54 protein-coding genes and 1 tRNA gene (1 of these 55 running past the window's edge) are annotated in these 57,671 nt (G+C 64.6%); 17 read left to right on the forward strand and 38 right to left on the reverse strand.

Features of this window, described 5'->3' with window-relative positions:
* Window positions 1–48: 48 nt before the first annotated feature.
* Complete coding sequence (locus tag GWP04_05270) at window positions 49–2,541, reverse strand: AAA domain-containing protein (GenBank protein ID NIA24961.1); 2,493 nt, start codon at window positions 2,539–2,541, stop codon at window positions 49–51.
* 256 nt (window positions 2,542–2,797) lie between these two features.
* On the opposite strand from GWP04_05270, the gene GWP04_05275 reads away from it, so the two are divergent.
* The 3 genes from GWP04_05275 to GWP04_05285 all read left to right on the forward strand — a co-directional run bounded on the left by GWP04_05275 (window position 2,798) and on the right by GWP04_05285 (window position 6,201).
* A complete protein-coding gene (locus GWP04_05275; GenBank protein ID NIA24962.1) occupies window positions 2,798–3,790 on the forward strand; it encodes a polyprenyl synthetase family protein in 993 nt (330 codons plus the stop codon).
* A gap of 78 nt (window positions 3,791–3,868) precedes the next feature.
* Entirely contained in the window at window positions 3,869–4,984 is a 1,116-nt protein-coding gene (locus tag GWP04_05280) for a hypothetical protein (protein ID NIA24963.1), read from the forward strand.
* Between the two features lie 119 nt (window positions 4,985–5,103).
* Entirely contained in the window at window positions 5,104–6,201 is a 1,098-nt protein-coding gene (locus tag GWP04_05285) for an aminotransferase class I/II-fold pyridoxal phosphate-dependent enzyme (protein NIA24964.1), read from the forward strand.
* Between the two features lie 41 nt (window positions 6,202–6,242).
* Here GWP04_05285 and lysS read toward each other — a convergent pair whose 3' ends face one another.
* From lysS to GWP04_05305, 4 genes are read right to left on the reverse strand one after another with little or no spacing between them, the layout of a single operon-like run.
* A complete protein-coding gene (gene lysS, locus GWP04_05290) occupies window positions 6,243–7,757 on the reverse strand; it encodes a lysine--tRNA ligase (protein ID NIA24965.1) in 1,515 nt (504 codons plus the stop codon).
* A 12-nt stretch (window positions 7,758–7,769) separates the two neighbouring features.
* Window positions 7,770–8,537, reverse strand: coding sequence for a type III pantothenate kinase (locus GWP04_05295; protein NIA24966.1), 768 nt, complete (start codon window positions 8,535–8,537; stop codon window positions 7,770–7,772).
* A 1-nt stretch (window position 8,538) separates the two neighbouring features.
* Window positions 8,539–9,432, reverse strand: coding sequence for a pantoate--beta-alanine ligase (locus GWP04_05300; GenBank protein NIA24967.1), 894 nt, complete (start codon window positions 9,430–9,432; stop codon window positions 8,539–8,541).
* The gene (locus GWP04_05305; GenBank protein ID NIA24968.1) at window positions 9,429–10,244 is read right to left on the reverse strand and encodes a DUF2520 domain-containing protein; all 816 of its coding nucleotides are present in this window, start codon (window positions 10,242–10,244) and stop codon (window positions 9,429–9,431) included. The genes GWP04_05300 and GWP04_05305 overlap by 4 nt, the downstream gene beginning before the upstream one ends.
* A gap of 587 nt (window positions 10,245–10,831) precedes the next feature.
* Between GWP04_05305 and GWP04_05310 the strand changes: the two genes are divergently transcribed.
* Genes GWP04_05310 through GWP04_05325 form a run of 4 tightly spaced genes read left to right on the forward strand, consistent with a single transcriptional unit; the run spans window position 10,832 to window position 15,304 of the window.
* On the forward strand, window positions 10,832–11,287 hold the full coding sequence (locus tag GWP04_05310) for a hypothetical protein (protein ID NIA24969.1): 456 nt from the start codon (window positions 10,832–10,834) through the stop codon (window positions 11,285–11,287).
* Window positions 11,287–13,212, forward strand: coding sequence for an anaerobic carbon-monoxide dehydrogenase catalytic subunit (cooS, locus tag GWP04_05315; GenBank protein NIA24970.1), 1,926 nt, complete (start codon window positions 11,287–11,289; stop codon window positions 13,210–13,212). Before GWP04_05310 ends, cooS begins: the two co-directional genes overlap by 1 nt.
* Window positions 13,209–14,075 (forward strand): AAA family ATPase, encoded by an 867-nt coding sequence (locus tag GWP04_05320; protein NIA24971.1) that lies wholly within the window; start codon window positions 13,209–13,211, stop codon window positions 14,073–14,075. The genes cooS and GWP04_05320 overlap by 4 nt, the downstream gene beginning before the upstream one ends.
* Window positions 14,075–15,304 (forward strand): FAD-dependent oxidoreductase, encoded by a 1,230-nt coding sequence (locus GWP04_05325; protein ID NIA24972.1) that lies wholly within the window; start codon window positions 14,075–14,077, stop codon window positions 15,302–15,304. Before GWP04_05320 ends, GWP04_05325 begins: the two co-directional genes overlap by 1 nt.
* 47 nt (window positions 15,305–15,351) lie before the next feature.
* Here GWP04_05325 and GWP04_05330 read toward each other — a convergent pair whose 3' ends face one another.
* Complete coding sequence (locus GWP04_05330) at window positions 15,352–16,692, reverse strand: hypothetical protein (GenBank protein NIA24973.1); 1,341 nt, start codon at window positions 16,690–16,692, stop codon at window positions 15,352–15,354.
* A 138-nt stretch (window positions 16,693–16,830) separates the two neighbouring features.
* Between GWP04_05330 and GWP04_05335 the strand changes: the two genes are divergently transcribed.
* Window positions 16,831–17,544 (forward strand): methyltransferase domain-containing protein, encoded by a 714-nt coding sequence (locus GWP04_05335; GenBank protein NIA24974.1) that lies wholly within the window; start codon window positions 16,831–16,833, stop codon window positions 17,542–17,544.
* 3 nt (window positions 17,545–17,547) lie between these two features.
* On the opposite strand, the gene folK is transcribed toward GWP04_05335, so the two are convergent.
* The 11 genes from folK to GWP04_05390 form a co-directional block, all read right to left on the reverse strand.
* On the reverse strand, window positions 17,548–18,504 hold the full coding sequence (gene folK, locus GWP04_05340) for a 2-amino-4-hydroxy-6-hydroxymethyldihydropteridine diphosphokinase (GenBank protein NIA24975.1): 957 nt from the start codon (window positions 18,502–18,504) through the stop codon (window positions 17,548–17,550).
* Window positions 18,501–18,860 (reverse strand): dihydroneopterin aldolase, encoded by a 360-nt coding sequence (gene folB / locus GWP04_05345; GenBank protein NIA24976.1) that lies wholly within the window; start codon window positions 18,858–18,860, stop codon window positions 18,501–18,503. Before folB ends, folK begins: the two co-directional genes overlap by 4 nt.
* Before the next feature lie 7 nt (window positions 18,861–18,867).
* Window positions 18,868–19,344 carry a hypothetical protein gene (locus GWP04_05350; protein NIA24977.1) on the reverse strand — a complete coding sequence of 159 codons (477 nt, stop codon included), beginning with the start codon at window positions 19,342–19,344 and terminating at the stop codon, window positions 18,868–18,870.
* Window positions 19,341–20,132, reverse strand: coding sequence for a dihydropteroate synthase (gene folP / locus GWP04_05355; protein NIA24978.1), 792 nt, complete (start codon window positions 20,130–20,132; stop codon window positions 19,341–19,343). The genes GWP04_05350 and folP overlap by 4 nt, the downstream gene beginning before the upstream one ends.
* 44 nt (window positions 20,133–20,176) lie before the next feature.
* A complete protein-coding gene (gene folE / locus GWP04_05360; GenBank protein ID NIA24979.1) occupies window positions 20,177–20,752 on the reverse strand; it encodes a GTP cyclohydrolase I FolE in 576 nt (191 codons plus the stop codon).
* Window positions 20,752–22,629: an ATP-dependent zinc metalloprotease FtsH gene (gene hflB / locus GWP04_05365; GenBank protein NIA24980.1), complete on the reverse strand. Its 1,878-nt coding sequence runs from the start codon at window positions 22,627–22,629 to the stop codon at window positions 20,752–20,754. Before hflB ends, folE begins: the two co-directional genes overlap by 1 nt.
* 279 nt (window positions 22,630–22,908) lie before the next feature.
* The gene (gene hpt, locus GWP04_05370) at window positions 22,909–23,379 is read right to left on the reverse strand and encodes a hypoxanthine phosphoribosyltransferase (protein ID NIA24981.1); all 471 of its coding nucleotides are present in this window, start codon (window positions 23,377–23,379) and stop codon (window positions 22,909–22,911) included.
* A 53-nt stretch (window positions 23,380–23,432) separates the two neighbouring features.
* Entirely contained in the window at window positions 23,433–24,761 is a 1,329-nt protein-coding gene (gene tilS / locus GWP04_05375; protein ID NIA24982.1) for a tRNA lysidine(34) synthetase TilS, read from the reverse strand.
* Complete coding sequence (locus tag GWP04_05380; GenBank protein NIA24983.1) at window positions 24,740–25,792, reverse strand: hypothetical protein; 1,053 nt, start codon at window positions 25,790–25,792, stop codon at window positions 24,740–24,742. Before GWP04_05380 ends, tilS begins: the two co-directional genes overlap by 22 nt.
* Before the next feature lie 59 nt (window positions 25,793–25,851).
* A complete protein-coding gene (locus GWP04_05385; protein ID NIA24984.1) occupies window positions 25,852–26,100 on the reverse strand; it encodes an anti-sigma factor in 249 nt (82 codons plus the stop codon).
* Complete coding sequence (locus tag GWP04_05390) at window positions 26,093–26,626, reverse strand: sigma-70 family RNA polymerase sigma factor (GenBank protein ID NIA24985.1); 534 nt, start codon at window positions 26,624–26,626, stop codon at window positions 26,093–26,095. The genes GWP04_05385 and GWP04_05390 overlap by 8 nt, the downstream gene beginning before the upstream one ends.
* A gap of 672 nt (window positions 26,627–27,298) precedes the next feature.
* On the opposite strand from GWP04_05390, the gene GWP04_05395 reads away from it, so the two are divergent.
* Window positions 27,299–27,370, forward strand: a tRNA-Thr gene (locus tag GWP04_05395).
* A gap of 7 nt (window positions 27,371–27,377) precedes the next feature.
* Here GWP04_05395 and GWP04_05400 read toward each other — a convergent pair.
* The 3 genes from GWP04_05400 to GWP04_05410 are packed head-to-tail and all read right to left on the reverse strand — an operon-like array spanning window position 27,378 to window position 30,435.
* A complete protein-coding gene (locus GWP04_05400; GenBank protein NIA24986.1) occupies window positions 27,378–28,454 on the reverse strand; it encodes an AAA family ATPase in 1,077 nt (358 codons plus the stop codon).
* Entirely contained in the window at window positions 28,442–29,053 is a 612-nt protein-coding gene (gene tmk / locus GWP04_05405) for a dTMP kinase (protein NIA24987.1), read from the reverse strand. Before tmk ends, GWP04_05400 begins: the two co-directional genes overlap by 13 nt.
* Window positions 29,050–30,435 (reverse strand): hypothetical protein, encoded by a 1,386-nt coding sequence (locus GWP04_05410; protein NIA24988.1) that lies wholly within the window; start codon window positions 30,433–30,435, stop codon window positions 29,050–29,052. The genes tmk and GWP04_05410 overlap by 4 nt, the downstream gene beginning before the upstream one ends.
* Window positions 30,436–30,547: 112 nt before the next feature.
* Here GWP04_05410 and topA point away from each other — a divergent pair, with 112 nt between their 5' ends.
* On the forward strand, window positions 30,548–33,133 hold the full coding sequence (gene topA, locus GWP04_05415; GenBank protein ID NIA24989.1) for a type I DNA topoisomerase: 2,586 nt from the start codon (window positions 30,548–30,550) through the stop codon (window positions 33,131–33,133).
* Between the two features lie 58 nt (window positions 33,134–33,191).
* On the opposite strand, the gene GWP04_05420 is transcribed toward topA, so the two are convergent.
* Together GWP04_05420 and GWP04_05425 are read right to left on the reverse strand one after the other, a co-directional pair.
* On the reverse strand, window positions 33,192–34,427 hold the full coding sequence (locus tag GWP04_05420; protein ID NIA24990.1) for a hypothetical protein: 1,236 nt from the start codon (window positions 34,425–34,427) through the stop codon (window positions 33,192–33,194).
* Window positions 34,428–34,521: 94 nt separating this feature from the next.
* Complete coding sequence (locus GWP04_05425; GenBank protein ID NIA24991.1) at window positions 34,522–36,585, reverse strand: sodium-translocating pyrophosphatase; 2,064 nt, start codon at window positions 36,583–36,585, stop codon at window positions 34,522–34,524.
* A gap of 88 nt (window positions 36,586–36,673) precedes the next feature.
* On the opposite strand from GWP04_05425, the gene GWP04_05430 reads away from it, so the two are divergent.
* Window positions 36,674–37,873, forward strand: coding sequence for a hypothetical protein (locus GWP04_05430; protein ID NIA24992.1), 1,200 nt, complete (start codon window positions 36,674–36,676; stop codon window positions 37,871–37,873).
* Window positions 37,870–40,167 (forward strand): DEAD/DEAH box helicase, encoded by a 2,298-nt coding sequence (locus GWP04_05435; GenBank protein NIA24993.1) that lies wholly within the window; start codon window positions 37,870–37,872, stop codon window positions 40,165–40,167. Before GWP04_05430 ends, GWP04_05435 begins: the two co-directional genes overlap by 4 nt.
* A gap of 323 nt (window positions 40,168–40,490) precedes the next feature.
* Here the strand turns inward: GWP04_05435 and GWP04_05440 are convergent, their stop codons facing one another.
* From GWP04_05440 to GWP04_05475, 8 genes are all read right to left on the reverse strand, one after another.
* Window positions 40,491–41,030 carry a DUF2087 domain-containing protein gene (locus GWP04_05440; GenBank protein NIA24994.1) on the reverse strand — a complete coding sequence of 180 codons (540 nt, stop codon included), beginning with the start codon at window positions 41,028–41,030 and terminating at the stop codon, window positions 40,491–40,493.
* A gap of 125 nt (window positions 41,031–41,155) precedes the next feature.
* Entirely contained in the window at window positions 41,156–41,524 is a 369-nt protein-coding gene (locus GWP04_05445; GenBank protein ID NIA24995.1) for a hypothetical protein, read from the reverse strand.
* Window positions 41,514–41,870, reverse strand: a complete 357-nt coding sequence (locus GWP04_05450; GenBank protein ID NIA24996.1) for a pilus assembly protein — start codon at window positions 41,868–41,870, stop codon at window positions 41,514–41,516. Before GWP04_05450 ends, GWP04_05445 begins: the two co-directional genes overlap by 11 nt.
* Entirely contained in the window at window positions 41,867–42,049 is a 183-nt protein-coding gene (locus tag GWP04_05455) for a hypothetical protein (GenBank protein ID NIA24997.1), read from the reverse strand. The genes GWP04_05450 and GWP04_05455 overlap by 4 nt, the downstream gene beginning before the upstream one ends.
* A 51-nt stretch (window positions 42,050–42,100) precedes the next feature.
* On the reverse strand, window positions 42,101–42,628 hold the full coding sequence (locus tag GWP04_05460; GenBank protein NIA24998.1) for a hypothetical protein: 528 nt from the start codon (window positions 42,626–42,628) through the stop codon (window positions 42,101–42,103).
* A complete protein-coding gene (locus tag GWP04_05465) occupies window positions 42,625–43,290 on the reverse strand; it encodes a hypothetical protein (protein ID NIA24999.1) in 666 nt (221 codons plus the stop codon). Before GWP04_05465 ends, GWP04_05460 begins: the two co-directional genes overlap by 4 nt.
* Window positions 43,284–44,345 carry a CpaF family protein gene (locus GWP04_05470; protein ID NIA25000.1) on the reverse strand — a complete coding sequence of 354 codons (1,062 nt, stop codon included), beginning with the start codon at window positions 44,343–44,345 and terminating at the stop codon, window positions 43,284–43,286. The genes GWP04_05465 and GWP04_05470 overlap by 7 nt, the downstream gene beginning before the upstream one ends.
* Window positions 44,336–44,884 (reverse strand): hypothetical protein, encoded by a 549-nt coding sequence (locus GWP04_05475; GenBank protein NIA25001.1) that lies wholly within the window; start codon window positions 44,882–44,884, stop codon window positions 44,336–44,338. Before GWP04_05475 ends, GWP04_05470 begins: the two co-directional genes overlap by 10 nt.
* Window positions 44,885–45,039: 155 nt before the next feature.
* Between GWP04_05475 and GWP04_05480 the strand changes: the two genes are divergently transcribed.
* The 3 genes from GWP04_05480 (at window position 45,040) to GWP04_05490 (ending at window position 47,249) form a co-directional block, all read left to right on the forward strand.
* Window positions 45,040–45,834, forward strand: coding sequence for an HAD-IB family hydrolase (locus GWP04_05480; GenBank protein ID NIA25002.1), 795 nt, complete (start codon window positions 45,040–45,042; stop codon window positions 45,832–45,834).
* A gap of 161 nt (window positions 45,835–45,995) precedes the next feature.
* Window positions 45,996–46,439 (forward strand): thioesterase family protein, encoded by a 444-nt coding sequence (locus GWP04_05485; GenBank protein NIA25003.1) that lies wholly within the window; start codon window positions 45,996–45,998, stop codon window positions 46,437–46,439.
* A gap of 126 nt (window positions 46,440–46,565) precedes the next feature.
* Window positions 46,566–47,249 (forward strand): hypothetical protein, encoded by a 684-nt coding sequence (locus GWP04_05490; protein NIA25004.1) that lies wholly within the window; start codon window positions 46,566–46,568, stop codon window positions 47,247–47,249.
* 107 nt (window positions 47,250–47,356) lie between these two features.
* On the opposite strand, the gene GWP04_05495 is transcribed toward GWP04_05490, so the two are convergent.
* The 7 genes from GWP04_05495 to GWP04_05525 form a co-directional block, all read right to left on the reverse strand.
* Entirely contained in the window at window positions 47,357–47,761 is a 405-nt protein-coding gene (locus GWP04_05495) for a heme-binding protein (GenBank protein NIA25005.1), read from the reverse strand.
* Window positions 47,762–47,768: 7 nt separating this feature from the next.
* Window positions 47,769–48,911 (reverse strand): Gfo/Idh/MocA family oxidoreductase, encoded by a 1,143-nt coding sequence (locus tag GWP04_05500; protein NIA25006.1) that lies wholly within the window; start codon window positions 48,909–48,911, stop codon window positions 47,769–47,771.
* 28 nt (window positions 48,912–48,939) lie between these two features.
* Window positions 48,940–49,662, reverse strand: a complete 723-nt coding sequence (locus GWP04_05505) for an SDR family NAD(P)-dependent oxidoreductase (GenBank protein NIA25007.1) — start codon at window positions 49,660–49,662, stop codon at window positions 48,940–48,942.
* A 118-nt stretch (window positions 49,663–49,780) separates the two neighbouring features.
* A complete protein-coding gene (locus tag GWP04_05510) occupies window positions 49,781–51,031 on the reverse strand; it encodes an ABC transporter permease (GenBank protein NIA25008.1) in 1,251 nt (416 codons plus the stop codon).
* Entirely contained in the window at window positions 51,028–51,795 is a 768-nt protein-coding gene (locus GWP04_05515) for an ATP-binding cassette domain-containing protein (GenBank protein ID NIA25009.1), read from the reverse strand. Before GWP04_05515 ends, GWP04_05510 begins: the two co-directional genes overlap by 4 nt.
* A gap of 91 nt (window positions 51,796–51,886) precedes the next feature.
* Entirely contained in the window at window positions 51,887–53,062 is a 1,176-nt protein-coding gene (locus tag GWP04_05520) for a substrate-binding domain-containing protein (GenBank protein ID NIA25010.1), read from the reverse strand.
* A gap of 333 nt (window positions 53,063–53,395) precedes the next feature.
* The gene (locus GWP04_05525; GenBank protein NIA25011.1) at window positions 53,396–54,559 is read right to left on the reverse strand and encodes a xylose isomerase; all 1,164 of its coding nucleotides are present in this window, start codon (window positions 54,557–54,559) and stop codon (window positions 53,396–53,398) included.
* A 129-nt stretch (window positions 54,560–54,688) separates the two neighbouring features.
* Between GWP04_05525 and xylB the strand changes: the two genes are divergently transcribed.
* Window positions 54,689–56,128: a xylulokinase gene (gene xylB / locus GWP04_05530; protein NIA25012.1), complete on the forward strand. Its 1,440-nt coding sequence runs from the start codon at window positions 54,689–54,691 to the stop codon at window positions 56,126–56,128.
* Window positions 56,129–56,341: 213 nt separating this feature from the next.
* Here the strand turns inward: xylB and GWP04_05535 are convergent, their stop codons facing one another.
* Window positions 56,342–57,124 carry an NERD domain-containing protein gene (locus tag GWP04_05535; protein NIA25013.1) on the reverse strand — a complete coding sequence of 261 codons (783 nt, stop codon included), beginning with the start codon at window positions 57,122–57,124 and terminating at the stop codon, window positions 56,342–56,344.
* Between the two features lie 277 nt (window positions 57,125–57,401).
* On the opposite strand from GWP04_05535, the gene GWP04_05540 reads away from it, so the two are divergent.
* On the forward strand, window positions 57,402–57,671 hold the 5' portion of the coding sequence (locus GWP04_05540; protein NIA25014.1) for a nitroreductase family deazaflavin-dependent oxidoreductase. It continues 120 nt past the right edge of the window; 270 of the gene's 390 nt are visible here — the first part of the coding sequence; it begins with the start codon at window positions 57,402–57,404; its stop codon lies off the right edge, out of view.

Genomic DNA, 57,671 nt, shown 5'->3' on the forward strand with positions numbered 1-57,671 from the left:
TACGAAATACGAAGTACGAAATACCGACTCAGCGGCTGGAAGCTGGACTCAGCCTTCCGAGCCTGCCAGTTCCACGGGCGGCTGGTCGGGCGCTTCAATCACCTCGAAATCGAGGACATCCGAACCTTCGTCACGGTCGACCACGATCGTGCCGCCTGCCTTGAAGTTGCCTTTCAGGACACGCTCGGAGAGCGGATCCTCCAGCAGCCGTTGAATAGCCCGGCGCAACGGCCTGGCTCCGAGTTCGGGATCGTAACCCTGCGTTGCCAGGTGCTCCTTGGCGGCATCACTCAAGACGAGCTCGAGGCTCCGCGATTTGAGCTGCTCCCGTACCCTCATGAGCATAAGGTCGATGATCTCCTTGACCTCGTCGACAGAGAGCTCGTGGAACACGATCACCTCGTCGATACGGTTGAGGAACTCGGGCCGGAAATGCTTCTTGAGCTGGTCGAGGATCTTGTCCCGCATCATCTCGTAGTTGAGCTCATCCGAACCGGCCACAAACCCGACCGCCTTCTTGTGGAGTTCCGAGCTTCCGAGGTTGGACGTCATGATGATGACGGTGTTCTTGAAGTCCACCTGGCGGCCCTGCGCGTCGGTGAGGCGCCCGTCTTCGAGAATCTGCAACAGCGTGTTGAACACATCCGCGTGGGCCTTCTCGATCTCGTCGAACAGGACCACGGAGAAAGGCTTGCGCCGTACCGCCTCGGTGAGCTGGCCGCCCTCGTCGTAGCCGACGTATCCGGGTGGCGAGCCGACGAGACGGCTGACCGTGTGCTTCTCCATGTACTCGGACATGTCGAGTTGGATAAGTGCGTCTTCGTCCCCGAACAGGAACTCTGCAAGAGCCTTCGCCGTCTCTGTCTTCCCCACCCCGGAAGGTCCGAGGAAGATGAAGGAACCGGTAGGACGCTTGGGGTCCTTCAACCCGGCACGGGTACGGCGGATCGCCTTCGAGACCGCAACGATGGCATCGTGCTGTCCGATGATCCGTTCGTGCAGTTTCTCTTCCATCTGGAGAAGCCGCTCGGTCTCCTCTTCGGTCAACCGGTGAACCGGGATCCCGGTCCACTGTGCGAGGACCTCTGCGATCTCCTCTTCATCGATCACCCAGGCTGCCGGCGCGCCGCTCTCTTTGAGCGCCTGTTCACGCTCGGCTCGCTCTGCGATGAGTTGCCGCTCCTGATCCCGAAGCTGTGCGGCACGTTCGAACTGCTGTGCCTGGACGGCTTCCGCCTTCTGGCCGCGAACATCCTTGATCCGAACGTCGACGTCTTTGAGATCGGGCGACGACCCGGTCCGCGTGATCCGCATCCGGCTGCCGGCCTCGTCGATCAGGTCGATCGCCTTGTCCGGAAGGTGCCGGTCGGAGATGTACCGGTCGGCGAGATTTGCTGCGCTCACCAGGGCATCGTCCGTGTAGCGGACACTGTGGTGTTCCTCGTACCGGTCCTTGAGACCTTCCAGAATCTGAATCGTCTCGGCGACATCGGGCTCATCCACCTGCACCGGCTGGAAGCGCCGCTCGAGGGCAGCATCCTTCTCCAGGTACTTTCGGTACTCTTCCAGCGTCGTTGCGCCGATGGTCTGCAACTCACCGCGAGCCAGCATCGGCTTGAGGATGCTCGCCGCGTCGATGGCGCCTTCGGCGGCACCTGCACCGACGAGCGTGTGGATCTCATCGATGAACAGCAGGATATCGCCGCGACTCTTGATCTCCTTCAAGACCTTCTTGAGACGTTCTTCGAAGTCGCCTCGATACCGGGATCCCGCCACCAGCGCTCCGAGGTCGAGTGTGTACACCTGCTTGCCGCGCAAGGTCTCAGGGACCTCACCCACGACGATACGCTGTCCGAGACCTTCGACGATGGCGGTCTTGCCGACTCCCGGTTCGCCGATGAGGACGGGATTGTTCTTCGTCCGGCGAGACAGAATCTGCATCACCCGCTCGATCTCGCGTTGACGCCCGATCACAGGGTCGAGTTTGTGCTCGCGAGCCATCTGGGTGAGATTGCGACCGAATTGGTCGAGAATCGTGGAGCCCGAACCGGAACTCTCACGTCCTCCCCCGCCGCCCCCCTGCGCGGAGGAACGTTCTTCACCTTGCACGCCGGAGAGCAGTTGGATGACGGTTTGTCGAACTCGTGGGAGATCGGCGTTCAGGTTCTGAAGCACCTGTGTGGCAACCCCTTCGCCTTCACGGATGAGGCCGAGAAGGATGTGCTCGGTACCGATGTAGTTGTGGCCGAGTTGCAGCGCTTCCCGCAACGACAGCTCGAGAACTTTCTTCGCCCGAGGTGTGAACGGAATGTGTCCGCTCGGAGCCTGCTGGCCCTGACCGATGATCTCCACGACTTGTGTCCGGACACCGTCGAGGTTCACACCGAGCGACTGGAGCGCCTGGGCGGCGATTCCTTCACCCTCGTGAATCAGGCCGAGGAGGATGTGCTCCGTACCGATGTAGTTGTGGTTGAGCAGGCGCGCTTCTTCCTGGGCGAGAACCACGACTCTGCGAGCCCGGTCTGTGAATCGCTCGAACACGGCCTTGTGCCTCCTGTTTCCTAACCCCCAAACAGATGGGGCAGGCGTCTGGGGAGTATAGCGATGGCCCTTACCTACTCAGAGGCAGGGTACCTCGTCACACGCACCTGCACCCACTACAACACTCATCGGCACAATCATCATCCCAACTGAACCCTAATCCCAAACACGACGGTCCGATCGTGCAGGGTGGCGCTCGGCGCCGGCCCCCTTCACCGTGGTCGCTACCATGCTGGTCCAACGACGGAGAGCCCGGGTGGACACACCGAAACTCGAGAACCTGGTCCCGATTCCCGATGTCTGGGATCGCATGCGCCGTGTCGAGACGCGCCTCGCCGAGGTGTCGAAGTCGGACTACGGGTTCCTCACCGACATCGCGCAACACCTCCTGCTCGCCGGCGGGAAACGCTTCCGTCCCCTCCTCGCGCAGATCGCAGGAGAGTTCGGCCGAACAATCGACGATCGCGTCATCGACGCCGGCGTCGCCGTCGAGTTCATCCACGTTGGCAGCCTCTACCACGACGACGTCATCGATGAGGCGGAAACCCGCCGGGGAACCGGCTCCGCGAACACCAACTGGGGAAACACGATCGCAATCCTCGCCGGTGATTTCCTCATGGCCCGCGCGACCGAACTGGCTGCGGACACGCTCGGGCGTGAGGCCGTTCAACTTCTCTCCCGCACGTATGCGGAGCTCGTCGAGGGACAGACGCTGGAACTGCAATTGGACTTCGACGTCGATCATGGACCTGACGAGTACTACCGGGTCGTGGAGATGAAGACGGCATCGCTGATCCGGACATCGGCCCGTGTGGGGGCGATGGCAACCGACGCGACACCCGCCACGGTCGACGCGTTGAGCGCGTGGGCATGGGAGCTGGGCGTCATCTTCCAGATCACCGACGATGCACTCGATCTGGTCGCCACCGATGAGTTCCTCGGAAAACCGGCGGGGTCGGACATCGGTGAAGGCAAGTTCACCCTGCCGCTGCTCTACGCGCTCGAAGGAACCGACGGGCCTCACATCCGAGAACTTCTGGCGGAGCGTCCGTACACGGCCAGAGCGATCGACGAGGTCATCCGCATGGTGCGCGCCGGCGGTTTCGTCGATCAGGTGCTCGACGAGGCCCGCACGAGATCCCTGACCGCAGCCTCGGTCATCGCCGATCTTCCACCCATCCCCTCCAGGAACGTGCTGGCCGGCCTCGGCGACTACCTGCTGGCCCAGGTCGAGTACGCACGTTCGTAGGACCTGGTACCGGCTGGTCGGTGCCGATCCGGACATCTTGCCGTACGCATTCGGTGATTATTCCGTACACTGATCTGCATGGATTTTCCTTTCCTATTCACCATCGCCATCGGCATCGGCATCCTGTCTCTGTTCTCGAACAGTCAGCTCGCCGGAGCGTGGAAAGCGGCAGCTCGCGTGCTTGGCATCGCCTATCGCAAGAAGAACCTCCTGGCCCCTCCAAAGATCGAAGGTTCGGTCGACGGGTTGCACCTCACGATCGAGGTGCGTTCATCCGGCAGATCGAAGGCGACGAGGTATCGCGTTCGGTATCCGTCGCTCAACGTGGGCCTGCAGGTGACCTCCAAAACGGGAATCTCGAGAATCTCCGAGTTCCTGGGAGCCCAGGACGCCGAGACGGGCGACAGTACGTTCGATGAGGAGTTCACGGTCAAGACCACCGACCCGGACCAGCTGGCGACCGTGTTGACCCCGTCGGTGCGCGAGACGGTACGCGAACTCCTGGAGGCGCTGCCGGCAGCGAAGATCACCGACGACCACATCGTGTTCGACCGCAAGGTCGTTGAACGCAAACCGGACAAGATCGTGCAGACGGCACAGCGTCTCCTCACCGCAGGCAAGGTTGTCGCGCAATGCGGGGAGACGCAACAACGGCGCGTCACCTCCCATTTCGCCGTCCCGCCTCTGCTGGCACCGGACCCGTTCCTGCCGCAGCAACTCGAGGAGCTCCTTCCCGAGGAGCCACTGGCCGCAGAGACATCTCCCGAGATGATGCTCGATTCCGAGACGAGTGAGTTCGTGATGGTTTCCCCGATGTCGGAACCGAGCGACATCGTCCCCGAGTCCGCACCCGACACCTCGCAGGCCGGACCCGATCCGCTCGATGTTGCGGAGGTGCTCTTCGGAGGTCACCTTCTCAGTTTTCAGATGACGGCGATATTCGAAGAACGATACGCGGGGCGACAGATCCGGTGGAACGGCACGGTGGCCGAGCGATCGGAATCAGGCGTGACGGTCGACGTCGGATCCATCGACACCGAGTTGTTCGGCCCGCTGACTATCACCGCAGTCGTCGCAGCGTCCGCCGGAAGCGGCTTCCAGCCCGGGGATGCGGTGACCGTCACCGGCACGCTCTCCGGTATCGATGCATTCGGTCGCACACTCACCGTCGACGGCGAGCTGACAGGGACCTGACCCCGTACCCGAACCGTTGTCGGCGACGAATCCTCCCCGCCACGGGAGCCGCCGGCGCGCGAGCTACCCTCCAGGGCGTGAAGTCCTCTCACCGATCCAAGGTCGCTCCGTTCTACGTGATGGAGGTGATGAAAGCCGCCGCAGAACGAGGACGGATAGTGGGTGATGTGCTCCATCTCGAAGTCGGTCAGCCATCGACGCCCGCACCGGCGGGGGTACGCCGAGCGGCCGCAGAGGCGCTACAGACCGATCGGCTTGGCTACACGGAGGCCACCGGCATCCCGGAGCTTCGCGACCGGATCGCAACCCACTACGAGGAGGCGTACGGCGTCGAGGTGCCGGTCGAACGTGTAGCGGTGACGGTCGGAGCATCAGGAGGGTTCGTGCTCGCAACGCTCGCCGCGTTCGACGCCGGCGATCGGGTGGCGATCACCGAACCCGGATATGCGGCGTACCGCAACATCCTCGAAGCGTTGGACATCACGGTCGCGCCGATCCCGGTCGGTCCCGGTACCAGGTTCAATCCGACGCCGAGACTGCTGGACGCCGCAGGACCGCTCGACGGTCTCGTGGTCGCCAGCCCCGCAAACCCGACCGGAACGATTCTCACGACCAGAGAGATGCAGACCCTCGCCTCCTATACACAGGAACGCGGCATCCGCATGCTGTCGGACGAGATCTACCACGGAATCACCTACGGGCCGGTGGCGCCGACGGCTGCGGCATACGCCGAATCGGCTGTCGTCGTGCAGAGCTTCTCCAAGTACTACTCGATGACCGGATGGCGCCTCGGATGGTTGATCCTGCCGGATGACCTCGTCCGTCCCGTGGAACGACTCGCCCAGAACCTGTTCATCTCTGCGCCGGCACTTTCGCAGGTCGCCGCGATCGCCGCGTTCGACTCCACGGCCGAGCTCGACGCCAACGTCGATCGCTACGCGGCCAACCGCCGGATCCTCATCGAAGGCCTCGCCGCTGCCGGAATCACGAAGCTCGCTCCCGCCGATGGCGCCTTCTACGTCTACGCCGACGTCTCACACCTCACCGACGACAGCCAGGAGCTCTGCCGCACATGGCTGGAGAAGACCGGCGTGGCGGTCACGCCGGGAATCGACTTCGACCCGGCCAAAGGAAATCGGTACGTGCGGTTCTCCTACGCCGAGTCGACCGGAGACATCACCGAAGCCGTGCGGCGCCTCACCACCCTGCTCTCGTGACGGTCGACGGGAACCGACCCGTCGAAGTGTGACGAGAACGGCTATTCGGGGCGCATCGTCGGAAACAGAACCACTTCACGAATCGTCGGTTCGTCGGCGAGCAGCATCACGAGCCGATCCACACCGATCCCGAGACCGCCGGTGGGTGGCATCCCGTATTCGAGTGCCCGGAGGAAGTCCTCGTCCACCGGGTGGGTCTCCTCCTCGCCTTCGGCCTTGGCCCGGGCCTGAGCCTCGAACCGCGCCCGCTGGTCGACAGGGTCGATCAGCTCGCTGAACGCGTTGCACAACTCCATCCCCCCGGCGAACAGCTCGAACCGTTCTGTCAGGTTCGGATCATCACGATGCTCCCTGGCGAGCGGGGAGGTCTCTTTCGGATGGTCGATCACGAACGTCGGCTCCCACAAGTTGGGCTCCACCAGCCGCTCGTACAGCTCGACGATCAGCTTGCCCTTGCCCCAGACGGGATGCACCGAGATGCCATGCCGGCGGCACACGTCGGCCAACTCCTCGCGCGTGCGGTCGAAGGAGATCTCCACGCCGGTCGCGTCGGCGACCAGATCGAGAAGCCGGACGCGCCGATAGGGCGGTGTGAAATCCAACGTCCTGCCCTGGTACTCGATGACCACTCCGCCCGAGGCGGCCTCGGCAACCGAACCGATGACGCCTTCCATCAGGTCCATCACGTCGTGATAGTCGGCGAACGCCTGGTACGCCTCCAGCGTCGTAAATTCGGGGTTGTGTGTGGCGTCGATTCCCTCGTTGCGGAAGACTCTGCCCAGTTCGAAGACTCTCTCCATCCCTCCGATGACCAGCCGCTTGAGGTGCAGCTCGGTGGCGATGCGAAGGTACATGTCGATATCGAGCGCGTTGTGGTGGGTTACGAACGGCCGAGCGAGCGCGCCGCCGGCCTCGGATTGCAGCATCGGAGTCTCCACCTCGACGAACCCCTGGTCGACGAAGGCGCTGCGGAGCGCGGCGACCGTGTCGATCCGCACTTGAGCGACACGCCTGGCCTGCTCGTTGGCGATCAGATCGAGGTACCGCTGGCGGAATCTGCGCTCCTTGTCCTGGAGCCCATGCCATTTCTCCGGCAGCGGCCGAAGCGCCTTGGAGAGCAGACGGATCTCGCTGGTACGCACGCTCAGTTCGCCTCGGCGGGTCGTGATGACCTCGCCGGTCGCTCCGACCCAGTCGCCGGTGTCGATGTCCTCGTCGAACCGCTCGAAACGGTCATCGCCCATGGTGCGCCTGTCGACGAAGAGCTGGATCTGTCCGGTGACGTCCTGCAAGACACAGAAGCTCAGCTTGCCGAGCCGCCGGATGTTGACCACCCGGCCCGCAACCGACACCGTCGTCCCTGTCGACGATCCCGGATCGAGATCCGCGTACTCCCCGGCCAGGTCGGCCGCAGTGACGGTCCTCTCGAAACGCTGCGGATAGGGTTCCTCGCCGAGCGCCCTCAACGCCTCCACCTTGGCAAGACGCCGTGCGGTCAGTGGGTGTGCGACAAGGGGATCCTCGTCAGAAGGCGGAGTCTCGTGTTCATCGGTCATGGCCGCAGCACCTTACCCCGCGTTGCGGTCCCAGAGCAGCCGGAGACCGGACAGCGTCAGGAACTCGTCGATATCGTCGACGGTGTGGCAATGCGGAACGATCACCGATGCAAGCCCTCCCGTGGCAACCGTAGCGGTGTCCGGGCCCAGCTCGTCAACGATTCGAGTCATGATCCCGTCGACCAGGCCCGCATGCCCGTAGAGCAGCCCCGACTGGATCGCCTCGACGGTGCCTTTGCCTGTCGCCGCGCGAGGCGGCTCGAGGGCAACTCGGCGAAGCGCCGCGGTCGCCGACACGAGTGCATCCATGGAGACTTCCAGGCCTGGAGCGATCGCTCCGCCGAGGTACTCGCCTTCCCTGGAAACGACGTCGAAGTTGGTCGAAGTGCCGAAATCCACGACCACGACGGGAGTCCCGTAGGCGTGCCTCGCGGCAACCGCGTTGACGATCCTGTCCGCGCCCACCTCCCTTGGATTGTCGATCAGGATCGGCATGCCGGTCTTGATGCCCGGTTCCACGATGAGGACTTCTGCAGAGTCGAACAAGGCGGCGGCGGTGCGAAGCGCCTCGGTGGCGTGCGGCACCACCGATGAGATGACAACGCCGGTGACCTCCTCGGCGTCGATACCGTCGAGATCGAAGCATCCCTGGAGAAGGAGCCGATACTGGTCGGCGGTGCGGGCACGGTCGGTCGCGAGCCGCCAGTGGTGAGCCGGCTTCGGGCCCTCCATCAGCCCTACGACCGTCTGTGTATTGCCCATGTCGATGGCGAGCAGCATGTCAGTTGCCTCCCAGAATCGTCGCCCGGTCGAGACGTTCGCCGAGTTCGTAGGTGAGCTTGTCTCCATCCAGCCAGAAGTGGACATTGTCGATGAGGCGTGTCTTCCCGACGTGAGCTGCGATGGCCAGGAACGCGTCACGGTCGAGTTCCGGAATCGGTTGCACCGTTTGAGCGTCGACGAGTTGCACGTACTGCACCTCGACTCCGCGAGTCTGCTCGCATTCGGTCCGGACGATCGACTCCAATGCGGCCGCGGACCGCTCCCCGTCGAGTGCGGCCAGGGCGGAGCGTGCAAGGCCACGCGACAACGCCAGCGCGGATCGGCGCTGATCCGCCGACAGGTAGATGTTGCGGCTCGAGAGCGCCAGCCCGTCCTGTTCGCGCACGATGGGCCGGCCGATCACCCGAACGGGAAACGACAGGTCCACGGCGAGTCGACGCAGGACCGCGAGCTGCTGGGCGTCCTTGCGCCCGAACAAGGCGAGGTCCGGCTGAAGGCCGGCGAAGAGCTTGGCGACCACCGTCGCCACACCCTCGAAATGCCCCGGCCGGTAGGCGCCACAGAGGTGGTCTGCGAGCGAACCGACGGTCACGCTCATCGCCGGGCTCACCGGGTACATCGTCTCGGCGGAAGGCGCGAACAGCACGTCGGCGCCCGCATCGTCGGCAAGCGAGGCGTCCCGATCCAGATCGCGGGGATACCGGTCCAGGTCCTCACCTTCGCCGAACTGGAGAGGATTGACGAACAGGCTGACCAGCACCGTGTCGGCGGCAGTGCGTGCGCTGCGGATCAATGACAGGTGCCCCTCGTGGAAGTAACCCATCGTCGGCACGAGGGCGACGACGCCCCGCCTCGCCGCCCGGGCATCCTCGAACGTGGTGACGATGTTCACAGGATCTCCTCGAAGATGCCTCTGGTCCCCGCCAGTTCGGCTACGAACCTGCCGAGCATCCGGAACCGATCGGCCTCCTCCGGTACACGATCGGCGACAGCCTGGAGTTGAGCGACGACCGTCCCCACGTCGCCTCGCTGAATCGGACCGGTCAACGATTCCTTCGGACCGAGCCGGAATGCGTTGGCGACGACGGCCTCAACGAGCGGACGGGCCGCATCGAAAGGAACCCCTGCCGCCGCGAACAACTTGGCTGCAAGTGCCAGCACGGCGACCGTGTCGGTCGCTGCGGTCGCGGCAGCAGCGTGATAGAGGGCCCGATCTTCATCGTCGAGCGTAAAGGGGTGCCCCCCGATCGACCGGGCAAGATTCTCGAGATCCGATTGGAGCCCGGGGTCGTGTGCGGTGACGGCAAACCATGAACCAGGAAGGGCCGCAGCTCCGGCTTCGGGCGTCGGCAGCGTCTGGAGCGGGTGCAGCACTCCGATTGCCGGACCCGCACCGGCCAGCGAGGCGAGCGTCGATGCCGGTTTCAGACCACTGAGGTGGACCGCAGCATCGACGTTGGGCACACGCGGCGCCAATCGCTCGGCGACCTCTTGGATAGCGTCGTCATGTACCGCCACCACGAGCAGGTCCGCAACGGGCAGATCGTCGTCGAGACCGAGGGTGGAAGCGCCGAATCGTGCCGCTGCGTCCTTGACGGCTTCCGGCCGGCGTCCGAGCACGGCGACGACGCGATGCCCTGCCGCCGCTGCAGCCAGACACAGCGCCGTGCCTGCACGCCCTGGTCCGGCAAGGATGATGTTCAAGGGAACCTCCCGGTTCGAGTCCGCGGTACCCGACCGGATAACAGGCTACCCCCCGTTCTCGCGGTCTGCCGCAAGAACGGGTCGCGGGCCGCACGACCACACGCTCAGGACTAGCGTTGAAAACACCATGGGGTAGTTTCCAGTTGTCCGGCCAGAAGTCTCCTGAGTAACGCCGGTGCGTGGATCGGCGACTGTGCATGTCACTCATCTCGTACTCGGTACTTCGTATTTCGTATCGCAACCTCAGGTCGATTCGAGATCGCGGGGCGAGCGCGACGGCTCTGGCGTAACAAAGCGCAGTCGCTGACTGCATCGCAGGGCGCTACACGGTCGTCGAGATACGTGCCTTGCATTGCCCAACAGACTCCCGGGCGACGGGCCCCACCGTCATGCGCACGACCCACCCGACAATCGCACAAGGAAGTGGTCATGTGAAAACAGTGTTCGTAAATCCACAACGATGTATCGGCTGCCGGCAATGTGAGTTCGCCTGCGCGGTCGAGCATTCCAGGAGCAAGGATCCGTACCTCGCAATCTTCGAAAGCCCCCCACCCAAGCCCCGGATCCACGTGGAGCCCGGGCCATGGATGGGTAGCTCGTTCCCTAATCGTTGCCACCACTGTGACCCCGCACCGTGCCGGCAGGTGTGCCCGACCGGAGCCATCATCCATGACGACGAGTTCGGTGTCGTGCTCGTCGACATCGACAAGTGCATCGCCTGTGCGATGTGCGCCATGGTGTGCCCGTTCTCGGCGATCACGTTCCATCTGCAAGCCAACGCGGCGGCGCCTCGTATCGCCTCCACGAAGTGCGACGGATGTTTCGATCGCATCCAGCGTGGCGAGGAACCGGCGTGCGTCGAAGTGTGCAAGGCGGATGCGCTCGTCTACGGAGAACTGAACGACCTCCTGAGAGAGGAACGTATCCAGAAGACAGCGGTCACGATCAACGCCGCCACCGGCGTGGCCTCGGAGGAGCCTGATACGTTGGCCGGCTGGCGAGCCTGGGGCAAGGAAGTCGCACACGTGGCGGGAGGAGTCTGATGACGAGTCGAATTGAGAAACAGAGCATCATGGCAGATGCCCAGGTGATGCTGCGCCGGGCCCATGTCGAAGGTATCGACACCGTGTGGGAACGCCTCGCCGCCCAGCAGCCTCAGTGCGGATACTGTCTGATGGGCGTGAGCTGCCGCAACTGTTCGATGGGTCCGTGTCGCGTCGATCCCTTTGGCGAAGGTCCCCAGAAGGGCGTCTGTGGTGCCGATGCCGACACCATCGTCGCCCGAAACCTGGGCCGATCGATCGCTGCCGGCGCGTCCGCACATTCGGACCACGGCCGTGACATCCTCGAAGTCTTCCTCGAGACCGCCCAAGGAGGTACCAGCGGGTACGAGATCAAGGACGAAACGAAGCTGAAGCATCTGGCCGCGGACTACGGCATCGCCTCCAGCGGACGGCCGGCCGCCGATGTTGCCGTCGAACTGGCCGAGGCCATCTTCGAGGACTACGGAAGCCGTCAGGAGCGCATCGGATTCCTGGACCGCGTTCCCGAGGCGCGCAGGGCCAAGTGGTCAGCACTCGGCATCACCCCTCGCGGCATCGACCGCGAAAACGTCGAGATGCTGCACCGTACCCACATGGGTGTCGACAACGACTACGTCAACATCCTGCTGCACGGCCTGCGCACGAGCCTCGCCGACGGCTGGGGAGGGTCGATGGTCGCCACCGAGCTGTCGGACGTGATGTTCGGCACACCGGAACCGGTCATGTCCCAGGTCAACCTCGCGACGCTCAAAGAGGAGTATGTGAACATCGCGCTGCACGGTCACAACCCGCTGCTGTCCGATGTGATCGTCCAGGCGGCGACGGATCCCGAGCTGGTCGCCAGAGCGAAGGAGCTGGGCGCCGAAGGCATCAACCTCGTCGGGCTGTGCTGCACCGGCAACGAACTCCTGATGCGCAAAGGGGTGCCGATGGCCGGCAACCACCTGATGCAGGAGCTGGTGATCATGACCGGGGCACTCGAGGCGATGGTCGTCGACTACCAGTGCATCATGCCGTCGGTGACCGACGTGGCCAAGTGCTTCCACACGCAGATCATCTCGACGGCCGACAAGGCGAAGTTCCCGGGTGCGACCCACATCTCGTTCGACCCTCACCGGGGTCTCGAGATCGGCAAGCAGATCGTGAGCACGGCGGTCGAAGCATTCGGCAACCGTATCCCGGATCGGATCCTGATCCCCGGGCGACCGGTACCGATGATGGCCGGCTTCTCCGTCGAAGCGATCCTCGGCGCGCTGGGGGGTACCCCCGAACCGCTGGTGGATGCCATCAAGAGTGGACAGATTCGCGGTGCGGTCGGGGTCATCGGATGCAACAACCCGAAGATCCCCCAGGACAAGGGCCATATGACCCTGACGCTGCGGCTCATCGAGAACGACATCCTGGTCGCCGTCACCGGTTGTGCCGCCATTGCCAACGGCAAGGCAGGCCACCTGCTTCCCGAAGCTGCGGTTCTCGCAGGCGCGGGACTCGGGGGCATCGCCAAGGCTCTCGGCATCCCGCCGGTTCTACACATGGGGTCGTGTGTGGACAACAGCCGCATCCTCGTGCTGGCAGCAGCCCTCGCGAACCATCTGGGTGTCGACATCTCGGATCTTCCGATGGCCGGCGCGGCACCTGAATGGTATTCGGAGAAGGCCGTCGCCATCGGTGCGTACGTCGTGGCCAGCGGCATCTACACGGTGCTGGGTGTGCAACCACCGATCTTTGGAAGCAAGAACGTCGTCAACCTCCTGACCGACGGGCTCGAGGGCGTCGTTGGAGCCACGTTCGCAGTCGAACCGGACCCGGAACGAGCAGCAGTGTTGATCCGGCGCCACATAGAAGCCAAGCGAAAGGCTCTCGGCTTGCCGTTCATCGAACCGGACAGCATCGCGATGCCGGAGGAGGTCGGAGCAGGGGTATGAGCGATCACGGCCATGAACATGGGATCCGGCACACCGCCGGCCCCCTCGATGGCTTCCGCGTGGTCGTCACCGGCAAGGGGGGCGTGGGCAAGACCAGTCTCACCGCCCTCCTCGCCGGGCTCCTCGGCCGCCGCGACTATGCCGTCTTGACGGTGGATTCCGACCCACAGATGAACCTTCCGTACGCCCTCGGACTTCCGTTCGACCAGGCTCGGGAAATCGTTCCCCTCAGCCGGAACGCGGACTATGTCGAGGAGAAGACAGGAGCCAGACCCGGAGAAGGGTGGGGGCTGCTGTTCCGGCTGAACCCCGACGTGCGCGACGTGGTCGATCGATTCGCCGTACCGGCGAACGACCGCATTCGCGTGCTCGCCATGGGGACCGTGACCGTGCCGGCAGCAGGCTGCCTGTGCCCGGAGAACGCGCTGCTCGACGCCATCGTCGGGGATCTCTCCCTTCGCGACGATGAAGTGATCCTGATGGATACGCAAGCCGGAGTCGAGCACTTCGGTCGGGCGATCGCCAAGGGGTTCCACCAGGCCGTGGTGTTGTCGGATCCGACGTTCAACGGCATCCAGGTGGCGGTCAACACCGCACGGCTGGCGCGAGGACTTGACATTCCCGCCGTGCATCTCGTGATCAACCGGGTTCGAAAGGCAGAAGACGTCGAACGTACCCTCGGTCGTATCGAGGCCGAAGGCGGATTCTCGTTCACCTCGCTGCATGCGCTCCCATTCGACGAGCGCGTGCTCGAAACGGAGCCGGACTTGAGCTCCCTGTTCGACGGCTCCCATACGCCATTCACCGACGGCGTCACCCAACTGTGTGACATCCTCATCAAGACCGAGCAGGAGCTGAGCTGATGAAAGTCGTGATCATTGGGGCCGGTCCCGCCGGCGTTACCGTGGCAGAGACGCTCCGAGGACACGGCGTCGATACGGACATCGTGATGATCTCTGCGGAACCGTACCCGCCGTACGCACCTCCGGCGATGGCGGACTTCTTCGTGACCGGAAGGGAGCAGTCGTTCTACTGGAAAGGTCGTGACGTCTGCGACCGTCTCGGCATCGTCTACCGATCCGGCACCCAGGTCCTGGAGATCGACCCGTCCTCCAAGCAGGTAACACTCGATGGGGCCGGTCACGTTTCGTATGACCATCTGGTCATCGCCTCCGGGAGCAGTTTGTACGTGCCAATCGACGGACGGGATCTCTCGGGCATCTTCAACTTCAAATCGTTGACTGCAGCATCCAAACTCGTCGACGAGGTCCGCCAAGGCCGTGTGGAACAGGCTCTCGTCGTCGGTGCCGGCTTCATCGGCGTGGAGGTCGCCCTCCTGCTGACCGAACTCGGTGTGCACGTCACCATGGTCGAAATGATGGATCGACTGATGCCAAGGATGCTCGACCCGGAGACCGCATCAATCGTGCTGGCCGAACTGCAACGTCGGGGAATCGTCGTTCGCCTGGAAGCCAAGGCCTCCGGCTTCGAAGGCACCACGAGCGTGAAGAACCTCGTGCTCGAGTCCACTGAGCCGCTGACGGCCGACGCCTACGTCGCCGCCACCGGCGCAAAGCCGAACGTCGACTACCTCGCCGGTTCAGGCCTCGATGTCGGCTGGGGTATACGCGTCGACGATCACCTTCGAACCAACATCCCCGATATCAGCGCAGTCGGTGATGTCGCCGAGACGTTCGATCGCTTCACCGACGAACGATATGTTCATGCCATCTTCCCGAACGCGGTCGCTCAGGCGAGAGCGGTAGCCGACCGTCTCGCCGGCTACGCCGGCGCCTATGCGGGCTCCGAGAGGATGAACAGCCTGAAACATCTCGGCGTGCCGGTGATAGCGGTCGGTACGAGTAGCGGGTCTGAGGAGTTGCGATGGCGCATGGGTGACCAGATGCGCAAGGTGTTTCTGGAGGACGGTCGTATCGTCGGCTTCCAACTCGCCGGTGCCACGGGAGGCGCCGGGGTGCTGCGGTCCCTCATGCTGAAGCAGACGGATGTCACGCCGCTCCGGGATCGGCTCGTCGCTCCAGATTTCGGTGTCTCCGACGTCGCGTTCCCGGCGCTCTCCGTGCTCGTCTGACCTGATACGCGCTACCGGATACCTGATACCGGGTATTTCGACAAGCGCTACTTCCGGGAGCGCTTCACAGCCCTGGCGAGTGCCACCCGGGTACGCGGGTCGGAGAGGCTGAGCGCCATCACCGTCCATCCCACTCCAACGGCAGCACCGGCGAGCACGTCCGACGGGTACTCGAGGAGCAGCACCAGGCGAGAGAAGCCCACGACGGCTGCGATCAGCGTCGCGGCGCCGAAGCGGAACGTGGTGGTGCGCCACCCCTCCGGCCGCCACGGCCAGGCGAGGATCGCGAGGAGCGTGACGAGTGCGGCGATGTACTCGGACGGGAACCCGTAGTCCCCACGTGAGCCCAGCGCGGTGAGCGATGGTGCAGACCGGTCGACCGCGAGTTGTGTCACCTCGACGATCAGCCACTGCCCGGCGACGGCCACGAGAACCCCGATCGCGCGGGCCGCGTGGCGTCGCCACATCATGATCGCGGCGACACCGGCGCCGACCGCCATCGTGGCCCACTGGGGAATGGTCGTGCTGAGCCACCGTGCCGCCTGCACGACGGCCGGTATCTGGTGAGTAGCCACGTACTCGAGTGCCCGTTTGTCGAAAAAGAAGAACTCCTCCTGCCCGAGCAGGTCCTGGAGAAGCCCACCGAACAGCCACAGGCCACCGACGATCACCACCGCGACCGGCCACAGATACAAGAGAGGAACCATCCGTCTCGAGGGGCCCTCCAACCGTTCCACGAGGACTCGAACACCACGCGTCCGCAATAACGGGTCGAGCCATCCCAGCACCTTCTCACGATGCCCCGCAACCCAACGGCTCGCCCACACGATGACACCGAGCACGACAAGTGCACCCGCGAGCATCAAGCCGCCACGTAGCAGCCAGTGTTCCACCTTCTGCCAGTTGTCGCCGGCGAGATACCCCATGAGCGTGAGGGCGCTCCCCCAGAGCACGCCGCCGATCACGTTGCCGACGACGAATCGCCCGTATGGCATCTTCGCCATGCCGGCAGCGAACGGGACGACTGCGCGCAGGAACGATGTGAACCGTGCGACGACCAGCGCCGACCAGCCCCGTCGGGCCAGACTTTCCTCGGCTGCGTCGAGCCGCCCGGAGAACCTGGCGAGGCGTGGCCTGCGAAGTAACGCCGGTCCAAAGTGGCCGCCCATCCAGAACCCGATCGAGTCACCGATCACCGCACCGAGGACTGCCGCTCCCAGCATCGCCCACAAGGGCACGACCCCGGCTCCGGCGAGCACCCCACCGAGAATCACCGTCACTTCTCCGGGCAGGAACAGTCCGAGAAACGCGGCGCTCTCCCCTGCGGCGAGAGCGAAGACGAGCAGCGGGGACCACACCCCAAACGTGGTGAGCAATCGATCGATCATCTTCCTCCGCCGGTCATAGCGGCGCAGCGTAGCGGCCGGTCTGCAACCTAACATCCACACGGCGAGTCTCATCCTGAGATCGGCCGCACACACGCCCGGAAACCGAATAGGGTGAGTTCACCGTACGAGGGAAGCGCCATGGACAACAGAATCGTCGATTGGAAGGGCCGACTGGGGCCCATACGTCTACGAATCTCCGACACCACGTTCCAGCCGTCCACGATCTCCAGGCTCCTCGCCGAGGCGTTGCACATCGAGCCTGGCGACATCGTCATCGACATCGGTTGCGGTTCGGGAATCCTTGCGATCATCGCCGCGAAGCTCGGAGCATCCAGGGTGTACGCGGTCGACAAGAGCCCCGACGTCGTGGAGGTCGGCTCGGCGAACGCCGTCGAGCAAGGTGTCGCCGACAGGATCACCTTCTACCAGGGTGACCTGTTCGCACCGATTCCCGACCACGTAGAAGCCGACGTGATCATCGGCGACGTCTCGGGCATCCCGGACCAGCTCGCCGACGACAGCGGTTGGTTCCCGACCAAGGGCGGCGGTGGTCCACGTGGCAGCGAGCTGCCGATCCGCATGCTGGAGGAGGCCAAACGCAGGCTCCGGCCGATGGGAAGGCTCTTCCTGCCAACGGGCACCCTCCAGGACGAAACCGCGATCATCCAGCGGGCTCGCGCCCTCTATGGGAGAGTCAAGGCGCTCACCAACCGGCCGATCCCCCTGCCGAGCCACCTGGCGGCAAGCGCCACCCTCAAAGACCTGATCGACCGCAAGATCGTCACCGTCACCCGGCGAGGCTCCCGTCTGTTGTGGAACGCCCAGGTCTGGGAGCTGTCGCCGGAATCCTGATCGTCACAGGATCCAGGGGATCAGCCGCTTCCTCACTTGCGCCTTGTACGCCGCGTACCCGGCGTAGTGCTCCATGAGACGCTCCTCCTCGAAGCCGGCCTTCATCCAGAAGAACGCGGCGCCGACGAACCCGACGACCAACGCAACAAGACTGAGCCGGAACAGCGCTGCACCGACGAGCATCAACACGATCCCCCCGTAGATCGGATGCCGCGCCCACCGATAGACCCCGCAGGCCACGAGATTCCCCGAGGACAGCGGCTGCGGATACGGCGTCAGATTCGAACCCAGGTACCGCGACCCGAACAGGGATTGGACCAGACCCGTAACGGCCAGGATCGCGCCCAACCAGACGACCCAAGCCGGCCAGGGCAGCGAGCCCGCATCGATGAGTAGTGCCACCGCCGCCGCGACGAGTACCACGCCCTGCATCGTCACCCACCAGCCACCCCGAGACGTGAACGTCTCCGGACGAGTACTCAACCGTTGTTGGATCCGCGACACCTTCTGGTCTTGTACGCCGGTGAGCAGGCCGGCGACCGATCCCCCATCGGGCATCACCGCGTCCGGCCACACCTCCACGAGCGGCTCCAGGACGAACCGGCGTTCCGCGACTCGCGGATGCGGCACCGTCAGACGCTCATCATCGAGCACCCGGTCGCCATACAGGATCAGGTCCAGGTCGAGGGTTCGCGGCCCCCATTGGACCATCCGTTCCCTGCCGGCCCGCTGCTCGATCTGGAGCAGGCCGTCGAGCAACTCGTGGGGTTCCAGGTCCGTCTCGACGACGGCGACGGCGTTCAGATACGGTCCCTGCTCCGGCCCGCCGACCGGCGCGGTCTCATACACCGACGACACGGCCTCAACTTCACCAAGACCGGCGAGGGCGGCGACGGCGGTCTGGAGATAACCGATCCGATCGCCCAGGTTCGAACCGAACGCGACCGCCGCCCGTGTCATCGACTCCGCCGGATCGTCACCGACACATCGTCGAACGGCACCGTGATCGGCGCCTCCGGCTTGTGCACGGTCACTTCGACCACCTCGACCCGCTTGTCCTCCATCACCAGATCGGCCACACGGCCGGCGACACGTTCGATGAGACCCCAGCTCTCGTCGGCGACACGATCATGGATGGCCTGGGCGAGTGCCCCGTAGTCGATCGTCGCCGTCAGATCGTCCGTCGTTACGGCCGGCTCGAGATCCAGGTGCATCGTCACATCGATCACGAACGTCTGGCCGGCCTGTCGTTCTTCGGGGAACACCCCGTGGTGCGCGAAGACCCGGATGCCGTCCAGTTTGATCTGTCCGTTCATCGGGGCCTCAGGCTCCGACGGGAACGAGCGCGCGGCCCTCCGGACCGAGCGGCCGACCGAGGATCTCCTGGATGACGGCGATGGCGAGGATCGGATCGGTGACCAGCTTCGAGTGGACCAGGTAGCCGGCGAGCAGGCCGGCGATCGTGTCATCGACCAGGTCCCTGTGCACGAGAACGACGTTGTCCGGATCCGACAGCGCGAGATCGAGAGCACTGAACACTCGATCGACATCTCCCTGTTCATACTCCCCGACGAGCGGTTCGTGGAACACGGCGAAGCCGGCATCCTGATAGTTCGCCACGTTCTGTCCCCCGGCGAGCAGGCTCACGACCGTATTGATGCCCGCCCCGCTGCGCAGCCAGACGATCTCCTCTTCACGGCGTACCCGGCGATGCTGAATGCCGTAGCCGCCGACTCGTTCACACACTGCCAGGCGTCCCTTGATCACCCACGTAAACGCTCTTGGTTCCAGTCCCGTCATGACAGTCCGCCTCCATATCGAACCATAGCGTCGGCAACCTGCACGGCAGGTCGAGAAATGGCAACATTGTGTACCCGAACGACCGAAGCTCCCGCGGCCACCGCCATCGCCGAAGTCGCCGCCGTGGCCACGTCGCGACGTTCCGGTCGCTTTTCTCCCGTCAGCGCCCCGAGAAACGACTTGCGAGACGTTCCGATCACGACCGGGTAGCCCGTCTTCACGAGGACCCCGACGTCTGCCAGCAACGCCAGGTTGTGAGCGATCGTCTTACCGAATCCGATGCCCGGGTCGATCGCGATGCAGTCCGACGAGATGCCGTGACCCTGCGCGAACGATGCCCGATCGACGAGAAAGTCCCTGACCTCCGCGACGACGTCGCCGTAGGTCGGATTGGTCTGCATCGTGCGAGGGGTTCCCTGCATGTGCATGAGTACGAGCCCGGCCCCGCATCCGGCGACGACCTCGGCCATGCCGGCCGTGCCGAGCGCAGACACGTCGTTGACGATCGATGCTCCCGCCTCCAGTGCAGCGTGGGCAACCTCGGGCTTGGTGGTGTCGATGGAGACGACGATGCCTTCGCCTGCGAGCGCTGCAACGACCGGCGTGACCCGCCTGATCTCTTCGGTGGCCGGCACCGGCTCCGCCCCTGGCCTGGTCGACTCCCCCCCGACGTCGATGATGTCGGCACCATCCGCGACGAGGCGAACACTCAGCGCAATGGCCTCGTCCGGATCGAAGAATCGGCCGCCGTCGGAGAACGAGTCGGGGGTGACATTGACGATGCCCATGATCAGTGCCCTGCCGGGAAGGGCCACGCCGCGCGCCTGCCAGGTCATCGGTTCCCGAACAGCAGTGCGAACGCTTCGGAGCGGGTCGCCGCGCTCTTGGCGAAGGCGCCCCGAACAGCGGATGTCGTCGTGATCGCGCCGGGTTTCTTCACCCCGCGCATGCTCATGCACAGATGCTCGGCCTCGATGACCACCAGTACGCCGTACGGGTCGACGGTATCCATCAACGTGTCGGCGATCTGTGTCGTGAGCCGTTCCTGGAGCTGCGGCCGGCGGGCGAACACCTCAACGAGGCGGGCGAGCTTCGAGAGTCCCGTGAGCGTCCCCTTGGGGAGGTAGGCGACATGCGCTCTCCCGTGGAACGGGATGAGGTGGTGCTCGCACATCGAGTAGAACGGAATGTCCTTGACCATGACGATCTCGCGGTGCTCCTCCTGGACGAATACCGTCTCGAGGATCTCTTTGGGGTCCTGACGAAGCCCGTCAAACACTTCCGCGTACATGCGGGCCACGCGTTCGGGCGTGCCCGCGAGGCCTTCACGTTCGGGGTCTTCACCGATCGCTACGAGGATCATACGGACCGCGCCGGCGATCGCTTCGAAGTCCGGGGCCGGTGCCATCAGACGGTTTCTGTGTGTTCCGCTTGATCGACGGCGACTCCCCCGGCAGGCGGGGTGCTGCCGGGAACCCGGATGCGGATGCCGTCACTGTTCACGGGCTGCCACTTCGGCACGTCTTTGAAGATCTCGGCGACTTCGGCGGCATCGATCGTTTCCTTCTCGATGAGCACGGCCGCCATCCGGTCGAGGGCGGCTCGATGGGTCTCGAGAATCTGGCGGGCTTCCCGGTGTGCCTGGGAAATCAGCTTGCGCACCTCGGCGTCGATGAACGCTGCCACCTCGTCCGAGTAGTCCTGCTGGCGGCCGTAGTCTCGACCAAGGAAGACCTCACCGTCGGCGTGCCCGTACTTCATCGGCCCGAGCCGGTCACTCATCCCGTACTCCATCACCATCTGGCGCGCGATCTCGGTTGCCTTCTCGATGTCGTTGCCGGCGCCGGTGCTCGGATCGTCGAAGACCAGCTCTTCCGCCGTCCGGCCACCCAGGAACATCGCTAGTTGATCGACGAGCTCGGAACGCCGCATGATGTACTTGTCTTCCGTCGGCAGAGACTGCGTGTGGCCGAGGGAACGACCACGGGGGATGATCGTGACCTTGTGGATCGGGTCGGCCATCGGGAGCGCCCACCCGACCAGCGCGTGCCCGGTTTCGTGATATGCGATGATCTTCTTCTCCCCCTCGGAGATCAGCCTACTCTTGCGCTCGGGGCCGGCGATGACCCGTTCGATGGATTCCTCGAGCTCCTCCATCCCGATCATGTCCTTGCCGCGGCGTGCCGCCAGCAACGCTCCTTCGTTCAGCAGGTTGGCCAGGTCCGCCCCGGTGAAACCGGGCGTCTGACGGGCCAACACCTCGAGATCGATGTCGTCGGCAAGCGGCTTTCCGCGTGCGTGTACCGCGAGCACCGCTGCACGACCCGGCAGGTCGGGGCGGTCGACGACGATCTGACGGTCGAATCGTCCCGGACGCAGCAGTGCAGGGTCGAGGATGTCCGGCCGGTTGGTCCCTGCGATCACGATCACGCCGGCGTTGACATCGAATCCGTCGAGCTCCACCAGCAACTGGTTGAGTGTCTGCTCTCGTTCGTCATGTCCGCCGCCGAGGCCCGCACCACGATGCCTGCCGACAGCGTCGATCTCGTCGATGAACACGATCGCCGGCGCCTGTGCCTTGGCCTGTTCGAACAGGTCACGAACCCGTGATGCCCCGACACCGACGAACATCTCGACAAAGTCGGAACCGGCAATCGTGAAGAACGGTACGCCTGCCTCACCGGCGACGGCACGAGCGAGCAACGTCTTGCCGGTGCCGGGGGGGCCGAACAGCAGCACGCCTTTGGGGATCTTGGCGCCCATCGCCCTGAACTTGTCCGGCGATTGGAGAAACTCTTTGAGCTCGGTCAGCTCCTCGACGGCCTCGTCGACTCCGGCAACGTCGGCAAAGGTGATCTTCGGCATGTCGCGCGACACCTGTTTCGCCCGGGACTTGCCGAACTGCATCACCCGGTTCCCCGATCCCTGCATCTGCATGAAGATGAACACCATGAAGCCGATGAGGAACAGCCAGGGCAGGAACGTGATGAGGATCTCCCAGAACCCGGCCGGCTCCGGGTCGACCTTCACGTCGACACCGGCGTTCCTGAGCGCCGCGGACAACTCGTTCTCGTCCTCCTGCAGATAGTCGACTTTGTAGTCCGGTGTGCCGTCGACCGAACCGACGAACTCGCCGGTCACCACGTTGGATTTCTGCATCACGGTCGCCGTTGCGACCTTGCCCGCAGCGATGTCGTTCCAGAACTCGCTGTACGAGACCTGATCCGGCTCTGCCGTCGTGCCGACATACTGCTGGAGGAGGACCAGCAGGATCATGGCCATCATCCCGTAGACCAGGATCGAACGAATGGTGCGGTTCACAAGCCTCCTCAGGCCCCTTCGCGGGACGGTTTCACGCCTCTCGACGCACGATTGGGTCTCTCATAGTATCGCCGTTGACCGGCTACAAAGTTAGGGATCTGTCGAGTCTTCCATGAAGGGACGACCGCCTGCACGCGCCGGCCGCCGGCAGGAGCCGATTCACCCGCCGCGCGACCCTGCATCACTGCCGTGTCGCGGTACGAAGCGCGAAATACAAAGTGCAAAACACCGAATGCACAGCCGCTACTCGTCGTCTTCGACCATCACCGCGACATGCGGCAGATTACGATACTTGCCGGCGTAATCGAGCCCGTAGCCGATCACGAACTCAGGGCCGATCTCGAAACCCGTGTACTTGACGTCGATCGGGATCCGCTGAATGTCCTTCTTGACGAGCAGCGCCGCGATCTCGAGTGACTCCGGGCGCCGGACCCGCAAGCTCTTGAGCAGGTAGTTGAGGGTGAGTCCGGAATCGATGATGTCCTCGACGACGAGAACGTCGCGCCCCGCAATCTCCTGGTCGAGATCCTTGAGGATCCTCACGACACCGGAGGTCTTGGTGGCCGCGCCGTACGAAGACACGGCCATGAAGTCGAACTCGACGGGTATCTCGATGTGACGCGCCAAGTCGGCCAACGTGATGAAGGCGCCCTTCAGGACGGCAATCATCAGCAGATCCTTGCCGGCGTAATCCGCGGATATGGCACGGCCCATCTTGACGAGTGCGGCTTCGATTTCTTCGGCGCTGATGAGCGTCTTCCCGACCTTCACGCATCCTCCCGAGTCGCGCGGACCCAAAGGTAGCGCCTCGTGGCCGAATCCACCCAGCCGAGATCCGCGCGCCGCACACCCGGGACCCACAGGACCTCCTCCCGTGGGCCGACGACCACCGGCCAGACCGGACGGTCGGGCACGGCAACTCCGGCTTCCGCCAGCGTTTCGGCCACGTCCTTGTGGCCACCTGCGATCGCGATCCTGTCTCCAGCGCGCACGGCCCGCACCGTGACCGTGGAAGGGACCGCAGACGCATCGAGGACCTCGACGAATCGGCTCAGGGGGAACGCGGTCGGTGTCGCTTCCGCGACCCATGCCTCGAAGGACCAGGCTCCGAATTCCGTGCGGCCGGGAAGTGTCCAAGCGGCCGACTCGGGAACCGACGCCGCCGCCGGCCGCGAAAGCACGACCAGCGCACGGCGCCGCTCCGCTTCCAGACTGCCGGTCAAGCAGGCTCGCTCCGATACCCCGCGGGCGATATCCAAGATGAGGTGCACGTCGCGGGCGTTGCCTGCGTGCGGGCCGCCGATCATGCGCAACGCCCTGCGAACGGCTCGAGCTGCGATGACAGGATCGACCGTCGCCAGGACGGCCGCCGGCAGCCGAACCGAGGAGGTGGTGACCTCCACGGGCACCCGCTCCGCCTGCCGGTCCAGGTGCTCGTTCTCCGCAGAGAGCGCGTCGGCCGTGCGCGCGAGTGCTCGTTCGAGCGATGGATTGAAGCGCCCCTCGAGATAGGGAATGGCCTCCCGGCGAATGAGATTCCTGCGAGGCCCCGCTTCGAGATTCGCCGGATCTTCGACCCAGGGAACCCCCAGCAGCGTGGCGAGCTCTCGCGTCTGCGATCGTGTCACCTCCAGGAGGGGACGAACGATTCGCCCCCTTCGGCGCGGGATGCCCGCGAGCCCGTCCGGCCCTGCGCCCCTCAGCAGATTGCCCAACACGGTCTCGGCCTGGTCAGCGCGCGTGTGGCCGGTGAGCAGCACCTCTCCCGGATCGAGAGCAGCCTCGAGTGCCCGATAGCGTGCGGTTCTGGCGAGATCCTCCGGTGACGATCCGTGACCGAGGGTCACTTCAACGATGTGCAACGGAATCCCAAGGAACGCAGCGATCGCAACGGCTGCCTCCCGCACGATCGGGGATCCGGTGAGACCATGGTCGACGTGGACGGCGCGCACGGCAGCTCCTGCCTGGAGCGTGGCCCACGCACACACGGCGCTGTCCGGACCTCCCGAGAGGGCGACGACGCACGGACCTGTGGGGATGTCGGCTCTGGCCCGCACCGTGCGGGAGAGCGCACTCAAGCGACGCGAGTCAGCCATCGGATCGGATCGTCGATCTCGTCACGGGTTGGGAGGAACTCGGGACCCCGCCATGCAATGCCGATTGCGTCCCATCCGGCTTCACGCTCGACGGTCTTGATGAAGCGCTCCCCCATCTCGTATTGCTTGAATTTCATCTCCATGCCGGTCAGCCGGAAGAACGCGGCCGCACGCGGATCGTTTCTGCGCTGTTTGAGGATGCTCGACATGCGGGCCTGGGTAACGAGCATTCCTTCGCCGATCCGGTCCATGATGACGTGCCCGTGGCCTTCGAGCAGTGACATCAACGCCTGGACCTTGTCGACGAGTGCCCGCTGGTGGTCGTTCGCGAAGAGTCCGAACAGACCGGTCTCATCGATCAGCGGACGGCCCTCGACGGCGGCGTCTCGAAACTCGCCGGCGATGCGGGCCAAGCGACCGGGCTCCGGCTCGGCCGATGAGATCAGCGCCTCCACGAGGTCGAGGAAGTAGGCGCGCATCCAGGGAATCCCCACGAACTGGAGCCGATGCGTGCACTCATGGAGTGCGAGCCAGAACCTGAATTCCACAGGACGGAACTGTTGACTTCTCTCGAGCGAGAGGATGTTGGCGCCGACGAGATAGACCGTATCTCCGTCCAGCTTGGCGGGCAGGGCCAGCTCGTACTGGCCGAGGACACGCCGGGCCATCACTCCGAGCAACGCTCCGGTCTCTGCGGCCACGACCCTTCGGGCCAGATAGCCGGCACCCTGTCCGAGGGCCCCCAGCCGGGAGAACCGTTCAGAGAGCCGATCCTCGACGGGGGCCATGAGGTGGGCGAAGAAGGCGACGTTCCGCTCTGCCCACTCGGCCCTGGTGACGACCCGGACCTCAGGGATGCCCACCGAGGTGAGCCCGGTCGCCTCTGCGACGAGCGGCTCGGCACGTGCGACGAACTCCGGTGCCTGCAGTTCGAGAAGGCGCTCGTGATAGGACCCCTCGAGGGGGTAGTGCCCGGCAATGGTCGAGGCAAGCCGGGTGGAGACAGCCCACGGAATCTGAGTCGCAGTCACGACAAGTGCAGCCTAGACAGCCGACTGCGACAGCCGACAGCCAAGAACCAACTGGTGGCTCAGTCTCCGAACCCCGGTTCCTGTTCCTTCAAGAAGACTCGCAAGCGGTCCAGGACCTCCTGTTTCGGCTCTTCCCGTACCCGCTCGCGGATGACGACCTTCAACTGTTCTTCGAACCGGAACGCGTCCAGGCATCCGTCGCAGTGTCGAAGGTGGCGCTTGATCTTGGCCGCGTGCACCCATCCGAGCTCATTGTCGAGATACAGGTAGACGCTGGTGATCGCTTCCTCGCAGCTGCGTTTACTCATGATCCGTCCCGGCGAGTCCGTGTTCCCGTGCAAAACTCCACAACGCCCGCTCCAGGGCTTTTCTTCCACGATGGAGCCTCGACATCACCGTCCCGATCGGCACATCCATGATCTCGGCGATCTCCTTGTAGGAAAAACCTTCTACATCGGCGAGGAGCACCGGAAGCCGGAAGTTCTCGGGAAGTGAATCGACCGCCGCTTTGACATCGGCGTCGACGAACCGTTCGAGGACCTCCTCTTCGGCGCTGCGAGCGATCTGGCCCGAATCTCCGATCCGCCGGTAGAGGTACAAGTCCGCGGCGTCACCGAGGTCCATCTCGGTCGGCCGGCGCATCTGCTTGCGATAGCGGTTGATGTAGGTATTCGTGAGGATCCGGTACAGCCACGCCTTCAGGTTCGTTCCCGCCGTGAAGGTGTCATAGGCGCGGTAGGCCTTGAGAATGGTTTCCTGAACGAGATCCTCCGCGTCGGCAGGGTTGCGCGTCATCCGCAGGGCCGCCGAGTAGAGCTGCGGAGCGAATTGCATCGCGTCCTCCTCGAAGCTCTTCTGATCGGCCACGTCCCTCCCGACAGCATCGGCACGCTGACACTACCTGCATCCTTTGGAGAGAACGAGCCGTACGGTGGCCACCATCGGTCGAGACGGTCATCCGGGCGACAGACCGTTCCAGCCTGATGCCGGCGCCGGTTCCGGCCTGTCTCCTCCCCCAGCGAGGGCTTGTCTCCTCCCCCAGGAGGCCGAAGGCCGACGCTGGGGGAGGTGGCCTCGGCGCTCTGGCCGAAGACGGAGGGGGTCCAGGGCCGAGTGTCTACCCCCCTCCGGCTGACGCCGCGGCTGACGCCGTACTCCCCCTTCCGGCTGACGCCGGCCCCGGTCGGCTTCGCCGTACTCCCCCCAACGCTCGCTTCGCTCGCTGGGGGGAGAAATGTTTACCCCGCTCGCTGGGGGGCGAGATGTTTGCCCTGCTCGCTGGGGTGGTCCCGCTACAACCGCACGCGTGGGAAAGCTTGCACCCGATCCGCGACGCTCGCCCCACGGTCTTGGTACAGGGCACGTCGCGATACGAAGTACGAAATACGAAGTACTTCGTACCTGGTACCTCGCACCCGGTACGACAACGCAGCGAACCAAGACGCTGCATGCCGACCGCGAGAACACCGCAAGGGTTGCCTGTCGAGACACTAGGATGCACGCCGCGCCGGAGTAGCTCAGCGGTAGAGCAGCTCACTCGTAATGAGCAGGTCCGGGGTTCGATTCCCCGCTCCGGCTCCGCAGTTCACGTAACCGGAGCCAGCTCGGTGAACAACGTGGCCAGGACGAGCTGAGGACGAAGGTTCGCCCTCAGATCCGGTACCGCCTCCAAGACACGCTCGGCGTTGGCCACCGCGTCCCTGGGTCGAACCAATGCCAGAGTGGCCATGGGCACGTCCCGGTTTCTCACCGGACCGGCATATTGGGCGGATGCGGCATCCGCATACCATGAGGCCAGGATCTCCAAGCCCGCCACCAGCAGAGATCGGGATGCCTGCCGCAGCGCCCGTTCATGGCGGTCCTTCAGCGCCTTGCGGCCGGCGGCGGTGAGATCCACCTCCATGGCAGCGGCCTGCCGCTCACGAATCGCCTCGAGAAGGGGATCGGCGGCACTCATGACCTCTTCGGCGAGGCGGAACGCCACTCCCGGATGCGAGGTCACCTGCAGCGGGACCCCGAGCCAGACATGGCGGAACGCCGCCACCTCCGGACGCTGCGCCAGATCCAGTGCCAGGCCGGGCCGGCCGCCGGCAATTCGCGCAACTTCCCGCGCCTGGTCGGGGTCGACCCCTTGCGTGACCAGAGCGTCGACCAGGTCCTCTTCGCGCAGCCGCCCAAACTGGATCGTCCTGCAACGGCTCGCGACGGTGGCCGGCATGTCCTGTTCGGATTCCGCAACGAGGATGAACACCGTTGAAGGCGTCGGTTCCTCGAGCGTCTTCAGCATCGCATTGGCGGCCTGGTCGGTCATCGAACCTGCCTCGTCGAGCACGATCACTTTCCGATCCCCTTCGACGGGAGCCAGCATTGCCTTGGTGATCGCCGCTCGCGCCTGCACGACAGACAGCGCCGCCTGGCCCTCCGGCTGCACCATGGTCACGTCCGGATGGTTGCCGTTCAAGACACGCCGGCACGTGGTACACACCTCGTCGTGAACTCCGTGTTTCGGACACAGAATGGTGGCGGCGAACCGGCGGGCGACCGTACCTTTGCCCACATTGGAAGGACCGACGAACAGGTATGCCTGTGCGGGACGAACCGCCTCACGTTCGAGCAGTGTGCCGATCGGACCGTGCCCGACGATGCCGTCTAGAAGAGCCATCGATCCCTCAACGCCCTCATGACATCGTCGGCGACGCGCTCGACCGGACGGCTCGCATCGACGGTCAAGAAGCGCATCGGTTCGTCGCAGGCCAACTGTTCGTAGGCGTCGGCGACACGACTCTGGAACTCGAACCCCTGATTCCCGATGCGATCGCCACCATCCTGGCGTGCGAGACCGACCCGTGGCGAGAGTCTGAGCAGGACGACGGTGTCGGGCCAGACCCCCTGCAACCCTGCCTGGTTCACTGCCCGCACTTCATCGAACCCGAGCCGTCTCGCACCGCCTTGATAGGCGAGCGACGAGTAGACGGAGCGGTCGCCGATCACCCAGGACCCCGTAGCGAGCGCCGGGGCGATGACGTCCTCCGCGAGTTGAGCGCGCTGGGCTGCAAACAAAAGCGCCTCGGTCCAGTCGGCCATGTCGTCGCCATGCAGCAGGACGCTGCGAATACCCTCACCGATCGGCGTGCCACCGGGCTCGCGCACGATTACGACGTCGTGGCCGATCTCCCTCAGACGGTCGGCCAGCAGCGCCGCAACGGTGCTCTTGCCTGCACCTTCGATGCCTTCGAGCGCAACGTAGTGACCGATGCTCATTCATGATCCTTTCGACGCCGCCCTCGAATCGAGGGGAAGGTGTCGGAAGCGTCTTCGAGGGAGCGAAGAGCTTCCTCCGAGATGTGGGGCCGCGAGAACGTCTTGCGCATATTCCACAAGGTAATCGCACCGGCAAACACCACCACCGATCCACCCAACACGAGAGCACTGCGAATACCGCTGGAGAATATTCCAGGGAGTTTCCCATCGAGAATCGCGGCGACGAACGCAGCGGCCGAGATCGAGATCAGCAGGGCAGTTCTGGTGAGCGTGTAGAGCGCAGCGAAAGTGCGCCCTCGCAGCTCGTCGGTGACCCGCTCGTGCAGATGGGTGAAACCCATGACGTAGGAGGAGCCGGCCCCGCCGCCGGCCAGCAACGCCCAGAACGCCGCTCCGGCGATCGTCCGAGAGAGCGCCGCAGCGGTGATCGTCAAGCCGGTTGCGACAAGGCTCAACGCGAAGACCACGTCTCGACGAAAGTCGTTCCTCCCCATCGCCGACAGTCCGATCATGCCGAGACCGACGCCGCTCCCGAGCGCCGTCACGAGAATCCCGAATCCGGAGGTCCCGGCACCGAGCACCGAACTCGAGAACGGCTGACCCAGGGCAAAGAAGATACCGGCGCCGAACAGGGCCGTCGCGATGCCGGCGATCACGCTCCTCACGGAACGTTCTCGAAGAATGAACCGGACCCCATCCATGATGTCCCTGAATGGCAGTTTCCAATCCAGCCTGCCCTGGGCCTTCCTGTCTTCACTCACCTCGGGACGGGGGATGGGAATCGTTGCGATCAGCGATGCCGAGAAGATGAACGTGCCCCCATCAACCGCGAAAGCAAGTCCGGTGTTCGACCCGAATGCGCCCAGAACATGGGTCACTTCCGAGATCCTGGCAAAGATCGAGAACGCTGCCGACCCGACCGGGAGCATCCCGTACACCGCGACCAGGCTCAGGCTGTTCGCCCGAACCAGCACCTTCTTCGACACGAGGTTAGGGATGCTGGCTTCGCGCGACGGCCCCCAGAACAACGCCAACACCTCCATGGCGAAGGAGACGAGAAACAGCTGCGGAAGAGTCCGGACGAATACCAGCGACAGGGCGAGCAGCGCCCGGCCGACGTCGCACACGACCATGGTGACCTTGCGGTTGAAACGATCTGCGAGCACGCCGGCGGCGGCACCGAAGAGTCCCGGCAGCATCCGCGCCGTCAACGGAACCAGGATGCCCGTCACTCCGCCGATCGCATCGGCCAGAGCGATCATCGCGAAGAGGGCGACCCAGTCGCCGAAGCTCGACGCCATGCCGGCCCACCAGAGACGCGCGAACGGACCGCGACGCACCAGGCCGAGAGCGCCCGGTGCGGGGTCTCCCTTCCTTTCCATGGGAAGCACGATACTCGGCCAAGTCGACCAGGTGACCACCGTCGAAACACGTCATCGGCGACGCGAACGATGACCGGGAAAACATCACTGCCTTGACTTCTACCCCCGTTCTCTGATAATCATTGCCGCCGTGTCCAAACCACTCATCATCGTCGAGTCACCCGCGAAGGCCCGAACCATCTCCGGATTCCTCGGCTCGGGTTACACGGTCGAGTCCTCGATCGGCCATATCCGTGACCTCCCCTCGAAGGCGTCGGAGATCCCGAAGAAGTACCGGCATGAGGCGTGGGGTCGGCTCGGCGTCAACGTGGAGAAGGACTTCGAGCCGATCTACATCGTTCCCGCGGCGAAGCGGGAACAGGTGCGCAAACTCAAGGGCGCTCTCGCCAATGCAGACGAGGTCTACCTGGCAACCGATGAAGACCGCGAAGGAGAGTCGATCGCCTGGCATCTCCTCCAGGTCCTCAAACCCAAAGTGCCCGTCAAACGCATGGTGTTCCACGAGATCACCAAGCGCGCCATCACAGAAGCGCTCGAACATCCCAGAGAGCTGGACACGAGACTCGTCGACGCACAGGAGGCTCGACGCATCCTCGACCGTCTCTTCGGCTACGAAGTGAGCCCGGTGCTGTGGCGCAAGGTGCAGCCGAAGCTGTCGGCGGGTCGAGTGCAAAGTGTCGCGGTGCGCATCGTCGTCGAGCGGGAACGTCAGCGGATCGCCTTCCGATCCGCGTCGTACTGGGATCTGCTCGGCACCTTCCAGCCGCCTGAAGGCGTCTCATTCACTGCACCGTTGACGACGCTGGACGGCGAACCGGTCGCGTCCGGCAAGGACTTCGATGCACAGGCGAACCTCACCAACCCGAAAGCACTCGTTCTCGATGAGGCCGCATCGCGCATCCTCGCCGACGCCCTCGAAGACGCGAAGGCGATCGTCCGCTCTGTCGAGAGCAAGCCGTATCGTCGCTCTCCATATCCGCCGTTTCGCACGTCGACGCTGCAGCAGGAGGCCGGTAGAAAGCTGCGTTTCTCGGCTTCACGGACGATGCGGGCCGCGCAGCGACTCTACGAGAACGGGTACATCACGTACATGCGTACCGACAGCACGGCGCTCTCGGAAGCCGCGCTGAGCGCGACGCGTCGCCTGATCAGCGACCAGTTCGGCACGGCCTACCTTCCGAAGAAGCCCCGCATCTATCGCAGCAAGGTCAAGAACGCCCAAGAGGCGCACGAAGCGATCCGTCCCGCGGGAGATTCCTTCCGCTCCCCGTCGGACGTCGAGCGGCACGTCGGCCCGGACGAGGCCCGACTCTACGACCTGATCTGGAAACGAACCGTCGCTTCGCAAATGACCGACGCGGTCGGCGAGTCGGTCCAGGTTCGCCTCGAGGCCGACGCGTCCGATGGGCGCACCGCCGGCTTCATCCAGACCGGCAGGGTGATCACGTTCCCGGGTTTCTTGAAGGTCTACGTGGCCGGGAGCGACAGCCCCGACGCCGAACGGGACGACGAGGAACGGCGCCTGCCGCAGCTCGAGGTGGATGAGCGGCTCACCATCGTCGCGATGGAACCGAAGGGGCATGAGACGAAGCCGCCGGCCCGTTTCACGGAGGCCTCCCTGATCCGCCGACTCGAGGAACTCGGTGTCGGCCGCCCTTCGACCTACGCGTCGATCATCTCGACGATCCAGGACCGTGGCTACGTGTGGAAGCGTGGCACTGCCCTGATCCCGACGTTTACGGCGTTCGCGGTAGTCACGCTGCTGGAGCGGCACTTCTCGAATCTGATCGACTACACGTTCACCGCCAAGATGGAGAGTGCCCTCGACCGCATTGCCCGGGGAGAGGAACAAGCGATCCCGTGGCTGACGAAGTTCTACTTCGGGAATGGTTCTGTCGGCCTCAAGGAGATGGTGGAGGGCCCTCTCGACGAGATCGACCCGAGGGAGATCGGATCGATCCCGATCGGTAACGATCCCCATGGAATCCCGCTCGTCGCCCGCGTCGGCCGGTACGGACCGTACCTGGAACGCGACGGCGACAAGGTCTCGATTCCGGACGAGACCCCTCCTGACGAGCTCACCGTCGAAAAGGCTCTGGAGCTGCTCGCCGCACCCGACGACGAACGCACGCTCGGAACAGACCCCGAAACCGGCCTGGAGGTCAGTCTGCGGGTCGGCAGATTCGGGCCGTACGTCCAGCTTGGGGAGCAAGAGGGCACAACGAGGCCGAAACGGGCTTCGCTGTTCAAGACGATGCGCCCCGAGGACGTCACGCTCGAGCAAGCGCTCGAGCTGTTGAGTCTGCCTCGCGTCGTCGGTGTAGACCCGTCCGACGGATCGGAGATCGTGGCCCGCAACGGCAAGTATGGACCGTTCATCAAGAAGGGCACCGAAACCCGCAGCCTGGAGTCGGAAGAGCAGCTGCTGACCATCACGTTGGAAGAGGCAATCGCGCTGCTGGCTCAGCCGAAGCGGCGGCGGGGACAGCGGGCGGCTGCGGCACCACTTCGAGAGGTCGGCACCGACCCGGTTTCCGACAACCCGGTGGTGGTCAAGGATGGACGCTTCGGACCGTACGTCACCGATGGTGTGGTCAACGCCTCGCTGCGTAAGGGCGACGACCCCGAAACGATCACCATCGAGCGTGCCGCCGAACTCCTCGAACTCCGTCGCGAACGGATCGCCGCCAAGGGCTAACGGGTATCCCCGAACCCAGGGCTCAGGGGTACCCATAGGGTACCTACGAGCCCAGGGTTCAACTGTCTTGGAGCGGGCCGATGTTGTAGTCGGCAAGGACCGGACCGTCCGCGCCGAACACGACGTGACTGACCGACGTGTTGCCCGGAGCGATCAGTCTTCGACGATCCTCGTGGTCCAACCCGATGAGGCTCGAACAGAACCCTCGGATAGCGGCGCCGTGCGAGACCACACCGATGAGCCGGCCCTGGTGCGCTCGAGCGATACCGCCGATCGCCTCGGACACCCTGGCAACCATCCCGCTCCAGGTCTCTCCGTCACCGCCCCGGGGGACGTCCTTCCCCTCCTCGTAGATCGTCCGCCAGATGTCAGGCCACCCGACCTTGATCTCCTCGACGCGGTGCCCCTCCCATTCGCCCATCCCCAGCTCCATCAAGCTCGGCACGACGACGGGAGCGCCATCAGCTCGCAGCAGGGCAGCCGTCTCGAGGGCTCGCCCGAGCGATGACGAGTACAGCGTTTCAAAGGTCCCATACCAGCCGGCCAGACGGGTCGCCTGGCGCCTGCCCTCCTCGTCGATGCCGCCATCCGTATGCCCCTGCCAAATGCCCGAATCGTTGGCGGCGGTCCGTCCGTGCCGAACGAGAGCGACGACCGTATCTCCTGCGGCGAGACGTTCGGCCGCCCACCCGGAGACCGGTCCGAGGTGCGTGGTGTCGTTGTAGTGATCGACACGCATCCCTGAGGGCCGCACGGAGATCGTCGTCAGTGACGTGTTGGCCACCCGACCCAAGAACGCAACCGCATCCGGCCGGCCGATCGCGATGGCGACGGCCCGATCGACCACGCCACCGTGCGCGGACACGAGGACACGTCCGGTCCCCTCCATCCTCTCGACGAGACGGTCGATGGCGCCGCCGACTCTGGCGGTGAACTCGGGGAACGTCTCCCCGGTCCCCCCGATCGGCACCGCCTCCCCGCGCCGCAGAGCAGCCATCTCTTCAGGAAAACGCTTGGCAACCTCTGCGATCGGCACACCATCCCATGCACCGAGATCCATTTCCCGCCACGCCGCATCGCGTTCGAACGGGAGGCCGAGCGCACTGATCGTTTGCACGGCTCGTTCCATGTCCGAGCTGACGATCAGATCGAACGGTTCACCTTGGGCGAGGTGCCGGGCCACCACGCGAGCCTGCGCCAGGCCCCTTTCCGACAGAGGACTGGAGGCGCGGCCCTGGATCAGGCCCGAAGCGTTGCCGGTGGACTCACCGTGGCGGAGAAGGACGATTTCCATAGCGGATCAAGGATAGGCGGACCGCGGAATCGCATCGACCGTCCCGGCGCGAACAGCGGGCCTCGCATGAGGCCCGCCGTCTGCCGAACGTCGATTACCTGATAAACGCCGATGCGAAGATCAAGCTGACGACGGTCATCACCTTGATCATGATGTTCATCGCGGGACCGGTCGTGTCCTTGAACGGGTCGCCGACCGTGTCACCGATGACCGCTGCGTAGTGCGCCTCGGAGCCCTTCCCGCCGAACGCTCCGGCCTCGATGAATTTCTTCGCGTTGTCCCACGCACCACCGGCGTTCGTCATGTAGATGGCGAGCAGGAATCCGACGACGAGAGCTCCCGCGAGAAAGCCTCCGAGAGCTTCCGTGTCAACAAACCCGATGGTGAGCGGGAGCACGATCGCCAGAGCACCCGGCACGATCATCTCGCGCAACGCGCCGGCCGTGGCAATGTCGACACACTTCGCGTACTCGGGCTTGACCCCCTCTTTGCCTTCTCGCAATCCGGGGATCTCCCTGAACTGACGACGAACCTCCTCGATCATGCGGAAGGCCGACCGACCGACGGCATTGAGCGTCAGCGCAGCGAACAGGAACGGGAACATTCCGCCAAGGAACAGGCCGATCATGGTCCCGACGTCCAAGATGTTGATCTCGGTGAGTCTCACCGCCTGAACGAACGCCGAGAACAAAGCGAGTGCCGTCACGGCGGCTGATCCGATCGCGAATCCCTTGGCGATCGCCGCGGTCGTGTTCCCCAGCGAGTCCAGAGCATCGGTGCTCTCGCGAACCTCGGGAGGCAGCCCGGCCATTTCCGCAATCCCACCGGCGTTATCGGCAATCGGCCCGTAGGCGTCGACCGAAACGGTGATACCCAGCGTGGCGAGCACGCCGATCGCCGCAACCGCGATTCCGTAGACGCCGCCGCCTGCTCCGAGCCCCCAATCACCGGCCCAGTAGGCACCGCCGATCCCAGCCGCGACGACGATCACACTGAACGCAGAGGAGCGCATCCCCTCCGCGATACCCGAGAGGATCACGGTCGCCGGTCCCGTCTGGGCCTGGCGAGCAATCTCCTTCACGATCTTGTAGCGGTCGGAGGTGAACCACTCGGAGATCTGACCGATCATCAGTCCGACCAGAAGACCGACGAACACGGCGAGGAAGATGCCGAGCGGATTCTTCACCCCGTCGACTCCTCCGAACACCCAGTGGGAGAGCCCGAGCGTGCCGACCGCCGTGATGATGGCTGCCAGGTACGTGCCTCGGTGCAGACCTGCCGCCAGATGCCCTTCGTCGCGAGCCCGAACAACGAACGAGCCGATGATCGACGCGATCATCCCGACCGCCGCAACGGCAAGAGGGAAGATGATTGCACGGTCTCTGAACCCGGCAGACGCGAACACGATCGCCGAGTAGGCGATCGGGGCCACGAGTGAACCGACGTAGCTCTCATAGAGGTCGGCCCCCATGCCGGCGGTATCGCCGACGTTGTCGCCGACGTTGTCGGCGATCACCGCAGGGTTCCGGGGATCGTCCTCGGGAATCCCGGCTTCGAGCTTCCCTACGAGGTCGGCACCCACATCTGCCGCTTTCGTGAAGATGCCGCCACCGACCCTTGCGAACAGAGCAATGGAAGATGCCCCCAGTCCGATGGCCGTCACGATGTCGGCCCACTCAGCGACGTTGAGCCACACCCTGAAGACGAGATATCCAAGCGCCACACCGGCCAGGCCGAGGCCGGCAACGGTGAAGCCCATCACTGCTCCGCCCCGGAACGCGAGGGGCAGCGCCTTGACGACGCCACCGGTGCGCGCAGCTTCGGTTGTGCGACTGTTTGCCGCGGTCGCAACGCGCATCCCGATGAATCCCGCCAATGCGGACAGCAGGGCACCAAAGACGTACGCAACTGCGCCCCACGGTCGTCCCCACGGGAGAAGCCCTGCGATCAGGGCGGCCATCATCACGACGAACACTGCGACCCATGTGTATTCGCGACGCAGGAACGCCATCGCCCCTTCGCGGATCGCGTCGGAGATCTCGACCATCCGGGCGTTACCGCGCGGAGCAGCCAGAACCTGTCTCGAATAGAACACTGCAAGCGCCAGCGCGAGTAGTGCGCTCACTACCGCTGCGTAGACAAAGGACGTTCCTGCCATCGGTGTCTCTCTCCCCATGTAACCGAATGGAGGCGAGTATACGAACACGGCGGCTCGCCTCCAATGTGGCCGGTACTATCCCCGATCGATGCTCCGCACGATCGTTTTCTTGGTCACTTCTGTGCTCGTCCTCGGCGCGTGTTCATCAACTCCGGCCGTGACGACGACGCACTCGGCCGTGACGACGACCGTGGTTCCCACAACGGCAGCTTCGACCACCACGGCGACTGAGCCGCCACCCGCCGTGAGGCTCTACCTGACCGGGGTGCCGGAACCCCTCGCCAGACTCGTCAAGGATCTCTACATCGACGCCCACACTTCGTTGTCGCCTCCCCTCGATCTTCCCCCCGGGCTGAACGCGCTCATCGAGAACTTGGACTCCGGAGAGGGGCTGCTCACGATTCGCGCCGCAGCCGGAATCGGCGAGATCTTCGAGACACCGATCGCAGTGATCACCGCGGGCGACGACGTGATCCTGGCCGTCGCCGACCCGGCGTGGAGGATCGTCGGCGCGAAGCTGGCCCGCTTCGGTATGCCGGCCTCCTACGGGAGTGAGCCGAAGCTCCTTCTCGTCGTCGGTTCCGACGCCCGGCCGGGTGAGGACCCGCTCCGAGCGAGAGCGGACAGCTTGCACATCGTTGCAATGGTTCCTTCGGCCGGGACTGGAGCGGTCGTTGGCATCCCACGCGATTCCTACGTCACGACACCCGACGGGCTCACCGACAAGTTCACGTCCGTCCTCTCGCGCCGCGGTGTCGACACGCTGCTCGCGACCACTCGCGAGCTGACCTCCCTACCGGTCGATGGCTACGTCCTGACCGGGTTTCAGGGATTCACCGGCCTCGTGGACAGCTTCGGCGGGCTTGTCATCGATGTACCGTTCGCGATGGCGGACAGGGCCTCGCAAGCGTTCTTCCAGCCGGGCGAGCAAGTGTTCGACGGAGCCGCGGCTCTTGCCTTCTCCCGGAATCGCCACCTCCGCGGTGGCGACTTCACCAGGAGCCTCGATCAGGGCCTCGTGATGCTGGCCGGTCTCCGGGCCGTGAATCTGCTCGGTGTCCGCCGCCTGCCGGGTCTGCTCGAGCTCCTGACGGACCACACGGCGACAGACCTCGACGCAGCAACGTTGTTGACGATGGGCGCGGCCGTCTACGAATTGGGCCAGGTACCCAACATCGTCGTCGACGGAGTCCCCGACACGGTGAACGGTTCTTCGGTCGTGCGACTGACCGACGACGCACTGGCGACGTTCGAGGATCTTGCCGACGGGACCTTGGAAGGCCCGTGAGCGCCAACCACGGCGAGAACGCTCCCGATGACGCCTCGTTCGAGAAGCTCGTCCGGTCGTGGGCGGAGCATCCCGACTTCGAAGGTGCACCGGCCCATCTGGAGACGATCCCGGCGCGCCAGGCCCTCTTCGAGGATCTCGACCCACCCGTCGCGGATGCCCTGAAAGAGCGGCTCGCAGAACGCGGCGTCGAGCGCCTCTACCGCCACCAGGCACGGGCGATCGCCAACGTCCGGGCCGGCATCAACACGGTGATGGTGTCGGGGACCGCATCCGGCAAATCGCTGGGCTACCAGGTGCCGATCGTCGAGGCGATCCTCGACAATCCCCGCACCTCGGCAATGCTGCTGTTTCCAACGAAGGCTCTCGCCCAGGATCAGCTGCGAAGCTTCCAGGATCTGCGCATCCCCGGCCTGGTCGCCGCCACGTACGACGGTGATACGGCGCCGGATGACCGGACATGGGTTCGGCGCCGTGCGAACGTCGTGATGACTAACCCGGACATGCTGCACGTCGGAATCCTTCCGAACCACGCAGCATGGGCCGACTACTTCCTGCGCCTCCGCTATGTGGTCGTCGATGAGCTGCACGTCCTCCGGGGCATCTTCGGAAGTCATGTCGCCCACATCCTGCGAAGGCTCCGGCGCATCGCAGCTCACTACGGATCGCATCCCACCTTCGTGTTCGCATCGGCCACGATCGGCAATCCCGGCGAACTGGCACAGCGGCTGTCGGGGCTGCCCGTCGAAGTCATCTCCCGGGACGATTCGCCGTCCGGCGAGAAGACCGTCGCGCTGTGGAATCCACCGATGGGCGACAATGATCGGCGTCGTTCTGCCCTGTCGGAGTCGACCGATCTGTTCGTCGATCTGGTCCGCCGGGACAAGCACACGATCGTGTTCACCCGCAGTCGAAAGGCAACGGAGCTGATCTACCGCTGGACGGCCGACCGGCTCGATCCGGATCGGGCGGAGCGCATTGCACCGTACCGGGGTGGCTACCTGGCTTCCGACCGGCGTCGTGTCGAGGCGGCATTGTTCTCCGGAGATCTCATCGGGGTGACGGCAACGAATGCGCTCGAACTCGGCATCGACGTCGGCGGGCTCGACGCAGCGATCATCACGACGTTCCCGGGGACGATCGCCTCCTTCTGGCAGCAGGCTGGAAGAGCCGGCCGATCCAAGGACCGATCACTCGCTGTGCTCGTCGGCGGTGAGGACGCCCTCGACCAGTACTTCATGACCCACCCAGCAGAGCTGTTCACCCGGCCGTCGGAGGCGGCCGTGGTCAACCCGGATAACCCGACGATCCTCGACGCGCACACGGCGTGTGCAGCGTACGAGCTGCCTCTCGACCTTTCCGACCGCGACTTCCTCGGCAGCGATGTGGAAGAGGCGGCGACCCGTCTCGTCGAGGCAGGCGACCTCAAGTTGCGAAACGGCCGCCTGTTCTGGGCTCACCGCCGTCGTCCCGCTCCCGGGGTAAGCATCCGCAGTTCGGGCGGTCATCAGTACCAGATCCTCGACGTCACGTCCGGTGAGCTGCTCGGCACCCTCGAAGAGGTGCGAGTGTTCTCGCAGGCCCATCCGGGTGCCGTCTACCTCCACCAGGGAGACAGCTACCTGGTCGACACGCTCGACACCGAACTCCACGAAGTGCACGTGACTCCTGCAGAAGTCGACTGGTACACGCAGCCTCACGAAGAGAAACTGCTCGAGGTGCTCGACGTCACGGAGTACAGGAGTATCGGTTCCATCCGCCACTCGGTCGGCCGTGTCCTCGTAGAGAGCAGGGTCGTTGCGTACCGGCGAAAGAAGATCGGATCGGGAGACATCCTCTCGACCGAACCGCTGGACCTTCCGCCGGTACGGCTCGAAACGGACGCCGTATGGTTCACCATCCCCGACGAAGTCGTCGACGCCGCCGACGTCGCCGCGAACGAGCTCCCGGGCAGTCTGCATGCGGCAGAGCACGCCGCCATCGGGATGCTCCCCCTGTTCGCGATATGTGATCGTTGGGATCTCGGCGGCCTTTCGACGCCGATGCATCCCGCCACGGCCAACGCAACGATCTTCATTCACGAGGCGTACCAGGGCGGCGCAGGGATCTCACCGGTCGCCTTCGCCACCGGGGAGCGACATCTGCGCTCGACCCTCGAGGCGATCGACTCATGCCCGTGCGAGACCGGCTGTCCTTCCTGCATCCAGTCGCCGAAATGCGGGAACTACAACGAACCGCTCTCCAAGCAGGGCGCAGTCCGCCTCCTGCGAGCCATGCTCTCCGGCGGTCGCTGACCGGACCCCGGGCTCGTTTCGCTTGCTCACGCACGTACTTCGTATTTCGTATTTCGTACTTCGTACCGCGATGCGGCATTGATGCAAGACCGCGGGGCGGACGTAGCGGCTGCTGCTATCGGCTTCGAAAGGTCACAAGACGCAATCGACAGATACGGCATCGATCCCGACGCACCCGACCCGCGCACCTCCTGGCCCGAAATGCGCGAGGACTGAGAGGTCCCCTGTCGTAGGCTCGCTTCGCGAGCGGTACAAAGTACAAGGTACTTCGATAGGCGATGCACCATCGTCGAGGCACATGCCCTGCGGTACTCGGCGGGCTTCTACCGTTCCGTGCGGCCGCCGACCCTCCAATACACCCCTTCTCGGCGGGCCATGAAGCCCTCGTCGACGAGGTACCGGCGCAGTGTCGCGTAGTCGGAGTAGTGGATACCGAGGATGAAGTTCACCTCGACTTCCGGATATCGGACCCCGATTTCGAATTCCTGTGCAAGACGGTCGAGCACGATCCTTCGCTTCGGCCGCTGCGCAGGGATGCTCTTGAGTCGTGTTCCCGTGAAGAAGTGGGAGAGGACCTGTGTCTCTTTCGCCGTCCACGGTCCGGCAATGATCTCAGGTGCCGGTTCGGCCTCGTGCTCGAGTTGCGCCGCGATGGACCGAAGCGTCTCGGGAAGAATCGAAAGGTCGGCTTCGAGAAGCCCGACGCCTCGAAGTCGCCCGATCGCCTTGATCACCTGCACCCGGTCGATGCCCAGCGCCGCGACCAGATCGTCGATCTCGACCCGGCCGAGAATCGCCTGTCCCAGGATCGCCAACCGCACAGGGTCCAGTGCGGCTCGAAGGAAATCGTCTGCGCTTGCCATGGGGACAGGCTACCGACATCGGGCTCAACCGAGGCCTTCGCACCCTCTCTGCAACGCGGCGCACCGGTCGACGGAGTGGGCAACGAGCCGACGACCGGTTGCGATGCCCCTGCATGTCGAAACGCTCAGGGCACCGCCAACGGCACGTACTCGGCTCGCCCCTTTGCTCTGATTCGTCGAGGCCCGAGCCCGAGAACGTCCACCGTGATCTCCGTCACGGTCTCGACGGTTCTCGGAGCCCACGAGCGATCCGGGCGGCACTCGCAGGATACGAGATGAGCACCGTTCGCTTCTGCGAATCGAGCCGCCTCCTCGTACGGATTCGCTCCGAACGTCGCCGGGGCCGCGGCGAGCGCAGCGGCGTCCGCCGCCGTTGCCGCCTGGAACCGGGCAGCGAGCACCTGCCCGGTTCCTCCGATCACGACTCCCAGGACCAGGACGGCAAAGACGACGCCGGCCAGTGCAACCGTGACCGCACCCGCCTCATCGTTCAACGCGCATCACCGCGCTCGATCGCAGACGCACCGTCATGCCGGCGAGCCCGGCAAGCCGCACGGGCAGTGTGACCGTGACCTCTGCGGGCCGTCCCACAACGTGGGGACGTCGCACCTGGACGTGCACGCGGGCCGCGACATCGGGATCGAGCGCACGCCGGACGGCGTCGACGGCCTCGGCAGGATCGGGAGCGGTCGCGGCGCGCCTGGCCCCTTCCCGTGCGGCATTCGCCAACTCGAGCTGGGTACGTGCAACGACTGCGACCTGTGTCACTGCCAGCAGAACCAGCAGAACGACCGGCAGCACGAGTGCGAACTCGACCGCCGCCGATCCGTTCTCGCTCATTTCGCCAGGCCGATGACTTTCTTCAACACGGTTCCGAACAAGCCGGGGAGCAAGCTCGTGTGACTTGCCCACTGGATCAACGACAGCGCGATCGCCGCAGCGGCGAGGATCACGAGCACGTACTCGACGGTCCCTTGCCCTTCTTCTCGCAGCACACACCACTTCCACAACCAGAGCATCCATGCTCCTTTCTCGATGCCGGCTTCCGGCCGACGCGGGGGGAAACGAACTCACAGCAGCCCTCCAACGAGCTGCTGGACGATGTTGGCGACCGTGGGGCCGAGCGTGAGCAGGACGAATCCGGGAAGGATGAGCAGTGCCAACGGAACCGTCAACGTGACCGGAAGGCGCCGGAGCCTCTCGAGCACCTCGGCGCGTTGGACCGTGCGATGCTCTTCGATGAACGCGGCGATCGTTCCGATGGTTGGCGCCCCGGTCATGTGTGCGCGAGCGAGGCGGTGGAACAGGCGCCGGGAGAACCCGTCCGCCGTCGCCAGCGCCGTCGCGAGTCCCACGACGCGAGACCGACGCAGTACCGCCCGCAACTCGGCGGCCGGTTCCGGGCCCAGCTCGTCGGCTGCGACCTCCATCACCGAAGCGAGCGACAGACCGGCACTGAGCCCGATCAACAGCATCCTGGCCGTCGCTCCAACATCGACGGCGTCCCGACGGCGCCGGAGAGGAACCCTGAAAGGAGGCAACGAGACCGTCCCGGCGAGGGCGACGGCGACGGCGGCGACGAGCGCCGGCAGCATCATCGGTCCGCCCTCCGGACCATGAGCACGATGCCCCCCACGCCGCTCAACAGCAACAGGCCGCCGACACCGAGGACCACCGCACCGATCGTCCCCGCGTTCCACAGCACCGAAAGACGGCCACTGCCTGCGGAGTACGCGAGATATGCAACCGGCAGACCTCCCACGATCCACGCGGAGATTCGGGCCTGAGCCGTCGCGGCGCGCCGTTCTCCCTCCAAGTACATGTCCTCGGCTGCCAGGAGCGCCAGTTCGTCGAACGTGTCCGCAACCCGGCCTCCGGTCGTGCCGGCGATGCGTACCGCCGCCGCCGTGAGCGCACCGTGTCGTTCGAGACCGCCGGCCAACGCGTCGGCGAGTTCATCGAGAGGACGGCCGGCCCGTGCCAGCCTGGCTACCGAAGCGAGCGATCTTGACGGGACACGCTCCGACGCGTCGGCAAGCGCGAGTCTCAAACCTGCGCCTGCTCGCAGCTCTGCGGCAACGGCCTGCAGGAACGCTCCCTCGCACTCTTCGGATTTCGCCTGATAGCGACCGAACAGCACCAGGCCGGCGATCACTCCCAGCGCGAAGCCCGGCTTGTACACCGCCAGGCCGGCAAGCGCGAGTACCACAAGCGGAACGCCCGACGCGTACCCCCAGGCGAGACCGGTGGCCGTCAGCATGCGTAAACCTGATGAAGCGCTTCTCCTGCAACCTTCACGATCACGGCGACACGACGCCCACCGGCGTGACGCTCGACCTGGACGACATAGTCGATCGCCGCGAAGAGCTGCCGCCGAACGGTGACCTCGGAGACCCGCCGGGAGCCGGAGAGCGCAAGTGTCTCCAGACGCCACATCGCCTCTTCAGGACTGTTGGCATGTACCGTCGACATCGAGCCGCGATGCCCGGTGTTCATGGCGGCGATCATGTCGAGCGCCTCAGGCCCCCTGACCTCACCGAGGATGATCCGATCCGGTCTGAGACGCAGAGCGGAGCGAACGAGCTCACGAAGCGGCACCTCGCCTGCTCCCTCTGCGTTCGCTGGTCTCGCCTCGAGACGGACGACATGGCCGGTCAGCCTCAACTCGGCGGCGTCTTCGACCGTTACGATCCGTTCGGATCCCGCAATCTCGGTCGACAGGATGTTCAACAGCGTCGTCTTGCCGGTCCCGGTGCCACCGGAGATGACAATCGACTCTCGATTCCCGACCGCAGCCTGAAGCAGCTCGGAGGCTTCCCTGCGAATGGAGCCGGCAGCGATGAGCGCGTCGAGATCGGGGACGGCTGCTGTGAATCGTCGAACGGCGAGAATCGGGCCATCCACCGCGGCAGGGGGAACCACCGCGTGGAGGCGGCTGCCGTCGGGGAGACGTGCGTCGACCATCGGTGACGCCCGATCGATTCGCAACCCGAGCGGACCGATCACCCGTTCCACAGCGGCGATGATCTCCTCATCGTCGGCGAACGCAACGTCGGCGCGCGACAGTCCGCCGGACCGTTCGACCCAGATGTCCTCGGGACCGTTCACGAGGACGTCGGAGACCGCAGGGTCGCGCAGGAGCGCCTCGAGCGGACCCAGTCCGACGAGCGCGTCGGCGATCTGCAGGGCGCTGCCCGGCGGGGCGAGCGGCGCCTCGTCTTTGAGTATCGCCGTGGCGGCCCTGGTCACGGCCGTGCGCTCCAGCGGAACGTCGGAAGCGAGCAGACGGCCCATGATCCGCTGCCTCACATCCATGGCAGTTCCCAAACGCCGCGCCACGCGCGGATCCAACGGCTGTGCGAATCGATCTGGCCGCGCAGCAACCCGCCGACCGTACGCTGCGACGGCCGGGGAAGCACAGGGCCCGGCGCGGGTGGCTTCAGTCGAAATCCGGCTCGTTGGAACACGGCGGGGCTCTTCTGCGCGACCGCGAGCGCCCCGGGCAGGAGCGGAACTATCGGGACGACGGGCGCGTATCGAACGGACAGGCCCCGCGTCGGAAGCCGCAGCACCAGGTGCGGCCAGCCTTCACTCAGCGCATCCAAGATCTGCTCTGCGTCCTGATAGGCGATCCCGCCGTTGCGCAGGACGGCGACGCCTCCTCTCGATGGATGCAGATCCCGGCGCGTCGGACCGTCTGCGACGAGACGGGCAAGCGATGTCTCACCCCGATAGCCGGGACCTTCCGGGTCGAGGTCGACGACGAGTGCAGTCTCGACCGCTGCGGCGAGACCGATCGGCGCAATCGCCGACAGCAGGCCATCTCGCTCTGTTCGGACACACAGAACCGGCACATCGCTCCTTCTCTCGTTGGGCAACGTATGCGCCGGCACGGGCGGGAACAACCCCTTGTCACGGGGCCGTGAATGTGGCATGAATGGTGGATTCCGGACCGCAAGCGGGCCGTGCCAAGAACCGACGATCCCCCATCGGCGCGTAGAATCACCCCGTGACTGCAGCCGCCTTCTTCGACCTCGACAAGACGATCATCGCCAAGTCGTCGACCCTCGCCTTCGGCCGCCCCCTCTACAAGGCCGGCCTGCTGAATCGTCGTGCCCTCCTCAAGGCAGGGCTTGCGCAGATCTCGTACCGCATGTTCGGAGCCGACCATGACCAGATGGAGCGGGCCCGGGGAGAGATGATGGCGATCATCAAAGGATGGGATCAACAGCAACTACGAAACGTCGCCAGAGAGACGGTCGACGAAGTCGTGGCGCCACTCGTGTTCGCCGAAGCGCTCGCAATCATCGACGAGCACCTTCAGGCCGGCAGACTGGTCGTGATCGTCTCATCGAGTGCAGAGGAGATCGTGGAGCCGCTTGCCTCCCATCTCCGTGTCGATCGGATCATCGCGACCAGGGCTGCGGTCGATGACGACGGCCGGTACACGGGCGAGATCGAGTTCTACGCCTACGGGCAGGGCAAAGTGGAAGCGATCGAGGAGTTCGCCGAACGCGAAGGCATCTCACTCGAGGACTCCTTCGCCTACTCGGATTCGCACACCGACATTCCGATGCTGGAAGCGGTCGGGCATCCCGTGGCGGTCAACCCGGACAAGGAACTCGCCAAGGTCGCAGAGGAGCGGGCATGGGAGGTCCTGCGCTTCGAGCGACCGGTGACGATCCGCACACGTTTGGCATCCCTGGCCCGTCCCACGCCTGTCGTGTCGGGCGCGGCGCTGGCCGGAGCGGTGGGCAGCGCCGCACTGTTCTGGGCGCTTCGGACACGTCGGCGGGTCGGCTGAACTGCCCGAAACCGACGCCGATGACGCTGTCGTCGGGATCTGTGAACCAGACGACTCTCCTGCACGAGAACCGTATCCGGGCGCGGCGGTTCGAAGCCGGTTTCCTCTCCTGTTGCTTCTCCTGGATCGAGGCGGCTCCGGCAGTGCATACAATCGGACCCATGAACGATTCCAACGAACTCTCCAACTTGACGAGAGCCGTCGAAGCCCAAATCCCGTTCAACCGGGTGCTCGGCCTTCAGCTCGGTGACCTGGACCCAAGCCGCACGACGCTCTCGTTCGAGATGCGGGACGATCTCGTGGGGAATTTCGCCCGTGGCAGCCTCCACGGTGGAGTCATCTCGGCCACCCTCGACGTGGCCGGCGGGATGTCCGCGATCACCACAGCGGTCGGCAACGACACATCGACCATGGCCGAGCGCTTCGCCCATCTCGGCACGATCGATCTGCGTGTCGACTACCTGCGGCCAGGAGTGGGAGCGAGGTTCGAGGCCGTCGCGTACACACTCAGAGCGGGGAACAAGGTGGCCGTCACCCGAATGGAGTTGCGTAACGACTCCGGTGACCTCATCGCCGTCGGAACGGGAACCTACCTGATCGGCTGAGAGAACTCCCGAACCCTGGGCTCGTTGGCACCTCTACGGCACCTACGAGCCCAGGGTTCGCAGATACGGCGATCTCGAGCCGGTGTTGGCACGGCGAAACACCGACTTGGACCTAACCTCCCTCCGATGGAATTGGTTTTCATTCGACACGGCGAACCGAGATGGGCCGTTGACGGCGTGTCTCAAATCGACCCCCACCTGACGGAGCGTGGCAAACACCAGGCGTTCCTCACCGCGAAACGGCTCACCGCCGACAAGCGACCGGTTCGCGAGATCCTCGTCTCGCCTGCCCTCCGATCCCAGGAGACTGCGGAGCCCCTCGCGACGTTGACCGGCGTCGAACCGGTGACGATCCCCGACCTGGTCGAAATCCGCATGCCGGACTGGTCCGGAATGCTCGAGGCGACCGTGCAACGTATCTTCACCGAGGGTCGTGACCGCTCCCCCGAGGAGTGGTGGAACGGTATGGAAGGTGGGGAGAGCTTCCGCGACTTCCACGAGCGGATCACGAGCGCGATGCTCGGAATTCTCGACGAGCGGGGGGTGCTGCCCGATCCGGCGCACCGGCACCTCTGGCGCTTCTCCGGTGAGCCCGGAAGGGTGGTGATCGTGGCGCACGGGGGCACGAACGCGGTTGCGCTCGGATTCCTCCTCGGCGCAGAACCGACCCCGTGGGAATGGGAACGGTTCATCCTCTACCACGCCTCGGTCGCACGCCTCCGGGCGATCCGTCTCGCCGGTGGGCACGTCTTCTCGCTCCGCAGCTTCAACGACAGGGAGCACCTGCCGGAGGACCTCCGAACCCGCTAGAACGCCGAACCCTGGGCTCAGGGGTACCCTGAGGGTACCTACGAGCCCTGGGTTCGCAGGAATGAGGAGGGTCGGTCGAGCCGTGACCGACATCCGCGGCGACAGAGTCAGGCCAGCGCGGCACCCATTTGCGCCAGCGCCACGTCTTCGCCTTCGGGCAGCCCGCTCACCCCGACGGCCCCGACGACGAGCCCCCCGACGACGACAGGAACCCCGCCGCCCCAGGACACGTAGCGCGGATCCCCGAAGTTGGTCATCGGGAACCCTTCCTCGCGAGACCGCTCCCCCAACGCCTCGGTCTCGGTCTGCTCACGAGCGGCCGTGAACGCCTTGTTCATCGCGATCGTGATCGACGACAGGTTGCACCCGTCGGTACGAAGGAACGCCATCAGCTCGCCGTGCCGGTCGACGACGGCCACGGCGGCTCCAGCCGATTTGACCTCGAGCCGTTCCCGAATCGCATCCACGATCCTGGCGGCATCGGTGTGCGACAACTCCTGAATCTGATTCACGGGCACCTCACTTGATCTCGGAGAGTTTCACGGGTGTGTGATGACGAGCCGACTCGATGGCGGCCTCCATGACACGCTGGGTTACGTAGGCGTCGGCGAAGTCCGGCAGCGGGACCACGGGCTTCGCACCGGAAAGGGCCAGCGCAATGTCGGCGGCCTCGTTGACGAACGTGTGCTCGTAGCCGAGCCAGTGTCCATCCGGCCAGAAGTTCCCAGCGTACGGGTGGTCGGCGTGGGTGGTGAGGATCGTGCGCCATCCCTGGAGACGGGCAGGTTCGGTCGCATCGAAGAACCGCAGTTCGTTCATCCGCTCGAAATCGAAACGCAAAGCGCCGTTCTCGCCGTGAATCTCGATCCTGTTCGAGTTCTTGATGCCGGTCGCGAGACGTGTGGCTTCAAACGAACCGATGGCGCCACCCCGGAATCGGGCGAGGAAGAGGACGGCGTCGTCCACGGTGCTCCGACCGAGCTTCTCGGGATCGTCCAGGCGCGTGCGCCGTTTGATGAACCGCTCTTCGATCGAGCCGCTCACCTCCGTGATCTCGTCACCGGTGATGAACCGAGCCATGTCGATGATGTGCGCGTTCAAATCTCCGTGTGCGCCTGAACCCGCCTCCTTGCTCTGGAACCGCCACAGCAATGGTGTGTCGGGCCCGCCCCAACTCTGCAGGTATGCGGCACGCACGTGGTAGATCCGGCCGAGACGGCCTTCAGCGACGATCTGCCGGGCGAGTGCGACCGCCGGGACCCGGCGGTAGTTGTACCAGACGAACGTCTTCCCTGGAGCTTTCCTCGCTGCTGCCGCCATCGCTCTCGCGTGATCGAGTGTGCCGGCGAGCGGCTTCTCGCACGCGACATGCTTCCCGGCCTCCAACGCGGCGATGGCCTGTTCTGCGTGGAGACGATTTGGCGTCGCGACATCGACGAGGTCGATGCCGGCATCCTCGACGGCCATCTGCCAGTCGGTCGTCCACTGCTGCCAGCCCCAGCGACGCGCGAACGTCTCGAGATACCCGGCGTCTCGTGCAGCGACGGTCTGAAGAACGGGTGCGAGACGAAGGTCGAAGAACCGTGGCGCCTGAAGCCACGCGTTCGAATGGATCGCTCCCATGAACTTGGATCCGAACAGCGCTATCTGAAGAGTCGTCATGCCTCAGAGCCTATCTGCAGATACCGGATCAGTCGTCCTCGTGGACACTGCGCATCGACCACACCAGCGTCCGCATGGTTTTTGGCTGACGCAACACCGTCACGATGGCCTCTGCGACATCCTCGGCGCGCAGCATCTCGGCCAGGCCAGGCATGTCCGGGGTACGTCCGGCGCCCATCGCAAACTCGGTTGCGATACCTCCGGGGCAGATGGTGCTCACCCTGATGCCCTTTGCGCGCAGCTCTCTGTCGAGGCCTCCGGCGAGACCCACCTGAGCGAACTTCGTTGCGGCGTACACCGCTTCGTCCCCGGCGCCGCGCAGCCCTGCGACGGAGGAGACGATGACGATGTCGCCGCCCCCCGCCTCGAGGAGCGCAGGGACCGCTGCGCGAATCGGCCACACGGTCCCTGCGACGTTCGTGTCCATCATCTCCTGGAGCTGCTCGTCGCCCAGATCCATGATCCCGCCATACGCTCCGATTCCGGCACCCGCGACCAGGGCATCGAGACGCCCGAATTTCTCGACAGCCGCGGCGACGAGTCGGCGAGCAGCCTCAGGATCACGCACGTCCATCTCGACGGCGACTGCGTTCGCCTCCCCGAGCTCGGCGACGAGGGCATCGAGTCGCTCACGGCGTCTGGCGCCGATCGCGACGCGTGCGCCTTCAGCGACCAGAGTTCTCGCCGCAGCGGCGCCGACGCCTGACGTCGCTCCTGTGATCGCGACGACCGTACCGGTGATGTCGTTCATGATGCCTCCATGTTGTCGATCCCGACCCGGTCTCTTCAGTTGCAGCTGCTGTGCGCGCTCGATCCATGAGCGGTATCGAACTCCCGGAGATGTCGGCACTGTCCCGCCGTCCGGGACATCAGGCGACACCGCGAGAAGCACGACCTTTCTTGGACAGTGCGTCGACCAGCACGGCAGCGAGCAGGACGAGGCCGGTGATCACGAACTTCGTTCCGGCAGCGAGCCCGAGCAGGTTCATCCCATTGTTCACCGACACGATCACCGCTGCGCCGAGCAGAGCGTCGACGACCCGTCCCTTCCCACCGAACAGGCTCGTGCCGCCGATGACGGCTGCGGCGATCACTTGAAGCAGCAAGCTCCCGCCGCCCGTATTCGTAGCCACGGAGCGGAGTCGTGATGCGAGGATGATGCCGCCCATGCCGGCCATGAGCCCACCAATCATGAAGACCGCGATCCGAACCCTGTCGACGTTGATACCGGCCCGTCGAGCCGCCTCCGGGTTGCCACCGACGGCGTAGATGTGCCGTCCGAAGCGGGTGCGGTTCGCGATGAACGTCCAGAACACCAGAGCGACCAACAGGATGAGCGTCGCCATCGGCATGCCGCGATCCTGGTTGGCGTAGTACACAGCCCCAAGACTGACGGCCGCCATTGCACAGACTTGCAGCGCGATCACCGCCAGCGGCTTCCGAGAAAGACCGCGACGCTGACGCGCCCTCGCCTTGGACAGCTCGAGGTACAGGTACCCGACGATCGCGACTGCCGCCACGATCCACCCCCAGAAATGGCTGAGGAAGCTACCGGCGATCCCGACCGCAACCGGATCCTCGATCAGGATCGTGCCCGCCGTGGAATATGTGGTGGTCAGCGTGAGAACGACACCGAACCAGGCGAGGTTCCCGGCCAGCGTCACGACGAATGACGGCACGCCGGCTTTCGTCACGATCAGTGCGTGAATCGCGCCGATGAGCGTCGTGGCGGTGAGCGCCACACCGATGGCGAGCCACCATGGCCAGCCCGGATCGTCGGGCCGGAGCAGCATCGTCATCACGACACCGCCGACGGCACTCACATAGGAGACCGCCAGGTCGATCTCGGCGATGAGCAGAATGAACACCACGCCAATGGCGATCACCGCGATACCGGCCATCTGAAGAAGAAGATTGGTGAAGTTCCGCGCAGCGAAGAACGTACCGTCGAGGCTCCCGAAGATGCCGACGATCACACCAAGACCCAGGATGATCGGCAGGGATCCCAACTCGCCGTTGCGCACCCTGGACCACCACGACGCCATGTATCGTGCAAAGGTTCTTGGAGCCGCCTCAGCAGCGCCCCCGGCGGCAGCCGGCGTGGGGTTGCCGGCACTCATGAGACCTCCATCCCGGGCACTTGGCTCACGGTTCCCGCAGTGATGTCAAAGACGACATCTTCCTGCGTCGCCTTGGATCTTTCGTGAACCCCGACTTGCTGACCGAGACGAAGCACGGTGATCCGATCGGCTGCCTCGAAAACGTCATGAAGGTTGTGCGAGATCAGCACAACGCCGAGGCCACGATCAGCGAGCCTGCGCACCAGGTCGAGGACCTGCCGAGTCTGGGCAACCCCGAGTGCAGCCGTCGGCTCGTCGAGGATCACGGCCTTGGAGTTCCACATCACCGCCTTGGCGACCGCCACCGCCTGCCGCTGGCCACCAGACAACCCTACAACTGCCTGGCGGACCGTACGGAGAGAGGTGACCGAGAGGCTGTCGAGCGTCTCCCGTGCGGCGCGCTCCATGTTGGCTTCGTCGAGTATGAGCCTGTTCTGAACCCGCTCTCTGCCCAGGAACATGTTGGCGACGACGTCGAGGTTGTCGGCCAGGGCGAGATCCTGATACACGACTTCGATTCCGAGCGCAGCCGCGTCCCGGGGACCCGTGATGTCGACATTCTCGCCTTCGAAACGGACCTCGCCCTCGTCGAAGGGGAAGATCCCTGCGATACCTTTGATCAGCGTGGATTTGCCGGCACCGTTATCGCCCACGAGGGCCATAACTTCGCCGGCACGGACCTCGAAGTCCACCTTGTACAGGGCCTGAACGGCACCGAAGGACTTGGAGACTCCTCTGCACTCCAAGATGGGCGTCTCAGCCATGATCTCGAGCAGCTCCTTTCGCGACAAGACCTCGACGGGGAGCGTAGTAGGCGCACCGTCGAGGCCTCATCACTATGTCTCGTCGATTCGATTAACGGTCTGCCGGGCAGAACTGCTCGAACTCACCAAGGCAGATCTCGTCCCAGGTACGGAAGCCGTCTGCGATGACCGTCTCTTTGATGTTGTCCTTGGTCACGCCAATCGGCGTCAACGCCATGAACGGAAGATCGTTCGTGCCGTTGTTGATCGTCGTCAGAGCGAAATCGCCTGTGACGCCGTCCAGTGGTTCGCCTCTCAGCAGCGCAAGTGCCGCGCCTGCAGCGGCTTCGGCCTCGGCCTTGATCGGCTTGTACACCGTCATCGTCTGCCATCCGGAAAGGATGTTCTGAAGACCGGCGGCCGTGGCATCCTGACCGCTGACCGGCAACGGGCCGATCCCTGCGGACTTGAGAGCCGTGATGACCGAGTTGGCCAGACCATCGTTGGCGGCGAAGACCGCGTCGACACCGTTACTGGCCGCGACGAGGATCTGCTCGAAGATATTCAGTGCTTCCTGGTTGTCCCAGTTCGGCACTGCCTGATCAGCAACGAGCTCCCAGTCGCCTGCGTCGACACGCGGCTTCACGGCCGTCTCGTAGTAGCCCTGACGGAACAACGTCGCGTTGTTATCCGTCGGTGCACCGTTGAGCATGACCACCCGCGGCTTGTCGAGACCGAGGGCATCAATGGCAGGTTCGAGAATCTCCGCCATCGTCGCGCCGACCCTGACATTGTCGAAGCTGACATACACATCCGCGCCGGGACCTTCGATCGTCAGACGGTCGTAGTCGATGATCGCCACGTCGGCCTCACGAGCCTGAGCGATGATCGCCGCACCGGATCCCGAGTCGAGATTCACCAGCAGGATCACCTTGGCACCGGCAGCGATGGCCTGCTCGGCCTGTTGCTGCTGCTGGGCCGGGTCGCCCTCTGCGTTGACGATCTTGTACTCGACACCTGCTGCGTCGAACGCTGCCTCAAAGAAGCGGCGATCGTCCGTCTCCCAACGGGATGACGAAGCGCTGTCAGGGAGCAGCACCCAAATGCTGCCTTCTTCGACCGCGGCCGCCGTGGTGGCCGGGGCGGCCGTGGTGGCCGTGTCGGCCGCTGCCGTGGTGGCCGTGGTGGCCGCCGTCGTCGTGCCACTCGAGCCGCTACTGCACGCAGCAGCAACCATCGCTAGAACAGCGATGATGAGTATCCATCGCTTCCCTCTGAATCGTCCCATGTTTTTTGTTTCCTTCCTGTTTTGACGAGTCATAACACCCGTCTATTTCGAAGGTTGGTTCCGGTCCGTCCAGTTCATGCAGAAACGTCACCGGATTCCAACCCAGCGATACTAGCCCCGAGCGCTCACGTGGTGTCGGGCAGCGCCTCACCCGCCTGTGGAAAAGCCCTTCTCGTCTGCGACGATGCGCGCCGTTGAAGCACGCATCCGACCCAGATAAAGGGCATCTTCAGGGGACCGGTGACAGCACTTTCTCCGGACTCATCGACCGCACCACGTGAGACAACCACGCCTCATGGATGACCAGAGCCACTCTTCTATGACAGGTTGCTCTCAGCGCATCCCCATGATGAGTTCCATGACGAGCTGGTCGAGCCGCTCGTTGTGGTACCCGCGCCGAGCGAGTGCATCAGGGTCAAACGTCTCGGCGAGCAGTGCGTCGGCAGATGCTCGCGAGTATCCACCGACCGTCTCCTCACCGAGTTCCGGCACGCTCGCGGCTGCGAGCGCAGCCTGAATCTCCGGGTCTTCGGTGAAGCGGCCGGCCTTCTCGGCGAGCATCAGGTAGGTCCTCATGCAGCCGGCAGCGAACTCCCAGACTCCGTCACTATCCTCGCCGCGATACGCGTGTGCGTCGAAGTGCTTCGGGCCGTCGTAGTTCGTTTCTTCGAGCAGCTTGACGACGAAGAACGTGTCCTTGATGCCCTCGGAGCCAAAGCGAAGGTCCTGGTCAAATCGGCCGATTTTCTGCGCGTTGAGGTCGATGTGGAACAGCTTGCCCGCCCAGATGGCCTGCGCGACCGCGTGGTAGAAACTCAAACCGGCCATCGTCTCGTGAGCCACTTCCGGGTTGACACCGACCATCTCGGGATGGTCGAGCGTCTCGATGAAGGCGAGCGCGTGCCCGACGGTCGGCAAGAACATGTCGCCGCGCGGCTCATTGGGCTTCGGTTCGATCGCAAAGCGAGTCCGGTAGCCGTTGTCGATCACATAGTCGGCAAAGAAGTTCATGGCTTCCCGGTAGCGGTCGAGTGCCGTGTCGGCAGGCTTGGCCGCCATCGACTCCGAACCTTCGCGGCCGCCCCAGAACACGTGAATCCCGGCACCGAGTTCCGCGCCAAGGTCGATGGCCCGCATCGTCTTGGCGATCGCGAACCGTCGAACGCCTCGATCGTTGGAGGTGAAGGCGCCGTCTTTGAAGGCCGGATGGCCGAAGAGGTTCGTCGTCGACATCGTGACCTTCATGCCGGTCTCGTCAAGCGCCTTCCGGAATCGCTTGACGGCCGCTTCTTGCTCCGCAGGCGTGGCACCGAAAGGAACGAGATCGTTGTCGTGGAGGCTTACCCCGTACGCGCCCAGGTCTGCCAGGCGGTGAACGGAGTCGACCGGATCGAGTGGGGGTCTGGTTGCCTCACCGAACGGATCCCGGCCGGTATTGCCTACTGTCCACAGACCAAAGGTGAACTTGTGCTCGGGACGGGGGGTGTAGTTACTCATCCACTCTTCCTTCTCGATGCGGGTGGTTGCCAGCCTACGCTCTTGTCCGCTCACTCTGCGTGTCGACCCGGCACGGGCAAGACCGGTCGAACGTCACATGTCTACGATTCGTCCGAAAGGAGCACCATTATGCCATTGGTCGCCGGAATCGACTGCTCGACCCAGTCCACGAAGGCGCTGCTCGTCGACAGCGAGACAGGACACGTTGTAGCGGCCGGGCGCTCAGAGCACACCGTTGCGGGGACCGATGGGGCACGAGAAACCGATCCGGAGATCTGGTGGGCCGCCCTCCAGAATGCGCTTGCCCAGACGGGTCTGGCTTCCGAGGTAACGGCGATCTCGGTGGCAGGCCAACAACATGGGTTGGTCGTCCTCGACGGCAACCGCAGCCCGCTGCGAGCTGCGAAACTCTGGAACGACACCCAGTCTGCTCCTGACGCCTCTGATCTCATCGAACATGCCGGCGGTGCCCGTTGGTGGGCCGAGCAGGTCGGGGTCGTGCCGGTTGCCTCCTTCACCGCAACGAAATGGGCGTGGCTTCGACGAGTAGAGCCGAACGTCGCAGCGGCCACGCGAGCCATCCGACTCCCCCATGACTTCCTGACGGAACGGCTGACCGGACGTGGTGTGACCGACCGAAGCGACGCTTCGGGAACCGCTTGGTGGTCGACCAAGACCGAGACGTACTCCCATGAAGTCCTGAGCATGCCGGCCCTGCAACTCACCCCGGACATGCTGCCAACGGTGCTCGGACCGCACGACCGGGCCGGTGAAGTCACACGTGTTGCCGCCGAACGCCTCGGTCTGCGCGCCGGCATACCTGTCGGTCCAGGTGCTGGTGACAACGCGGCGGCCGCAGCGGCCTTGGGTCTGGAATCAGGTGTGCCGGTCATCAGTCTCGGTACTTCCGGAACGGTCTATCTCGCATCTGAGTCTCGAACGGTGGACCCTTCGGGCACCGTTGCCGGATTCGCCGACGCCACGGGACGCTTCCTGCCTCTCGCCGCAACGCTGAACTGCACCCTGGTAATCGATCGGATCGCCGGCTGGCTGGAGCTTGATCGCGAAGCCGTCGCACCGCGCACGGACGTCGTCGTCCTCCCGTTCTTCGATGGAGAGCGGACCCCGAACCTGCCCAACTCGGCGGGATCGATCTTCGGCCTTCGTCATACGACCAACCCGTCGGAGATTCTGCTGGCCGCCTATCAGGGCGCCGTTTTCTCGTTGCTCGACGCTCTCGACGAGATCGACGATCGATCCTCCGGGGTCGGCGCCGATGCGCCGCTCGTCGTCATCGGTGGCGGCGCCAAGGGGGCCACATGGCGCAACGTCATACGATCTCTGAGCGGCCGATCTGTCCAGATACCGGAGGCACAGGAGCTGGTGGCACTGGGCGCCGCGGCGCAAGCGGCGTCGATGCTCACCGCAGAGTCTTCCGATACCGTCGCGAGACGCTGGAATACGCGAAAGGGGATTGTCCTACCCGCGACGACGCGTAACGAGGAGACAATCGACCGCATCCGCAGCGTTCGCTCGCTCGCCCTCGAACTCAACACTCGAGGGCTGTGACGTCGCAGTCGAGACCGGACTCATCCCTACGGATCCCCGCTCCACCGGTTTTCCAGGGAGCGGCACCGACGGAGGGGGTCTCTCCGAACCCTGGGCTCAGGGGTACCCCCAGGGTACGTACGAACCCTGGGTTCAGGGTGAGAGCGGTGCCGGTCCGACGTCAAGACGCCGAAAGCCGCCCGTCTCGGCGGCTTGAATCCCGATCGGGAATGTTCAAGTCGCCAACACGAGGGACCGGTCGAGCAGTCCTGCCAGTTCGGACCGGCGAGGACGGTCAATCGGACCTTCCTGCCCGAGAGCCCGTTTGAGGGCTCGTGGCCACAACACCTCGACGTTTTCGATCACAAACGGCCGAGTGAGAATTCCAACATCGACGCCAAGGAAGCACAGTGCTCCCCGCACCGGAACATCCTCGCCGACGATCTCTTGCACCTGCCTCATGTACTTGAGGACCGGTGGGACGAGCTTCGTCCGATCTCGGCCGTTGACGGTGAACTTGGCGGCACCGCGGCGCTCCAGTTTTCCTTTGTAGTTCTTCGCGTCAACAACCCACACGCCTGATGCCGCAACGACCAGGTGATCGATGTTTGCTTTCGAACCCCTCACCCTCCGATCGTGCAGGGTCCACACACCTTCGATCGAGTCGAGGAATGTGCCGATTCGACGCTCGCCTGAAGCCCCCTTGGCCCATGCCGCCTCGGATTGAGGCTCGCCGGCGACGGCCACGAGCAGGCCGACCAGTTTGGGATGCGCGGCGTGGATCTTTGCTACCCGCTTCTCCCGGCGCCGGTCGTGCTCCGCCTGCGCGGAGGTGCCGGGCCCGTGCTCCGACACCGGCAGCGCGAACGGATCTGGGGGCAGTGTCCAGCCCACGCAGTCGAGACATGTGACCTCGCGGGTCGCCGAATCCCACTGCGCCTCGCTGTCTTTCTCGAGTGACTGCCGACAGATGCTGCACGTGCCCGGGTAGCGGAGCTTCAGGGTTCGAGTTGCCATCGATCGACCATCGGCAGTTCCCCTCACATTCTTGAACGAAGATCGTTGCTGCAACTCTGTCGACGCTCGGCAGGACGAATGGAAGGTCGGCTTGGTCGCCATGCCGACCTTCCTCTCGCCATTCGGCGACCTCCTCTTGGGTTCGGGGTGTGAGGGGTTCCCGGCAGTGAAGATGTCACCTTTGCCCTTCTGTCGATCATCATGTTTCTGCGCCGGAGCAACGGACGTTCCGCCACGCTCGTCTCCTTAGAAACTCCGCGATAAGTAAGCTCGCATCGTGCTACTTCCGAAGTCCCTCGCGAAGTTCAACCGTCATGTCACGAACAAGGTGGTCGGACCAATCGCCAAGGTGATGCCTCTCCTCGGTGTCGTGCACCACGTTGGCCGGAAATCAGGACGCCAATACACGACGCCGGTCACCGCCATCGCCCATCACGGCGAATTCGTCATCCCCCTCACCTACGGACGGGACACCGACTGGGTGAAAAACGTCGTCGCCGCAGGCGGTTGCCATTTCGAGACCCGCGGTCGGATCATGGAGATGAGC

The sequence above is a fragment of the Gammaproteobacteria bacterium genome, assembly GCA_011682695.1.
Classification (GTDB): Bacteria; Actinomycetota; Acidimicrobiia; order Spongiisociales; family UBA4744; genus BMS3Bbin01.

Excerpts from the sequence above, each read along its gene's own strand:
- lysS (NIA24965.1), bottom strand. The coding sequence starts at position 7,757 with ATGACCGATGAACACGAGACTCCGCCTTCTGACGAGGATCCCCTTGTC.
- GWP04_05330 (NIA24973.1), bottom strand. The coding sequence starts at position 16,692 with ATGATCGATCGATTGCTCACCACGTTTGGGGTGTGGTCCCCGCTGCTC.
- GWP04_05310 (NIA24969.1), top strand. The coding sequence starts at position 10,832 with ATGGGTAGCTCGTTCCCTAATCGTTGCCACCACTGTGACCCCGCACCG.
- GWP04_05490 (NIA25004.1), top strand. The coding sequence starts at position 46,566 with ATGGAATTGGTTTTCATTCGACACGGCGAACCGAGATGGGCCGTTGAC.
- GWP04_05320 (NIA24971.1), top strand. The coding sequence starts at position 13,209 with ATGAGCGATCACGGCCATGAACATGGGATCCGGCACACCGCCGGCCCC.
- cooS (NIA24970.1), top strand. The coding sequence starts at position 11,287 with ATGACGAGTCGAATTGAGAAACAGAGCATCATGGCAGATGCCCAGGTG.
- GWP04_05455 (NIA24997.1), bottom strand. The coding sequence starts at position 42,049 with ATGCTCTGGTTGTGGAAGTGGTGTGTGCTGCGAGAAGAAGGGCAAGGG.
- GWP04_05350 (NIA24977.1), bottom strand. The coding sequence starts at position 19,344 with ATGACGGGACTGGAACCAAGAGCGTTTACGTGGGTGATCAAGGGACGC.
- GWP04_05470 (NIA25000.1), bottom strand. The coding sequence starts at position 44,345 with ATGGATGTGAGGCAGCGGATCATGGGCCGTCTGCTCGCTTCCGACGTT.
- GWP04_05410 (NIA24988.1), bottom strand. The coding sequence starts at position 30,435 with ATGGAAAGGAAGGGAGACCCCGCACCGGGCGCTCTCGGCCTGGTGCGT.
- GWP04_05325 (NIA24972.1), top strand. The coding sequence starts at position 14,075 with ATGAAAGTCGTGATCATTGGGGCCGGTCCCGCCGGCGTTACCGTGGCA.
- GWP04_05460 (NIA24998.1), bottom strand. The coding sequence starts at position 42,628 with ATGATGCTGCCGGCGCTCGTCGCCGCCGTCGCCGTCGCCCTCGCCGGG.
- tmk (NIA24987.1), bottom strand. The coding sequence starts at position 29,053 with ATGAGCATCGGTCACTACGTTGCGCTCGAAGGCATCGAAGGTGCAGGC.
- GWP04_05430 (NIA24992.1), top strand. The coding sequence starts at position 36,674 with ATGCTCCGCACGATCGTTTTCTTGGTCACTTCTGTGCTCGTCCTCGGC.
- GWP04_05485 (NIA25003.1), top strand. The coding sequence starts at position 45,996 with ATGAACGATTCCAACGAACTCTCCAACTTGACGAGAGCCGTCGAAGCC.
- GWP04_05510 (NIA25008.1), bottom strand. The coding sequence starts at position 51,031 with ATGAGTGCCGGCAACCCCACGCCGGCTGCCGCCGGGGGCGCTGCTGAG.
- GWP04_05425 (NIA24991.1), bottom strand. The coding sequence starts at position 36,585 with ATGGCAGGAACGTCCTTTGTCTACGCAGCGGTAGTGAGCGCACTACTC.
- folK (NIA24975.1), bottom strand. The coding sequence starts at position 18,504 with ATGACACGGGCGGCGGTCGCGTTCGGTTCGAACCTGGGCGATCGGATC.
- GWP04_05535 (NIA25013.1), bottom strand. The coding sequence starts at position 57,124 with ATGGCAACTCGAACCCTGAAGCTCCGCTACCCGGGCACGTGCAGCATC.
- GWP04_05515 (NIA25009.1), bottom strand. The coding sequence starts at position 51,795 with ATGGCTGAGACGCCCATCTTGGAGTGCAGAGGAGTCTCCAAGTCCTTC.
- GWP04_05385 (NIA24984.1), bottom strand. The coding sequence starts at position 26,100 with ATGAGTAAACGCAGCTGCGAGGAAGCGATCACCAGCGTCTACCTGTAT.
- GWP04_05465 (NIA24999.1), bottom strand. The coding sequence starts at position 43,290 with ATGCTGACGGCCACCGGTCTCGCCTGGGGGTACGCGTCGGGCGTTCCG.
- folB (NIA24976.1), bottom strand. The coding sequence starts at position 18,860 with ATGAACGGACAGATCAAACTGGACGGCATCCGGGTCTTCGCGCACCAC.
- hflB (NIA24980.1), bottom strand. The coding sequence starts at position 22,629 with ATGATGGCCATGATCCTGCTGGTCCTCCTCCAGCAGTATGTCGGCACG.
- xylB (NIA25012.1), top strand. The coding sequence starts at position 54,689 with ATGCCATTGGTCGCCGGAATCGACTGCTCGACCCAGTCCACGAAGGCG.
- GWP04_05295 (NIA24966.1), bottom strand. The coding sequence starts at position 8,537 with ATGCTGCTCGCCATCGACATGGGCAATACACAGACGGTCGTAGGGCTG.
- GWP04_05520 (NIA25010.1), bottom strand. The coding sequence starts at position 53,062 with ATGGGACGATTCAGAGGGAAGCGATGGATACTCATCATCGCTGTTCTA.
- GWP04_05335 (NIA24974.1), top strand. The coding sequence starts at position 16,831 with ATGGACAACAGAATCGTCGATTGGAAGGGCCGACTGGGGCCCATACGT.
- tilS (NIA24982.1), bottom strand. The coding sequence starts at position 24,761 with ATGGCTGACTCGCGTCGCTTGAGTGCGCTCTCCCGCACGGTGCGGGCC.
- GWP04_05525 (NIA25011.1), bottom strand. The coding sequence starts at position 54,559 with ATGAGTAACTACACCCCCCGTCCCGAGCACAAGTTCACCTTTGGTCTG.
- GWP04_05390 (NIA24985.1), bottom strand. The coding sequence starts at position 26,626 with ATGCAATTCGCTCCGCAGCTCTACTCGGCGGCCCTGCGGATGACGCGC.
- GWP04_05285 (NIA24964.1), top strand. The coding sequence starts at position 5,104 with ATGGAGGTGATGAAAGCCGCCGCAGAACGAGGACGGATAGTGGGTGAT.
- hpt (NIA24981.1), bottom strand. The coding sequence starts at position 23,379 with ATGGGCCGTGCCATATCCGCGGATTACGCCGGCAAGGATCTGCTGATG.
- GWP04_05500 (NIA25006.1), bottom strand. The coding sequence starts at position 48,911 with ATGACGACTCTTCAGATAGCGCTGTTCGGATCCAAGTTCATGGGAGCG.
- folE (NIA24979.1), bottom strand. The coding sequence starts at position 20,752 with ATGGCACCGGCCCCGGACTTCGAAGCGATCGCCGGCGCGGTCCGTATG.
- GWP04_05505 (NIA25007.1), bottom strand. The coding sequence starts at position 49,662 with ATGAACGACATCACCGGTACGGTCGTCGCGATCACAGGAGCGACGTCA.
- GWP04_05420 (NIA24990.1), bottom strand. The coding sequence starts at position 34,427 with ATGGAAATCGTCCTTCTCCGCCACGGTGAGTCCACCGGCAACGCTTCG.
- GWP04_05400 (NIA24986.1), bottom strand. The coding sequence starts at position 28,454 with ATGGCTCTTCTAGACGGCATCGTCGGGCACGGTCCGATCGGCACACTG.
- folP (NIA24978.1), bottom strand. The coding sequence starts at position 20,132 with ATGGGCATCGTCAATGTCACCCCCGACTCGTTCTCCGACGGCGGCCGA.
- GWP04_05280 (NIA24963.1), top strand. The coding sequence starts at position 3,869 with ATGGATTTTCCTTTCCTATTCACCATCGCCATCGGCATCGGCATCCTG.
- GWP04_05440 (NIA24994.1), bottom strand. The coding sequence starts at position 41,030 with ATGGCAAGCGCAGACGATTTCCTTCGAGCCGCACTGGACCCTGTGCGG.
- GWP04_05450 (NIA24996.1), bottom strand. The coding sequence starts at position 41,870 with ATGAGCGAGAACGGATCGGCGGCGGTCGAGTTCGCACTCGTGCTGCCG.